Annotated in this window: 44 protein-coding genes (1 of these 44 only partly in view); 26 read left to right on the plus strand and 18 right to left on the minus strand. The window is 40.8% G+C overall.

All coding sequences use genetic code 11. From position 1 onward, the window contains the following. Window positions 1–260, minus strand: partial view of a TerC family protein gene (locus H6G74_RS15520; protein ID WP_190968529.1) — the 5' end (the start) only. The gene continues 460 nt to the left of window position 1, outside the view; the window shows 260 of its 720 coding nt (coding positions 1–260); it begins with the start codon at window positions 258–260; the stop codon falls past the left edge of the window. 529 nt (window positions 261–789) lie between these two features. Between H6G74_RS15520 and H6G74_RS15530 the strand changes: the two genes are divergently transcribed. After that, window positions 790–1425, plus strand: a complete 636-nt coding sequence (locus H6G74_RS15530; protein ID WP_190968531.1) for a hypothetical protein — start codon at window positions 790–792, stop codon at window positions 1423–1425. A 36-nt stretch (window positions 1426–1461) separates the two neighbouring features. Here H6G74_RS15530 and H6G74_RS15535 read toward each other — a convergent pair whose 3' ends face one another. Continuing rightward, window positions 1462–2430, minus strand: a complete 969-nt coding sequence (locus H6G74_RS15535; protein WP_190968532.1) for a CHAD domain-containing protein — start codon at window positions 2428–2430, stop codon at window positions 1462–1464. A gap of 242 nt (window positions 2431–2672) precedes the next feature. On the opposite strand from H6G74_RS15535, the gene H6G74_RS15540 reads away from it, so the two are divergent. Then, window positions 2673–3740, plus strand: a complete 1068-nt coding sequence (locus H6G74_RS15540; protein ID WP_190968533.1) for a DUF3616 domain-containing protein — start codon at window positions 2673–2675, stop codon at window positions 3738–3740. On the opposite strand, the gene H6G74_RS15545 is transcribed toward H6G74_RS15540, so the two are convergent. Next, window positions 3737–4141: an NIL domain-containing protein gene (locus tag H6G74_RS15545; RefSeq protein WP_190593574.1), complete on the minus strand. Its 405-nt coding sequence runs from the start codon at window positions 4139–4141 to the stop codon at window positions 3737–3739. The genes H6G74_RS15540 and H6G74_RS15545 overlap by 4 nt on opposite strands. An 86-nt stretch (window positions 4142–4227) precedes the next feature. Here H6G74_RS15545 and H6G74_RS15550 point away from each other — a divergent pair, with 86 nt between their 5' ends. After that, the gene (locus H6G74_RS15550) at window positions 4228–4815 is read left to right on the plus strand and encodes a thioredoxin family protein (RefSeq protein ID WP_190968567.1); all 588 of its coding nucleotides are present in this window, start codon (window positions 4228–4230) and stop codon (window positions 4813–4815) included. 254 nt (window positions 4816–5069) lie between these two features. Here H6G74_RS15550 and H6G74_RS15555 read toward each other — a convergent pair whose 3' ends face one another. Together H6G74_RS15555 and thrC are read right to left on the minus strand one after the other, a co-directional pair. After that, a complete protein-coding gene (locus H6G74_RS15555; RefSeq protein WP_190968534.1) occupies window positions 5070–5345 on the minus strand; it encodes a MoaD/ThiS family protein in 276 nt (91 codons plus the stop codon). A 45-nt stretch (window positions 5346–5390) separates the two neighbouring features. Continuing rightward, entirely contained in the window at window positions 5391–6695 is a 1305-nt protein-coding gene (gene thrC, locus H6G74_RS15560; protein ID WP_190968568.1) for a threonine synthase, read from the minus strand. A 505-nt stretch (window positions 6696–7200) separates the two neighbouring features. Between thrC and H6G74_RS15565 the strand changes: the two genes are divergently transcribed. The 6 genes from H6G74_RS15565 to H6G74_RS15590 all read left to right on the plus strand — a co-directional run bounded on the left by H6G74_RS15565 (window position 7201) and on the right by H6G74_RS15590 (window position 20343). Then, window positions 7201–9762: a DUF7925 domain-containing protein gene (locus tag H6G74_RS15565; RefSeq protein WP_190968535.1), complete on the plus strand. Its 2562-nt coding sequence runs from the start codon at window positions 7201–7203 to the stop codon at window positions 9760–9762. A 24-nt stretch (window positions 9763–9786) separates the two neighbouring features. After that, window positions 9787–10350: a DUF11 domain-containing protein gene (locus H6G74_RS15570; protein ID WP_190968536.1), complete on the plus strand. Its 564-nt coding sequence runs from the start codon at window positions 9787–9789 to the stop codon at window positions 10348–10350. 197 nt (window positions 10351–10547) lie between these two features. Beyond that, window positions 10548–12071: an isopeptide-forming domain-containing fimbrial protein gene (locus H6G74_RS15575; RefSeq protein WP_390849954.1), complete on the plus strand. Its 1524-nt coding sequence runs from the start codon at window positions 10548–10550 to the stop codon at window positions 12069–12071. A gap of 7 nt (window positions 12072–12078) precedes the next feature. Beyond that, window positions 12079–15723, plus strand: a complete 3645-nt coding sequence (locus H6G74_RS15580; protein WP_190968537.1) for a TonB-dependent receptor — start codon at window positions 12079–12081, stop codon at window positions 15721–15723. A gap of 399 nt (window positions 15724–16122) precedes the next feature. Continuing rightward, a complete protein-coding gene (locus H6G74_RS15585; RefSeq protein ID WP_190968538.1) occupies window positions 16123–19374 on the plus strand; it encodes a lamin tail domain-containing protein in 3252 nt (1083 codons plus the stop codon). Window positions 19375–19446: 72 nt separating this feature from the next. Continuing rightward, entirely contained in the window at window positions 19447–20343 is an 897-nt protein-coding gene (locus H6G74_RS15590; protein WP_190968539.1) for a hypothetical protein, read from the plus strand. 100 nt (window positions 20344–20443) lie between these two features. Here the strand turns inward: H6G74_RS15590 and H6G74_RS15595 are convergent, their stop codons facing one another. Then, entirely contained in the window at window positions 20444–21646 is a 1203-nt protein-coding gene (locus H6G74_RS15595) for a phosphoglycerate kinase (protein WP_190968540.1), read from the minus strand. A gap of 88 nt (window positions 21647–21734) precedes the next feature. On the opposite strand from H6G74_RS15595, the gene H6G74_RS15600 reads away from it, so the two are divergent. Continuing rightward, window positions 21735–22148, plus strand: a complete 414-nt coding sequence (locus tag H6G74_RS15600) for a universal stress protein (protein ID WP_190968541.1) — start codon at window positions 21735–21737, stop codon at window positions 22146–22148. A gap of 243 nt (window positions 22149–22391) precedes the next feature. Next, entirely contained in the window at window positions 22392–23831 is a 1440-nt protein-coding gene (locus tag H6G74_RS15605) for an RtcB family protein (protein ID WP_190968542.1), read from the plus strand. 86 nt (window positions 23832–23917) lie between these two features. Here the strand turns inward: H6G74_RS15605 and H6G74_RS15610 are convergent, their stop codons facing one another. From H6G74_RS15610 to H6G74_RS15625, 4 genes are all read right to left on the minus strand, one after another. Next, the gene (locus H6G74_RS15610) at window positions 23918–24664 is read right to left on the minus strand and encodes a Uma2 family endonuclease (RefSeq protein WP_190968543.1); all 747 of its coding nucleotides are present in this window, start codon (window positions 24662–24664) and stop codon (window positions 23918–23920) included. Between the two features lie 233 nt (window positions 24665–24897). Further along, window positions 24898–25734: a DNA-formamidopyrimidine glycosylase gene (locus H6G74_RS15615; protein WP_190968544.1), complete on the minus strand. Its 837-nt coding sequence runs from the start codon at window positions 25732–25734 to the stop codon at window positions 24898–24900. 281 nt (window positions 25735–26015) lie between these two features. Then, a complete protein-coding gene (locus H6G74_RS15620) occupies window positions 26016–26225 on the minus strand; it encodes a photosystem I reaction center subunit IV (protein ID WP_062286960.1) in 210 nt (69 codons plus the stop codon). A 346-nt stretch (window positions 26226–26571) separates the two neighbouring features. Then, entirely contained in the window at window positions 26572–27156 is a 585-nt protein-coding gene (locus tag H6G74_RS15625; RefSeq protein ID WP_190968545.1) for a PAP/fibrillin family protein, read from the minus strand. 252 nt (window positions 27157–27408) lie between these two features. Here H6G74_RS15625 and H6G74_RS15630 point away from each other — a divergent pair, with 252 nt between their 5' ends. The 5 genes from H6G74_RS15630 to H6G74_RS15650 all read left to right on the plus strand — a co-directional run bounded on the left by H6G74_RS15630 (window position 27409) and on the right by H6G74_RS15650 (window position 32775). Then, entirely contained in the window at window positions 27409–27651 is a 243-nt protein-coding gene (locus H6G74_RS15630; protein ID WP_190593603.1) for a DUF3134 domain-containing protein, read from the plus strand. Window positions 27652–27727: 76 nt separating this feature from the next. After that, window positions 27728–28834: a phospho-N-acetylmuramoyl-pentapeptide-transferase gene (mraY, locus tag H6G74_RS15635; protein WP_190968546.1), complete on the plus strand. Its 1107-nt coding sequence runs from the start codon at window positions 27728–27730 to the stop codon at window positions 28832–28834. A gap of 578 nt (window positions 28835–29412) precedes the next feature. Beyond that, window positions 29413–29673: a hypothetical protein gene (locus H6G74_RS15640; protein WP_190968547.1), complete on the plus strand. Its 261-nt coding sequence runs from the start codon at window positions 29413–29415 to the stop codon at window positions 29671–29673. 191 nt (window positions 29674–29864) lie between these two features. Then, window positions 29865–30716, plus strand: a complete 852-nt coding sequence (locus H6G74_RS15645) for an isopentenyl phosphate kinase (RefSeq protein WP_199341015.1) — start codon at window positions 29865–29867, stop codon at window positions 30714–30716. Between the two features lie 145 nt (window positions 30717–30861). Further along, window positions 30862–32775 (plus strand): ATP-binding protein, encoded by a 1914-nt coding sequence (locus tag H6G74_RS15650; RefSeq protein WP_190968548.1) that lies wholly within the window; start codon window positions 30862–30864, stop codon window positions 32773–32775. Between the two features lie 17 nt (window positions 32776–32792). On the opposite strand, the gene H6G74_RS15655 is transcribed toward H6G74_RS15650, so the two are convergent. The 3 genes from H6G74_RS15655 to H6G74_RS15665 all read right to left on the minus strand — a co-directional run bounded on the left by H6G74_RS15655 (window position 32793) and on the right by H6G74_RS15665 (window position 35895). Then, a complete protein-coding gene (locus tag H6G74_RS15655; RefSeq protein WP_190968549.1) occupies window positions 32793–33470 on the minus strand; it encodes a response regulator in 678 nt (225 codons plus the stop codon). A gap of 71 nt (window positions 33471–33541) precedes the next feature. Then, window positions 33542–34498 carry a GTPase Era gene (gene era / locus H6G74_RS15660; protein WP_190968550.1) on the minus strand — a complete coding sequence of 319 codons (957 nt, stop codon included), beginning with the start codon at window positions 34496–34498 and terminating at the stop codon, window positions 33542–33544. A 485-nt stretch (window positions 34499–34983) separates the two neighbouring features. Further along, a complete protein-coding gene (locus H6G74_RS15665; protein ID WP_190968551.1) occupies window positions 34984–35895 on the minus strand; it encodes a M48 family metallopeptidase in 912 nt (303 codons plus the stop codon). A 172-nt stretch (window positions 35896–36067) separates the two neighbouring features. On the opposite strand from H6G74_RS15665, the gene H6G74_RS15670 reads away from it, so the two are divergent. Both H6G74_RS15670 and H6G74_RS15675 read left to right on the plus strand, forming a co-directional pair. Next, entirely contained in the window at window positions 36068–36385 is a 318-nt protein-coding gene (locus H6G74_RS15670) for a type II toxin-antitoxin system TacA family antitoxin (RefSeq protein ID WP_190968552.1), read from the plus strand. Then, the gene (locus tag H6G74_RS15675) at window positions 36382–36894 is read left to right on the plus strand and encodes a GNAT family N-acetyltransferase (protein WP_190968553.1); all 513 of its coding nucleotides are present in this window, start codon (window positions 36382–36384) and stop codon (window positions 36892–36894) included. Before H6G74_RS15670 ends, H6G74_RS15675 begins: the two co-directional genes overlap by 4 nt. A gap of 88 nt (window positions 36895–36982) precedes the next feature. Here H6G74_RS15675 and H6G74_RS15680 read toward each other — a convergent pair whose 3' ends face one another. Beyond that, entirely contained in the window at window positions 36983–37402 is a 420-nt protein-coding gene (locus tag H6G74_RS15680) for a DUF2358 domain-containing protein (protein ID WP_190968554.1), read from the minus strand. A gap of 12 nt (window positions 37403–37414) precedes the next feature. Continuing rightward, window positions 37415–38563 carry a glycoside hydrolase family 10 protein gene (locus H6G74_RS15685; protein WP_190968555.1) on the minus strand — a complete coding sequence of 383 codons (1149 nt, stop codon included), beginning with the start codon at window positions 38561–38563 and terminating at the stop codon, window positions 37415–37417. Between the two features lie 164 nt (window positions 38564–38727). On the opposite strand from H6G74_RS15685, the gene H6G74_RS15690 reads away from it, so the two are divergent. The 5 genes from H6G74_RS15690 to H6G74_RS15710 all read left to right on the plus strand — a co-directional run bounded on the left by H6G74_RS15690 (window position 38728) and on the right by H6G74_RS15710 (window position 42415). After that, the gene (locus tag H6G74_RS15690; RefSeq protein WP_190968556.1) at window positions 38728–39591 is read left to right on the plus strand and encodes an alpha/beta fold hydrolase; all 864 of its coding nucleotides are present in this window, start codon (window positions 38728–38730) and stop codon (window positions 39589–39591) included. Window positions 39592–39902: 311 nt separating this feature from the next. Continuing rightward, entirely contained in the window at window positions 39903–40364 is a 462-nt protein-coding gene (locus H6G74_RS15695; RefSeq protein ID WP_190968557.1) for a pentapeptide repeat-containing protein, read from the plus strand. A gap of 652 nt (window positions 40365–41016) precedes the next feature. Further along, window positions 41017–41454, plus strand: coding sequence for a CAAD domain-containing protein (locus H6G74_RS15700; protein ID WP_190968558.1), 438 nt, complete (start codon window positions 41017–41019; stop codon window positions 41452–41454). Window positions 41455–41709: 255 nt separating this feature from the next. Then, window positions 41710–41970, plus strand: coding sequence for a hypothetical protein (locus H6G74_RS15705; protein ID WP_190968559.1), 261 nt, complete (start codon window positions 41710–41712; stop codon window positions 41968–41970). Further along, window positions 41963–42415: a hypothetical protein gene (locus H6G74_RS15710; protein ID WP_190968560.1), complete on the plus strand. Its 453-nt coding sequence runs from the start codon at window positions 41963–41965 to the stop codon at window positions 42413–42415. The genes H6G74_RS15705 and H6G74_RS15710 overlap by 8 nt, the downstream gene beginning before the upstream one ends. A gap of 63 nt (window positions 42416–42478) precedes the next feature. Here H6G74_RS15710 and H6G74_RS15715 read toward each other — a convergent pair whose 3' ends face one another. The 3 genes from H6G74_RS15715 to petH all read right to left on the minus strand — a co-directional run bounded on the left by H6G74_RS15715 (window position 42479) and on the right by petH (window position 46687). Continuing rightward, on the minus strand, window positions 42479–43564 hold the full coding sequence (locus H6G74_RS15715) for an S-layer homology domain-containing protein (RefSeq protein ID WP_190968561.1): 1086 nt from the start codon (window positions 43562–43564) through the stop codon (window positions 42479–42481). 270 nt (window positions 43565–43834) lie between these two features. After that, complete coding sequence (locus tag H6G74_RS15720) at window positions 43835–45124, minus strand: homoserine dehydrogenase (protein ID WP_190968562.1); 1290 nt, start codon at window positions 45122–45124, stop codon at window positions 43835–43837. Between the two features lie 240 nt (window positions 45125–45364). Then, window positions 45365–46687 (minus strand): ferredoxin--NADP reductase, encoded by a 1323-nt coding sequence (petH, locus tag H6G74_RS15725; RefSeq protein WP_190968563.1) that lies wholly within the window; start codon window positions 46685–46687, stop codon window positions 45365–45367. Between the two features lie 1024 nt (window positions 46688–47711). Between petH and H6G74_RS15730 the strand changes: the two genes are divergently transcribed. From H6G74_RS15730 to scpB, 3 genes are all read left to right on the plus strand, one after another. Next, window positions 47712–48716, plus strand: coding sequence for a phosphoribulokinase (locus H6G74_RS15730; protein ID WP_190968564.1), 1005 nt, complete (start codon window positions 47712–47714; stop codon window positions 48714–48716). 270 nt (window positions 48717–48986) lie between these two features. Further along, a complete protein-coding gene (gene ispD / locus H6G74_RS15735; RefSeq protein ID WP_190968565.1) occupies window positions 48987–49670 on the plus strand; it encodes a 2-C-methyl-D-erythritol 4-phosphate cytidylyltransferase in 684 nt (227 codons plus the stop codon). A gap of 267 nt (window positions 49671–49937) precedes the next feature. Further along, window positions 49938–50492, plus strand: a complete 555-nt coding sequence (gene scpB / locus H6G74_RS15740; RefSeq protein WP_190968566.1) for an SMC-Scp complex subunit ScpB — start codon at window positions 49938–49940, stop codon at window positions 50490–50492. The last annotated feature ends 702 nt before the right edge of the window (window positions 50493–51194 follow it).

Below are 51194 nucleotides of genomic sequence, written 5' to 3' on the forward strand. Positions count from 1 at the left end.
CCTAAAAGTTCAAATTGCCAGAAATTTTGTACCCAAGTAGCGGTCAAAATTAGGGTAATTCGTAGCACGTAGGCAATAACTAAACCAAAGTTTAGCGCCTTACGTTCTAATTCTTTGTCTTCTAATCCTTGGGCGATCGCAGCGAGGGCGATCGCATTATCAGCCGATAGCACCGCCTCTAAAAACACCAGAATTAGCAGGACTATAGGGGCTTCTACGCTGAAATGAAAGTGGAGATAATCAAATATGCTGTCTAGCATTCCGGGGTTCTCAAGCTAAAAATAAAAACTAACAGAATGTTTTTTTCTATAAAAAGCGCAATCAATCGCTACTCTTATCCAGCTTAACTTGTAAAAGCTGCATAATCGTGGCGATCGCATCTAAGTATTTTACATTTTTATTTCAATGTAGTATTAAGAATACAGAAATTCAGCAGCGATCGCTAGAAGCTGGATGGAAGATATGGCAATTCTATTTGAGATATCAACCAAGAGATAAGAGAGACAAGGGAGATAGATAACAGGTTGGCGTAAATAAATAAACCACAGTTCGGCTACGTGGTAATCGAGCGAAGTCGAGATTCAACTACCGCGTAGCCGAAACTCAGTGACCATAAAGAATTGCTAAAAGCCTTGTGTTATCAAGGTTCTTTCTTTTGCCTTTTGCCTTTTTACTTTTTCCTTGTTGTACTGGTCTGACAAGCTGCATAAACTCATCAACCCAAACCTATTGATTGAGTGAAGGGACGAAACCCACACACTAAACACTCACATTCAAAGGAAAACAGTTATGAAAACACATCTTTTACTCAGCCTTGCTTGTTCTATCTCTTTATTAGGTACAGTTACCTTACCTACTTATGCTCAACCAGTTCCCACTGTGCAACCACAAGCAATCAGTTCTGAAATTACCATTCCTCAAGATACCGCAATTATTGTGGCTTTTCCTGCACCTGTTACCATCGATGTTGGGCAGAAAAAAGATTATCCTCTGACTCTTCCTTTGGCTAGTGCCATTAAAGATGCTCAAGGCAATATCATCGCGCCTGAAAATACCCCAGTCAGTATAGTTTTAAAACCCAAAGAAGGCGGGGCAAAGATTATAGCACAGTCTTTAGTGATTAACGGCAAAATTGTTACCATCAAAGCCTCTAGTCAAGTGATTCCTGGTACTACCATTACCCATGTGCGAGCTAATGATAAGGCGATCGAAAATGGTTCGGTTTGGGGGAGAATTGGCGGCAGTACTTTAGGCTTTATCAGCCAAGGAGATCCTGAGCAATTTGATCGAGGAGCTATGTTAGGCAGTGCTGTAGGATTGTTGACAGGTTTACGTTCCGCAGAAAACACCCGGATTGTACAAATTCCCCAAAGCAGTGTTTATGTCCTATCCCTTGAAGCTCCTATTAGTTTAACTCCTCGTTAGTCACAGAAACAATCAGATAAAATCACTCCCAAAATTTTACGCTGGCTGTAAGATGGCTAAATGAAAATTATGTCGATTTTCTACTATCAAGTATTTTTCTTGTAACGGTTGCCACTGCTGCCATAATTGGTGACGATGTTCGGCTAATAAGTTAGCTAAAGTAGGCAGATGACTATTAAATTCTGACTTAAAAACATCTGTCAGCCACTGTCCCATCACCACACTATCTTGAATGCTCCCTAAAATATCTTGTATGCTTTTTATTTCCGCAATGTACCCTGTGTAAGCGTCTGTATATAATTCAGCAAATAATTCCATTTGATAACGCAAACGTTTTGCTTGTTTGCGTAAATCATGAATCGTCTCACCTTTACTGGTTAAATGTTGTTCTATTTTTTCAGCTTGCCAATCACTGCGAATCTTCACTTCAGACTCGGTAACTTGAGTTCCCACTAACCACCCTGGATGGAGAAAGAAAACACTGACTTCTGGTAAGAGTAAATCTGGTAATACTTGCTGAATTGGCAGAGTAGCTAAAGATTGATAGTGGGGTTTTTCTAACCATTCTTCTAATGTTTGTTTAAAAGATTTATATGGCTCATCTTTGAGTGTATTCAACACATCAGCTAATGCAACTTCTCGTTGTTTTGCTAAAGCCTGAAAAGCTTTATGTAGAGATTTTTGTTCCTTATGTGGTAGTTTTGGTTGGTAAAGCTGTTCTAAACTTTCTTTGAGTACGTCTAAGTCTCTGAGGCTACCTAGCCGACGAGCAATTTTACCAATATTTTTATCACTTGCTGGCTTTGGCAAATCTAGTACAATATCAAACCGATTCACTGCGGTACGGAGACGGCGCATCCCTACACGCATTTGATGTAATGCTTCAGGATCTTCATCTTTTTTAACAGTTTTTTCGTACTTTAAAGTTTTATTAAAATGCTTTTGAATTGCTTGGTAAGCGTATTCGCCTAGTGTTTTAACTGTGGGTTTGGTGGCTAGTTTCATAATTAATAGCAACTAGTTACTGATTAGGGTTATTGCATACTAGCATCAGTTTAAAAAAACCATCTATCTCCAGATAGTTTTTTTAAACTTGATAACTATAATGATGAGTATTAATATTAGCATTATTTTGAGATGAATCTAAAAATAAAGTGAGTTTATAGAGATTTTTGTCTAATACTGATTAAAATGGCTGTCATTATCTTGGATAGTTACTGTAATCACAAAAAATATTCATCATAAAAATGCCAAACTCACAGATCATCAAGCAAGTTATTCTCACATTTACTGAAAGTTTTCGAGAATACAGAACAGATATTTCAGGAGTAATGCTAACACCTGATAAACATTTATGGTTAGGCTCAGATGAAACTTCTACCTTGGAAAGACTAACTTTGAGTGAAGAAAATAAATTTGCCGAACACCAACAATATAAAGTCTCAGATTTTCTAAAATTACCTGCTTCAGAAGATGAAGAAATTGATATTGAAGGATTGGCGTATACAGATTATTATTTATGGTTAGTCGGTTCCCATAGTTACAAGCGCAAAAAACCAAAACCTGACAAGTCTGATCAAAAAAATGTTGCGAGACTGGCAAAAATTGAAACCGAACCTAATCGTTATATCTTAGGCAGAATCCCTTTAATAAATGGCGACTTAGTTTCTGCTTGTCAACATCCACAAGATGCAAATTTACAGTTAACTTCTGCCAAACTAGAAATTACACAACAAGGCAATTTACTAATGTCTGCTTTAGTAAATGACCCTCATTTGGGTGCATTTATTCAAGCTGCAATTCCTGGTAAGGATAATGGCTTTGATATTGAAGGGTTAGCTATTTATCAAAATAAGATTTTTTTAGGTTTGCGTGGCCCTGTATTACGAGGTTGGGCAATAGTTTTGGAAATTGAACTACAAAACTCTAGTCCGGGATGGATGAAACTCATCCCAATTGGTGAAGAAAAGAAAGAATACAAAAAACATTTCCTCTGGCTGAATGGTTTAGGAATTCGTGATTTGTGTCTGGATGGGGAAGATTTATTGATTTTAGCTGGGCCAACAATGGATTTAGATGGCCCAGTGCAAGTTTATCGTTGGCAAAATGGTGTGAAATCTTCAGAAAATCTGCTCAATTATCCACAGCTTATGCAAGAAATTCCTTATGGAAATCGCAATGATCATGCTGAGGGAATGACTTTATTTCAAGATATTTTAGGAGCGCCTTCGCTGTTAGTGGTTTATGATTCTCCAGATGAAACTAGGTTAATTGACGATCGCAGCGTCACAGCCGATATATTCTCCTTAAGTTAAAGGTTAGTAGAAATCGCTTGCACAGGACAAGTCGGAATACACTGTTCACAAACAATACAGCGCGATCGCGTGAATGTGAGCTTGAATGTTTCTGGATGCAAACTCAGTGCTTCTGTGGGACATACCCCAGTACATAAGCCACAGTCAACACAGATATCTTCATCAATGGCAATTTCTCCCAAACTGGAAGATACACCAATGTGACGCGATCGCATCCATTCAATTGCTGCATCTAACTGATCAATATCTCCTGAGAGTTCCACAACCAATTTACCGATTTGATTGGGGGCGACTTGGGCGCGGATAATATTGGCAGCTACATTAAAATCTTTTGCCAGTACATAGGTTACAGGCATTTGAATGGCACGCTTAGGAAATGTCAGAGTAACTCGTTTTTTCACAGGTTTAAGCAGGTAGAGGCGGACAGATAAAAAGAAAACGATAAACTAAATAGTGGCAATAGTTAATAAGTATGAATAAATTTGCTATGACTACAGAAACACCAGTTAATACTCCCGTCAAGCCAGAATCTAAATTTGGGACACGTTTGAGAAACTTCTTAATTGTAATAGTAGCGATCGCCCTGAGTGTTGCTCTTGTTTTAGGGTTAAGAACTGAAACTAATTCCATTTCTGTCTCTGAGTTGGCGAAAAACTCCACACCCCTAGATGTTGCTGTGAGTAACGGTAAACCATCCATAGTTGAGTTTTATGCTGACTGGTGTACTGTTTGTCAAAAAATGGCACCAGATATGGCAGAACTAGAACAGCAGTATGCCGACAAAGCTAATTTTGTCATGCTGAACGTAGATAATACTAAATGGTTGCCAGAAATGCTGAAATATCGCGTAGATGGCATTCCCCATTTTGTATTTTTAACTAAAAATGCAGAAAGCATAGCTCAGGCGATCGGTGATATACCCCGTAACATTATGGCTAATAATGTCGAGGCGTTAGTTGCTGGTACACCCTTACCTTATGCCCAAGCTAGTGGTAAAACTTCTAAAGTATCCACCTCAGTTCCAGCAAAACAGCAAGATGATCCCCGCAGTCATGGGAGTCAAGTCGTGAATTAATCTTGTTAAGCAGAGAAAAAGAAATGTAGGTTGGCTCAAACGTAGACACCCTAAGGGTAGTGAAACCCAACAAAATCAACATTCCACTGCGTCAGTCCTATCTTTGTCAACAAAAACAAATGCACCAGTAAAATACTCCAGGGTATCTTACTGGTGCAGCAAATCTCGACAAACAGGGGAGCAATTGAGAATAGTTTTTCGCTATTTTTATAGATAGATATTGTACCGATTTAACCGACATAGATTGTCTTGGCTCAACCGCCTGCAACAGCAGGTACAATACTCACTTCATCACCATCTTTCAACGGTGTAGCTGTTCCATCTAAAAAGCGGATATCTTCACTATTCACATACAAATTTAAAAAGCGTCGTGGTTGTCCGTGTTCATCACATAGCCGCTCTTTAATCCCAGGACAATGTTTTTCTAAAGAATTGAACAACTCAGCGATACTGCTACCGGTGCATTCGATGGTAGCTTGACTATTTGTGAACTTTTGGAGAGCAGTAGGAATTAAAACAGTAACAGCCATATTTGAAGTGTGAAGTATGAAGAGTGAAATTTAGGTTTTTTCGCTTTAAACTAGAACTTGTTGCCATTCTAGGCGGTCTAGGGTACGAGAACGTTCTAGCGCACGTTCAAAACTATCGAGTTTAGCATCAATTGTCAACGGTTCGCCAATGTAACCTTGAACTGCTTCTTGAGTTTTCAAACCATTGCCAGTGATATAAACCACAGTAGTTTCATCTGGATCAATTTTGCCAGCTTCTACCAATTTTTTCAGCACAGCGATGGTTGTTCCACCTGCTGTTTCTGTGAAGATACCTTCGGTTTCTGCCAGCAACTTGATGCCTTCTATAATTTCTGCATCGGTGACTGATTCAATATTACCGCCTGTTTTCTTCGCAATTTCGACAGCATAGACACCATCTGCTGGATTACCAATTGCGATCGATTTAGCAATTGTATTTGGTTTCACAGGCTTGATAAAGTCGCGGTCTTCTTTAAATGCTTGGGCGATGGGCGAACAACCTTCAGCTTGTGCGCCACTGAAACGCACATTTTTGCCTTCTACTAAGCCAACTTCGACAAATTCTTTGAAGCCTTTATAGATTTTAGTAAACAGCGAACCAGAAGCCAGAGGTGCAACTACATGATCTGGTAATTGCCAACCCAGTTGTTCAGCTACTTCAAAGCCGAGAGTTTTGGAACCTTCAGAATAGTAGGGGCGTAGATTAATATTTACAAAACCCCAGCCATGTGTGTTTGCAACTTCTGAACAGAGGCGATTGACTTGATCGTAGTTGCCTTTAACAGCCATGAGAGTAGGACTGTAAATCAAGCTACCTAAAACTTTGCCTGCTTCTAAGTCAGAGGGGATGAACACACAACAATCTAAACCAGCGTGAGCCGCGATCGCAGCTGTCGAATTTGCTAAGTTACCAGTACTAGCACAAGAAACTGTAGTAAAACCTAATTCTCTCGCGCGAGACAAAGCAACTGAAACTACCCGATCCTTAAAGCTGAGGGTAGGCATGTTGACGGCATCATTTTTAATGTAAAGCTTATTCAGACCCAGGCGACGGGCAAGACGTTGGGAACGAACCAAAGGAGTCATCCCAGTTCCCACATCAATTACATTGTCAGTTGCAACAGGTAAAAATTGACGATAGCGCCAAATTGAATTTGGCCCGGCTTGAATCTTTTCGCGGCTCACACTCAGGCGAATATTGTTGTAGTTGTATTTCACTTCCAACGGCCCAAAGCAAAACTCACAAACATGACTAGCTTGGAGTTCATATTCTGCACCACATTCTTTACACTTCAGTGCTTCTAATGTTGCTGTGGTGGTTTGGGTGTGTGTGGAGATTGCCTGAGTCATAGCGATCGCTTTCCCTGTTTTGTCCGTCAACTGTCGCTTGATAGTAACACGAGTAAAAATACCAGTCAAACATACCCGATAAAAATAGTCGGATATTCTAAGCCCAGCTATAAATTCCTTGAGCAAATAAAAATCTATTTTTTGTTGTTGATTAACACTCAGTAATACGGTATTGCCATACTAATAAAGTATAAAAAATTAGTATTATTCTCATTAATTTTTAGTTAAAAATACTGTGTATGTTTAAGTATGAATTTTTGATATACCAGTATTTCGACTGTTTTTTAATTCCAGAAGCTTGATTTAAGGTTGTTATTGTTACGCAATATTGGTGTAATAAGTAAGAGCCAAAGTGTCAGTAAATTAGACCAAGACTAAGTAAAATCTATAACTCAAAACAAATAAGTATTACATCATATTTGGAATTGAATTATTTAATTCCAGCATTTATATCGACTCTCATGAAAATTAATCAGGCTGCATCGTAATTAAGCAACTACACCCAATGAAATCTCGTTACCAAATTCAAAAGACTAAAAACGGCGTATTTCACAATACTTTAGTAGCAACAGTATTGTTAGCTAACGGGTTTTTCTTGGTCTTCCCAGTGTTAGCTCAAACTACGCCAACAGCCCCAGGTACATCTATTGATAACCAAGCGACAGCCACCTACGAAGACCCCAATCAGCCAAACATACCAATCAATGCCACTTCTAACAAAGTAACCATTACCATAGCAGAAGTAGCTGGTATTTTGGTTCAAGCTGGTACGGTTAACGACCTTACCCCCAATGGTACAGTTCAAGTTGGTGACACTTTAGAATACAACTTTACTATCACCAACATAGGTAACGACCCCACTAAATTCCGTATTCCTGGCGCAGTCGCCGTTTCAGGGAAAGGAACAGTAGTTAATAACAGCTTGGAATATTTTGATAGTGTTGCTAATAGTTGGAAACCAGTTCCTAATGGTGGAGTCATTACAGACAATTCTGTACCAGTAAATGGTACTGTTCCTGTACGAGTGCGAGTAACAGTAAATTCTGATGCAGTTGCTGGTGATAACATTTCAGTTACCCTTGGTCAAACCACTCCTCCTAATCAAGCATCAAATGTGCTAAGGGCTGGTGGAGAGGTTAATAATACCCTGGATGTTTACACCGTAGACAATCAAGATCCAAGTGCTGTACCAGGAGAAGTTACAGGTTCACCTGCTAACGGTGTAGTAGAAGGAAGTGCATCAGCCTCAATAACTGTTCAGCCAAAGTATTATTCTTTAGCTACTATCTTAAAAACTCGTTCTGGATATAGCAATAACAACACACCAGCAGATATCACTGACGACAGTATCAACTACAGCTTGAGTTTACGAGTAGAGTCTAACGATGTCACCGGAAACAGTATCACTCCCTCAGCTCTAGCGGGTTCTGTTATCCCTGGTCTTTCCGGCACAAATATCTTAGTTTCCGATGCTATTCCTTTTGGGACACAACTAGCTGTCGCACCCACAGCTCCCACTGGTTGGACTGTAGTTTACTCTACTACTGCTGTCACCACATCTGCAAATGCAGCTACCTGGACAACTACAGCACCAGGAGATTTATCTACAGTTACTCGTGTTGGTTTTATTAAACCAACTACAGACGGTGATACATCCACTTATCTTCCTGCGAATGGACAATCAACCTCATTTTCTATTCAGGTAAAAGTTAAAACAGGACAGACTGCACCTCTAACCATCGCCAACATCGCGCAAGTCTTCGGTAAAACGCCAGAGACAAATACTCCTGTACTTGACGAATCTGGTGATCAAAATCCTAGTAATTTTGATGGTTCTTCAGGTAGTATGAGACCCCCATTAGACACAGATACTAATGACGATGGTGTACCAGACCAGTTACCACCTACCGTACCTGATGGTTATATTACTGATCCAAAAACTGACCCAACTGATCTAAACACCACGGGAACTGATACCAATGGTAATAATACTGGTTCAGGCACTGGTGGTGAAGCCAACGTATTTACAATCAGCCTTAACTCACTTGTCAACGGGCCGAATAGTTTTCCTGACGCAGTAGGCCCGAATAATAATAATGATGATTTTACAAACAAGTCTTCCAATGTTCCGGCTGGCTTAACTCCTGGTTCAACATTTAATCCAAACCCAGTTACTTTTACTAATACTGTTCTTAATACAGGTGGTTTATCAGCCAATATCTCTTTACTACCTACACCACCAGCTACCCCAAGTCACTTGCCTAACGGTACAACCGTAACGATAAGTGTTGGCTCTTCATCTGCTACTTATACATACAACGGCACAGCCTTTACATTTACAAGTGGCACTGGTTTTGCGGTAGGCAACCCTATCAGTGCTACTAACCCCATACAAATTAGCGCATTGGCAACAAATGCTCAATCTAGCTATACCGTTTCTATTGACTTGCCTGCTGGTACTCCACTTTCAACTGATACTAATATGGAACGCGGCTTCCCTGTACCAATCACGGCATTTATTGACGCTAATGGTGATGGTATTTCTAACAACAACGAAGTGGCAAACATCACTATCGATCGCGTCTACACTGGTTTCTTGCAAATGATCAAACAGTCACGGATTTTACAAGGAACTGGGCCAGCAGTTCAAGGTAGTGATGGTACTTTGAGTACAGACCCGAAAAAACCTGCACCGGGAAATATTGTTGAGTACGTGATTCAATACAGAAATATTTCTGAAGCAGCACCTCCAGCCCCAGGTACGAGCAATGTGACTGTAAGTGCTGGCAGTGTGGTAATTACGGAAGATGGCACTTCAGTTCCCAATAACTGGGCGAAAGATAATGATAACAATGGCGTAATTGATACCAGTCACGTTCTTGGTTCAGCTCAAGGTGCTGGAGGAACAATCACGTTCTTTAGTGGCGATCCTGCTACTAATCTTCTTGGTGGTGAACAAAGTGGTACTACTGCGGCTACAGATGTCACTAAGTATATAAATACTCTCACTAACCCAGTTACACCTGGTCAAACAGGAACATTTATCTTTCAACGTAAGGTTAACTAACAGTAATTTATCAGGGTGATGAACATGAAACAAATTTTTATGGCTGGGATAGAAGCAAGTTTATTGCTGACTACAGCCTCTTTTATGACTAATTTCTCAGGGGTAGTTCCTTGGCAAAAATTTAACATTGCCGTTGCTCAAACTCCACAAAAAACGCAGGCTTTAAAGTTAGTTTTGGCAGCAGAAAAACAAGTTTTAATTAAGGAGTCGCAAGGTAGACAAAAGGTGACTTGGCAAGCTTTGAAAGAGCAAGCAGTGGTACAACCAGGCGATATATTACGATATACATTAACTGGGGAAAATGCAAGCGATCGCCCATTAAAAAATCTTACACTCAATCAACCCATTTCCAAGGGCATGATTTATATTTTAAAATCTGCCAATTTTACTGGTAATGCCAAAATTAGCTACAGCATTGATGGCGCTCGTAGTTTTGTAAAAAATCCCACAATTAAAGTTACTCTTCCTAACGGCAAAGTGGAAACTAAGCCAGCTCCCGCAACTGCTTACACTCATATCCGCTTACAACTTCCATTGATAGCAGCAAAAACTACAGTTAAATTAATTTATCAAACTCAGGTACGCTAACTGATAATTTTTGTGCAACTTTTGGGCAAGATTTATTTACTAGTCAGCCGTCATTTTCGGTCTAATTTCACTACTTCATTTGACTAGAAAATTACTAATAAGTCATTGACAGACTTCTTTTAAACTACAACAACTACAATTTATCAATAAATGTTTTTATTAACAAGTATTATGGCGTTTATGAGGAGATTAATTCAGTGAATCATCCTTGTAAAAAAAAACAGATAACTTTTGGTATTAATTGGAATCAACGTTTAACAAAAATAGTTTTTTTGGTTAGTTTTTTGCATACTAGCGCACCCATAGTAGTAACCGCCCAAGATACTCGTGTGGTTAATCTCACTAACCAAGCTACTTATACTTATACTTATCAAGATAATGGTCAAAATATTCCATATCAAGGAACTACCAGTCAACTTCAACTTAGTCCTAGCCCATTGGTTGACCCATCAGGAAGGATTTTAGGTTGTGGAGGTACACCCCTAGCAGACTACACGGGTTTTTCTGTAGGTATATATGAACCTAACCCCTCTGACCCCACCGGAACAGAATTAGGGCAATTACTTTCTTTAACACGTACCGAAATTCCTGATATTCCGAGTAACAATATTCCTGGTGGTCAATCACCCAATAGCGAGAATAGTAATCCCTTTTCAATTACTAATAATCCAGCCGGTTTCTATAATTTCTTACTTGACCCCAATCGAGGCCAAACCGATCCGGGGAGACAATATATTTTAGTTATTAATCCTCCAGCTAATTCTATCTACCAACAACGGCGGATTAAAATTGAAATCATCGATCGCACAGGTACAGGTAATAACAGTATTGTGCGTTATGCTGCTACCTCTTTAGATGGTCAACCAATCCGAATTACAGGCGAAACCAGAGTAGAAGATAGCGTTGTTGTCGTACCCAATGCAGAGGTAGTGGGGCTAGATTTATTAGCTTTTGCCTTGACAACTAATATGTGTCAAGCACAGCAATTACAAATTATTAAAACAGGCGATCGCGCCACAGCGGAACCAGGGGATACAGTTATTTACCGTATATCAGTAAAAAACGTATCTGATACTACTTTAAATAACTTAGTTGTCACTGATACCTTGCCTTTAGGCTTTAATTTCATTAACAAATCTGTGCGTGGTGAGTTAAACGGTCAAGCAGTTAACATTACCACGGATCGCAATGGCAATACAGTTACCTTCCGCACAGATGTCACAATTCCATCTCAAACAGTTGTAAATATTGCCTATGCTGCCCAAATCACACCTGATGCAGTGCGAGGGACTGGCCGCAATAGTGCGATCGCTCGTGTACTTAGAACTGACAACAACCTAGCAGCCAAGGATGGCCCTGCAACTCACCAATTAGTCATTCGTCCAGGAATTGTGGCTGACTGCGGCACAATTATCGGTCGTGTGTTTGAAGATAAAAACTTTGACGGCGAACAGCAAAATGGTGAACCAGGAATTCCTAATGCCGTAATTTTTCTAGAAAACGGTAATCGCATCACCACAGATCCCAATGGTTTGTTTTCTGTCGCCAATGTTTTGCCAGGAAGTCATACAGGAGTACTCGACCTCAGCAGCATTCCCGGCTACACCCTAGCCCCCAACCACAAATTCCGCGAACGTAATACCCAATCTCGCTGGGTGCGTCTGGAACCTGGCGGCTTAGTCAGAATGAACTTTGCTGTCACCCCCAGCAAGCAGGAGTAAATAAAGTATGAAACCTCAATTACATGGTGTAACTACCTTGAATCTCAGGCTGATGGGTGCTGTAGCAAGTGCAATCAGCGTTGTTTTGTATCCGGCTGTCGTTAAAGCCCAAACATCCACGCCAGAAACAGAAAATAATATTCAGAATCAGTTTCCCTCGGCTTCTACCTTCGCAACAGTAGATCATCAAACTTCTTTAGATGTATCTAGAGAAGTTGATGAACTTTCTCAGCCAAATCCTGTAACTCAAGACAATCAGATTGATACTTCTTTACCAGATATTAACGAACTAACTGCGGTTGAGCCTCCTTTAGTAACAACCGGCATACAACCATTTCAACCTGCTACTGGTATTCAAATTCCTAAAAACTTACGTAAAATTGCGGCATCTGTAGAGAATCAAAACACAACTATCAAAATTCTTAACCCCTCTACTGATAGTTTGGTAGATATCCCGGCGACAAACGTGAGTGTGCAGTTTTCGAGTGGTAGTCAGATAGAATTGCGCGTTAACAGCGTACTGGTAGATGCTTCATTAATTGGACGGACAGAAACTGATAGTCAGACCAATTTAGTCACACAGACGTGGTATGGTGTCTCACTCCAAGCCGGAGAAAATATCATCTCTGCACAAGAAGTAGGTAAACCAGAATCATCTGTAAAAGTACTAGTAGTAGTGCGGAGTGTGCCAAAAAAGCTCACACTAGAAACCCTAGAAGCCCGTATTCCGGCTGATGGACGTTCAACTGCAACTATCCGTGGTGAATTAATCGATGAAAATGGCAATCGCTCTAACCACGATGCTGTTGTGACCGTAATACCAACGGCGGGAGAATTAATCGGAAAGGACTTCAAACCTGATGAACCAGGATTTCAGGTAGAAGCGAAAGCTGGGGAGTTTACCGCCAGATTGCGTTCTGATTTAAAAGCCCAAACAGTCCGCATTCGCGCCACAACCAATGATTTAGAAGCCTTTACCCAACTGCAATTTGAAACAGCCTTGCGTCCAAGTTTATTAACTGGTGTGATTGATGTCCGTTTGGGTGCGAGAGGTACAGATTATTACAGTAGTTTTCGAGATTTTGTCCGTCCTGACAAAGATACCAGCACTCAATTAGATTTTCACTCAGCGATATTTGCTACAGGTGCAATAGGCGAATGGTTGTTTACAGGTGCATATAATAGTTCCCGCACTCTTAACGAAGATTGCAACTGCGACAATCGCTTATTTAGAGATTATCAATTTAACGAGCAGAACTATCCCGTTTATGGTGATAGTTCCCGAACCGATGTTGTTACACCCTCAATTGATAGTGTATTTTTGCGGTTTGAACGCACCTCAAAAATTCCTAATGCGACTCCTGATTATTTCATGTGGGGTGATTATGACACAGAAGAGTTTGCTCGGACATCCCAGCAATTTACTTCTATTACTCGTCAACTCCACGGCTTTAAAACTAACTACAACTTTGGCAATCTGCAATTTACAGGCTTTTATGGCAATAATCTCGAAGGCTTTCAACGAGATACTATTGCGCCTGATGGCACCAGTGGTTATTACTTCCTCTCCAGAAGGTTAGTCATCGCTGGTAGTGAAAATGTCTTTTTGGAATTAGAAGAACTCAACCGTCCTGGTACTGTATTGGAGCGTAAACAACTCAGTCGTGGCCCAGACTACGAGATTGATTACGATCGCGGTACTTTAATTTTTCGGGAACCGATTCTTCGTACAGATATAGATAGTACTGGACAAGTCTTAGTCCGACGCATTGTCGTGAGCTATCAATATGACAGTCAAGACTCGAACAGTAATATCTATGCAGGTAGATTGCAATATCATTTTTCCCGCACATTGAATCAAGAAAGTTGGTTAGGTGCAACTTTTATCCAAGAAAATCAAGGAATGCGGGACTTTCAACTGTATGGTGCAGATGCGATGATTTCTTTAGGTGGTAATGGCAAGCTAATTGCTGAATATGCTCATTCATCGAATGATTCGGAGGTGATTGGTAAAGTCAGTGGTGCAGCTTACCGCTTAGAAGCAGAGGGACAAATTAGCCATACTATTCAAGGACGTGCTTATTATCGATTTGCTGATACAGGCTTTGCTAATAATGCCACCATCAGTTTTGTACCTGGACAAACTCGTTACGGTGGACAAATCACAGCGAGACTTTCGCAAACAACCAATTTTCGGGCGCAATACGACCACGAAGATAACTTTGGAATTGCACCCCAACCGCTAGATACTTTTGAAGAACTATTTGCACCACGTTCGGAAGCCACACCAGGAAGTAAAGTTGATAATTCCTTGACAACAATTTCCGCCGGGATTCAACAACGCCTAGGTAAGGCTACCATTGACGTTGATTGGATTCATCGCCATCGAGAAGATCGGATTCCGGTGAATGCTTTAACGAGTGATTCCCAGCAATTGCGATCGCGTTTGACTTTTCCCATCGCTAAAAATCTGACTTTCGCCGCCCAAAATGAACTCACACTTTCTTCCAGTGCAGATACTGTTTACCCAGACCGTACCATTTTGGGCTTGAATTGGGCTGCTATCCCTGGTGTCAATGTCAGTCTTGCCCAACAGTTTTATAGTAGCGGTCAACAAAGTGGCAATTCTATCACCAGTTTAAGTATCAACGGCGAACATAAACTCGGCACAGATACAACTTTGACTGCGCGTTACTCAATTTTAGGAGGTGCTAACCAACTCACAACTCAAGGTGCTATTGGCCTAAATAACCGTTGGAAAATTGCTCCTGGTTTACGGTTGAATCTGGCTTATGAACATGTATTTGGCAGTTTCTTTAACCGCACTGGTGCAGGACAACAATACGCCCAACCTTTCACAGTCGGTCAAGCCGCTTCGTCAATTGGGTTTGAGAGTGGCGATAGCTACAGTGTGGGTTTGGAATACAGTGATAACCCTGAGTTTCAAGCCAGTGCGCGTTATGAACATCGCACTTCTGCTAGTGGTTCTAATACAGTAATTTCGGCAGCAGCCACAGGCAAAATTTCGCCGGCACTTACAGCCTTAGCACGTTATCAACAGGCAAACTCAGCTAATCAAAAACTCACAGGTTTGGGTGATACAGTGAACCTCAAACTAGGTTTAGCTTACCGTGACCCCAGTAATGATCAATTTAATGCTTTGCTACGCTATGAATACCGAGAAAATCCGACGGTGATTCCTGACACGATTTTGTTAGGTAGTGGTACAGGCTCTACAGACCATACTTTTGCTCTGGAAGCTATTTATGCACCCAACTGGCAATGGGAATTTTACGGTAAATATGCTTTGCGGAACAGTACATCTTACTTAGCCAACGATTTAGTCGGGACTAGTAGCGTGAATTTGGGGCAATTGAGAGCTACTTATCGCTTGGGGTACAAGATGGATTTAGTAGGAGAGGCGCGTTGGATAGGCCAAGGTAATTATAGTGAAACAGGCTTTGTTGTCGAAACTGGTTATTATTTGTCGCCTAACCTGCGTTTAGCAGCTGGATATGCTTTTGGCAGAGTTGATGACCGAGATTTTTCCGGCGTGCGTTCTGCTGGTGGCCCTTATTTGGGTTTAACTTTGAAACTCAACGAATTATTTGAAGGTTTTGGACAGCAGAAAATCCCACCACCACAGCGTTAGAAACTTGACATTTTTTAGTTATCCAGACAACAGAAGTTTTGCAGACTTGCATAACTATGATTCTAGATAATTCTAAGTGTAAATACTGGTTACAATCTAGTCGTTTAGTAAGTCACAATGAAGCGGCTAATAATTCGGTTTCTGTTCCTGTTGGATAAGCGATCGCTCCCATTTTTGGGGAATTTTAATACTAGTCAAGTAATACTATCGACAATTGGCCAAATAAACTCAATTTTTTAGACAAAAACTCCCAGTAATTTTAATTAAAAATACATTAAAACCTATGTAATCATACTCGATCATATTTACGACATCATTTTTTTATTAATTGTCCCAACTAAATCAACTTAGCGACATACAATTTTGCATCTCGCTCATTCCAAGATATGAAAAATCACTATGATTAGAAATTTATTATTTAGCAAGCAATCTTTAGTAGCTAAAAAAACTTCTTTTAATTGCTGTACAGCATCATTAGGGAGCTTGGTTATTTCCCTGTGCGCTCTCAGTCTATTGATACAACCTGTTCAGGCGGAAGGTAGCCGTACACTGTATCCTAGTGGTGCTACTGGTAATCGAGCTAATCTAGAGTGGCGTACTGATTTATGGGGGGGGTTAATTAGGCGACGAACCATCCTCAAAGTCTACGCTGAAAAAGACGAATACATTCTTTTAGGCTCTAGTGCTGTCAGAGTGAGTAGTGGCGATATTCTCGTGTTTCAACCTGGAAATAATGTCACTGGTAGTATTGGAAGTGAAACTATTCCCTCAACACCAGATTTTAAATGTTCTACTCAAACAGGACGTGGTTTTATCTCATCTCGTACCCAAGAATTAGCAGGCCCTAAATCTATTTCTGGTACAGGCAATACAACTGGATATACACCCTGCTACTATCAAGCACCATCCACCGGAATATACGACATTATATTTTACGGCCCCGTGGGAGATAACACATCCAGTAATACTCCTACTGGTCAGATTGATTTGGCTAGTGGCGCAAATTTTAATAATAATCAGGGAAGTACTGTTGCTGCGTGGGATGTCACTATACGTAGTAGTGACCAAAACTCTACAACAGACATAAACGCCAGACTATTTACTTACTATCTTGCCTTGTTTACTGGCGCTAACGGCAGAAATCTCAATTTCCCTGTTTATCCAGTAACCACAGATGGCTACCGCTATAAAATAGAACTTAGAGGTACAGATCCAGATGGATTTCTTATTTATGGTAGTCAAGTAGGATTTTATGATAGCGATGGAAAAACACCACTTTATCGCAACATTCTTGCACAAGAGAGCGTGTTGACAACCAGGGACGGTGGTACTAGTTTATCTCGTCCTCAATTTCCTACATTTTTTAATGAGGTATCAAATAACACAATACTTTCATACATTGATCGCTATCGAGCCGATGGCACATTTGATGGTACTGGTATTCCTGCCATACCTACCGACCCTAGCGTAAATAATTTAAGCTTTACAGGTACACTGACGGGAAATACCAGTTCTCTAGGTACAGGTGGTACTTTCTCTTTTAATACCAACGTACCAGGTAACTACGAAATCATTATCAGTCGGGACGGGGTAAATTTTGACCCTACTAATAGTCAAAACCGTGTGCTGAGAGGGGTAATGATTAGCTCTGGTTCACAGTCTGTTACTTGGAACGGTAAAGATAATAGCGGGGATAATTTTCCTATAGGTACTGGCTATCAAGCCCAAGTGAAAATTCATGGAGGTGAATATCATTTTCCCTTACTAGATGCAGAGAATAATTTTTCTGGTGGCCCTACTCTTAAGCTTTTAAATCCACCTGGGCCTCTTCGTTTGAGCAGTTTGACCCAAGCATTTTATGACGATCGCGGATATACTACCGTCGGTGGTACAAATGTTGGTACTCCTGGGACTGTACTCTGCGGTAATAATCCGCCAAATCCAGCTTTTAGCAACCCAATTTCTGGATTTGACAGCACAGGTAATGATAGGAAATTTGGCCAGTCGAGCAGTAGCGGTAGTAACACTAACACAAAATGTACTGGTTCTTTTGGGGATACTAAAGGACTAGATTTGTGGACATATTTTCCTAGTAATGCGACAAACGCTCAATTAACTATTGTTGACTTTGGTACTACTATCTCTGGCACTTTATATCAAGATAGCGATCGCGGGGATGATTTTGATACTGGGGAACCAACTTTACCTGCTGGGATTAATGTCAAACTACTCAAAACTAGTGATAACTCTGTTGTCACTGTGACTAGCACAAAAGCAGATGGTACTTACAGCTTTACTGGTGTGATAGATGGTAGTTACAAAATTCAAGTTGATACCACCAATAGCAACATTCCTGTAGGATTTTCTTTAGGTACACCTAATGACCTAGCTGTAACTGTTTCTGGAAGTGCAATCACCAATCAAAACTTTGGCTTTGATGTTTATCAAGTCTCGCCTCAAGCCGGTAAAATTATTATTAATGAAGTGTTGTATAACGAAACAGGATCAGCGAGTGGTGCTGGTACAAACGATGAGTTTATTGAACTTTATAATGCTTCCTCTTCAACTGTTGATTTAAGCGGTTTCAAATTAGCAGATGGCAATCTTATTGTTAATAGTGTTGAGACTACAGCAAATAGCTTTAATTACACATTTCCCAATGGGACAACTTTAAAACCAGGAGAATACGCCGTTATTTGGATAGGTTCTCAAAACTCCAACACTCAAGCTACAGATGCAGCGTTTCAAGATTGGTTAGGGGTTTCAACTCGACTGACTAACAGTGGTGATGATGTCTGGTTATACGATAGCCAGAATCAGATTATTGATTACATAGCTTATGGTTCTGGTGGTGCCATTAATACACCTCCACCTAGTTCTCTTAATCTTTGGGACAGTACTTATCAATCTTCCTTATCTGGGGCTAGTGATGGTCAGTCGATTAGCTTAACTCGAAATGGTAATGATACTAACACTAGTGCTTGTTGGGAACAAACGACTAGCACCAACGCCAGTAGTAGGTGTCCCAGCTATTTACCAACGAGAGATACGGATAATGTGGGTACTAGAGTCACTAGCGTAGGTGTTAATAATAATGGTAGTCCCAAGATAGTGTTAGTAAAACGCATTACCCGCATTAATAATAACGATTTAAACGATAGTGTCGATGGTGCGGGTACTGATGATAATGATTCTAAATGGCCGAGTGGTTATTTGCGAGGCAAGATCAGTGCTACTGATGTCAAGCCAGGAGATGAGGTGGAGTACACTATTTATTTCCTCTCTAATGGTAGTAGTAGTGCTACTAATGTGAAGTTCTGTGATTTAGTTCCAGGGAATACTACTTTTATTACTACAGCATTTAACGGTCAAACTCCCAATGATGGTGTTTCAGGAGGAAACCAAGGTATTGCAATGGCTGTTGGTTCTACTACACCCACTGTTTATTTTAGTAATGCAGCAGACTCTGACCGGGGAGTTTTTTATGCAGCAAATGATTCATCTACGCCTACAAGTTGTGGGAGTAATACAAATGGGGCTGTAGTAGTCAATGTTACTAATTCCAGTCTAACGAGCTTACCTGCGGCGACTGGACAAGGTACACCAACTAATTCTTATGGTTTTATTCGTTTCCGTGTCAAAATAAACTGATAAAGTATTGCGCGATCGCCATACCTCTATACTTTATTTTGGTGTTAGTTAAAGTATTTAATTCCACAGGGTATGGCAGAAACAATTAAGATTCTTTTACAAACCACAATTCCCGCCACTGAAAACGACTGGAGCATTTTTCGGTTTTCAATGTTGCGGGATTATTTAGCATCTATTCAAGATGAAGCGGGTAATTGTTTATTTACAGTTGTAGCACGCGATCGCATTTCCGATGCAGAAGGCAATGATCCCATTTTAGGAAGTCTTGACCAATCTGATTTTGAGGAACTTTGGTTATTTGCTTTAGATGTTGGTGATGGTTTAACAGCTAAAGATATTGCGGGAATTAATGCTTTTCGTCAACGCGGAGGCGGTATCTTAACCACCCGCGATCATCAAGATATGGGCTGTTCTATGTGTGATTTAATTGATATTGGCGATATCCATTATTTCAACAGCAAAAACCCCGACCCAGATCAATCTCGTTGGTGTCGAGATGACCCGTATACAACTTATATTTCTTGGCCTAATTATCATTCAGGGGCAAATGGCGACTATCAAAAAATTACTGTTGTTGAACCAATTCACGAACTATTAAAAAATCCCAATTCATCATCAGGTGTAATTGAATTTTTCCCCGCCCATCCCCACGAAGGCGGCATTGGTATACCTCCCAGCCATCCCAAGGCGCAGGTAATTGCTTTAGGAAAAAGCTTAGTTACAGGGCGTGATTTTAATTTAATTGTGGCAATTGACCATTATCAAGATGCGCAAGGTAATAACTTAGGACGTACTGTCGCTACTTCCAGTTTTCATCATTTTGTGGATTATAACTGGGATATTACTAAAGGCTGTCCTAGTTTTGTTGATGAACCGCCTGGAGACGGGATGAAAAACGAGCCACGGGCTGTAGAAGATATTAAAACCTATGTGCGTAATCTGGCCTTGTGGCTGGCAAAAAAAGTCTGAAGTCTGAAATATTTGAGAATCGGTTAGCATGTTGTCAAAATGAAGTATGAAGATGAAAGCATGAAATTTCACACTTCATACTTCACACTTCATCTTCTAATTACGCTTCATCTAAAGCCGCAATACCGGGCAGAACTTTGCCTTCGAGTAGTTCTAAGCTTGCGCCGCCACCGGTAGAGATATGGCTCATTTGATCAGCCAAACCAACTTTTTCCACAGCCGCAACAGAGTCACCACCACCGATAATGGTAGTTGTACCTGTTTTGCTAATGTCTGCAAGAGTACGTGCGATCGCTTCTGTACCGACAGCAAATTTATCAAACTCAAACACACCCATAGGCCCGTTCCAAATCACAGTCTTGCAATCAGCCAAAGCTTCTTGGAAGACTTTCACAGAGTCAGGGCCAATATCCAAGCCCATACCATCAGCAGGGATATTGTCAATGCTGACGGTGGTTGCATTGGCATCGGGCGCAAATTTATCAGCCGATACAATATCTGTAGGTAGCAAGAAAGTAACGCCTTTTTCTTTCGCCTTGGCTTCCAAAGATTTTGCTAGTTCTAGCTTGTCTTCTTCCACCAAAGACTTACCAACATTCAAACCACGGGCTTTGTAGAAGGTGAAAATCATCCCACCGCCAATGATTAGTTTGTCGCACTTTTCTAGGAGAGTTTCGATTACGCCGATTTTGCTAGATACCTTGGAACCACCAACAATTGCAGCCAAAGGACGTTGAGGATTTTCAATTGCATTTTGTAGATATTGCAATTCCTTCTCCACCAAATATCCAGCCACAGAAGGACTCAGGAATTGAGTCACCCCTTCAGTAGAAGCATGGGCGCGGTGTGCAGTACCGAAAGCATCATTTACATAAAAGTCAGCATTCGCGGCTAGTTTTTTCGCAAATTCTGGATCGTTTTTCTCTTCTTCTTTGTAAAAGCGGACATTTTCTAGTAAAAGTACTTGCCCATTTTGCAAAGCGCCAACTGCTTGAGCGACTTCATCACCGATAGAGTCATCAGTCTTGACAACTTCTTGACCCAACAACTCAGATAAACGCTTGGCTACTGGTGTTAAACGCAGTTTGTCGTCTACGCCTTTGGGACGACCAAAATGGCTGACCAGAATTACCTTAGCACCCTTGCTTGTTAAATCTTGGATGGTTGGCAGCGCAGCGCGGATACGAGTATCATCGGTTATGTTACCTTGATCATCAACAGGCACATTAAAGTCCACCCGCACTAAGGCACGTTTACCAGAAATATCAGCCGCCGATAAACTTGCTAAACTTTTTTTGGACACAGCCAAACCCTCCTGATTGCCTTTTTGTTATCGTTTTGAAAGTATAACCATCAAGATTTTACCGGAGTCTGGGGTGCGGAGGAGAGATATGTTTAAGACAGTATTATTTCCAATCGATCAAAGTCGGGAAGCACGCGAAGCTGCTGATGTAGTGGCTAATGTTGTGCAGAAGTACGGTAGCCGCTTGGTTTTGCTATCTGTGGTTGAGGAAACCGCCACAGAAGCACCAGTGCCAAGTCCTGATCCGATGGTGTCGCCAGAGGTAGTTGCTAAACTGCTAGAAAATGCCCAAGCTTTGTTTTCACAGCAAGGTATTCAGTCTGAAATTTTAGAAAGACAGGGAAAACCAGCGTTTACTATTTGTGATGTGGCTGATGAAATCGGTGCGGATTTAATTATTATGGGCTGTCGGGGACTGGGCTTAACGGATGAAGGTGCAACTGATAGTGTGACAACAAGAGTAATTAATCTTTCTCCTTGTCCAGTGTTGATTGTGCCTTAGTTGAGTGCGATCGCTGCGATGACCATCATATCAAAGTGCGATCGCCTCACATATCCCCCTTGCCAGACCACAAAAATCTGTGTTACCAAAATAAGTAGGCAAAATATTAACAATTATCCCGTTGTTTTCCCCATAGTCCTGGGAAAATAACCCCTAAAAATACTTGAGACGCGCGGCTGCTGAACCCATGTCTCTGCAATCAATTTAAAACCAGGGTCTTTTTCAGACTCTCATGGAGTTTTCATGCAGCCCAAAAATCTTCAACGTCTCCTGCGTGCTTTAGCACGACAAGGTTTGGATGTCAATTATTTTAATGGTGTTTATTCTGTTCGTTTAATTAATTCTCCTGATGCACCAGTAGCTGAAGTCTTATTACCAGAAGGCTTTCCCATTGAAGCTAAAGCACTGAAGCAACTAGCTAATTTAGCAAATGTGCGTCACCCCAATGGCGGATGCGTTTGTCGTGCCTGTGCCACACCTGATTTTCATCCTGGTGATGCGGGTATTGCCATTGGTTCTGTAGTTGAAACTGTTGGTCAAGTTATCCCTGCTGCTGTCGGTTCTGACATTAACTGTGGAATGCGGTTACACGTTGCCGATTTGACCATTGACAAATTTCTTGCTCAACGGGACTCCTTTGTAGAACGGATGAAGGGGGATTATTTCTTTGGTACAAGAGATGTCACCATGACCGCCCACACCATGAAAGCATTATTTCAGTATGGTGTTCTTGGTTGGTTAGATGCCATGTTTGATCAGCCGACGGGTAGTTTTGTCAAATCAGACTTGGAGCAAATTTCCCAGGAAAGCGAATCTATATTTTTAAGTGGTGCAATGGAGGGCGACTGGAAGTTAGCACCAGAAGAATTAATTCCTGATACTGGACTGGTAAGGGATGGAGGACTGGCAACGATTGGTTCTGGCAACCATTTTGTTGAAGTACAACAAGTTAAAAAAATCGAAAATCGCTCCCTGGCTTATGCTTGGGGAATCAGAGAAGGACAATTAGCCTTTATGATTCACTCTGGTTCACGTAATGTCGGTAAGTACATTGGGGGAATGTGGCGAGACCGAACGAAAGCAACTTGGCCGAAAGGTTTGAAGTATCCAGAATCCCAGATTTTTCCTTTGTCAGTGCATTCTCACCCAGAACTAGTTGCTAGTTATCTCCAAGCTGAAGCGACGGCTGCTAATTATGGCTTTATCAATCGCCTGTTATTAGCAGAACTGCTACGTCTGCGGTTGCGAGAAGTTTATGGTGATGTGGAAGCACCTTTAGTTTACGACTTACCCCACAATATCACCTTAGCTGAAGGTCAAGGATGGGTAACACGCAAAGGTGCTTGTCCCGCCCATTCAGGACAACCTGTGATTATTCCCGGTTCAATGGGGGCTGACTCTTATCTGATGGTGGGCAAAGGCAATGCAGCTTTTTGTAATTCAGCTTCGCATGGCGCTGGCAGAATTCGGAGTCGATTTGACTTGAGTCGCCAAGGTGCATCTCAAACTGAGTCAGAACTGGGCTTAACCGGAGTAGACTGTATTACCTTGCGTGCAGAACGGCGAATTGAAGAAGCACCAGCAGCTTATAAGCCAATTCAGTCGGTGATTGATGTACAGGTAGAAGCGCAAATGGTAGATGTCGTAGCCAGATTAAGTCCGGTGTTGACATTTAAAGCGTAAGTGCGATCACCTAATTCTATAGCCTCTTTCCACTTCGGGAAGAGGTTATAAAAATAAGTTGCACATCGAGTTCATCAAGCAAAGTTTTATCTTTCTATTTCAGCTACACTCAAACCTGTTAACTTAGCTACTTGTTCTACTGTCATCCCAGTCTCAAGTAAGTTACGTGCAGTTTGTAATAGCTGAGATTCTGCCTTCTCGGCTCGTTGACGTTCTTTTTCTTCAGGAGTGGGTAATAATTCTCCAGCCAAACTTGCCCAGCGTAACCAAATAGCATCAATACCTTTATAATTGCCTTGCCACAATTGCAAGGCTAAACCTAAAAATTGGCTCACTAACTGGTTTTGAGCGTTGGTTTCGATGGGTTGATAAACACCTTTTTCGTTAGAAAAGCCAGCTAAATCATCGGGGTTAAAAGGGTCGTACCAAAAATATTCCGGGACACGCATTTGATTTTGATAAATCAGTTTTTTCTCATTTTTGTCAGCTATCGCTGTACTGTCAGAAAGTAACTCAATTACTAAATCTGGGGCTTTCCCTTCTTCCCAAACTACCCAACTGCGACGTTCACCCTTTGGAACTCCCAACACAACAAAAAAGTCCGGCCCTTTAAAATCTTTGTTTCGTACCTGTGCCAGACTGTAATAAACAAACATATTTCCGCCCACAAACCCATCATCCCGTTGTTCCAACCAAGGAATTAAAGCATCTATGAGTAAATCAATTTGGGCTTTATGGCGGGCGCTTTCTATTAGTACACCATCATCATAGGGAAGTTCTGCTTGGGTAGGCGGAATTTGAATATCTGGTGCAGCTAGAGTGGTGTCTGACATAGCTTTTCACCGATGAGTAATGGTTGCGGGTATTTTTATATTAATCGGACTTACGCAGTGAGATGACAAATCAAGGGTTTGGGGAGAGGTTAAGGGACAACATCAAGTTAAAAGTCAAAAATTCTCTGACTTTGGAATTTTGACTTCCCCGTAGGGGTGTATCTAAAACCCTTAAACCCTATGCTCTTACACCCAATCTCCACAGAAAACCTTTGTACGTAAGTCCTATAAAACTAGCTTTGACACTGGGGACAAAAATGACTAGAACGGCCAGCTAATCGAATTCGCTGAATCACGTTGTGACAAACTCGGCAAGGTTCCCCCGCGCGGTTGTAAACCCAGGCGACACCACCATAGTTACCGTTGATCCCCTTGACGTTGAGGAAGTTACTAAAGGTTGTACCGCCAGCCGCAATACTAGTTTCTAAAACTTCAATGATGACTTTGCGTAACTGTTCAATTTGCTGGGGTTGCAAATCTGTACACAAGGTTTCTGGTAACACGCCACATTTAAATAATGCTTCATCGGCGTAGATGTTACCTAATCCGGCAACAACCGATTGATCTAATAACGCGGTTTTAATCGGACGGCGGCGGTTTTTGAGTTTAGCAGCCAGATACTCAACGGTGAATTCTGGTGCAAATGGGTCGGCTGCTAATTTGGCTAAACCAGTTATGACACTTTCGACCTGCATTTTTGAGGGAACCCACCACATTTGACCGAAGGTGCGTTGGTCAACAAAGCGCAATTCCTGTTGATCCCCAAAAAATAGTCTGACTCTTGTGTGTTTGTGCAGTGGTTCATCACGGTGCAGCCATAATAATTGACCAGTCATCCGCAGATGTACCCCAAGGTAGCCAGCACCAGGAGATAATTCAGCGAGAAGATATTTCCCCCGACGATGCCAAGCTATGATGGCACGACCTTGGATTCCTTGAATAAACTCATCAACAGAAAACGGGTAGGCGATGGTGCGATTGAGCAACACATCTCCACCCGTAATGTTTTGATTTAGGGTCAATTGATTAAGACCCCGGCGGACTGTTTCAACTTCAGGCAGTTCAGGCATTGGAACTGATAAGTAAGCAAATTATCTAGGGATCATCGAAAAGGATCAGGGACATAATCCCTTGCCTATTCTGGTTGGGACAGATGAGAGGAAGTACTGTACGCACTTAAGGGTAAATAGCTATTCTCTCGAATAGAAACCGTAAATACCCGCAGGGCAGTTTCTCTGACTTAGAGTAGGCTGAGAGGAAGCATGAAAGAACTGAAACTTTAGGCTTCATTCTACATACTTAAAGCTTCCCTTCATCATCCCATTAAAGAATCCCCTTTGAGCTTTGCTACTTATTTTTTAGCTTTAGCCGGAGGTGCTACTTCGATTAGTTCATCTAAGGCAAAGTTATTGGTGTTGATACCAGAGTAATTTACCTTATCAAAACGGACGATTACTGGGTATTTAATGCCGCTTTGATCGATAGAAGCCACGGTGCCGACATCTTGGAACCAGTAGGATTCTGGGCGGAGAATACGTACTTTAGAACCACGTTGAACCATGATTATCTTCCCTTTTAGTTATCAATTGCCGATATATAGGGCTATTTGATTTCACTCTACAACCTGAAGGTCGTTGCTAGAGGGTTTGTTAAGTTATTTATCTGATTTGTCATGGGGCAGGAAACAGAAGGCAGGAGGCAGGAGGCAGGAGGCAGAAGGCTAAAGGATAAAATTTTATACTTTAGACTTCACACTTCATACTTTGTTCTCTCCTGCCTGATATCTTCCTCACGCTAGGTTCTAAGCAAAATATTCATACTTAGAATGGGGGTCAGACCCTCCTTGACAAAGCGCACATGATGAAATAACTTCGTTCTCGTTCGCCAAAACACACAAAAGAAAAACTTTATGTTCGAGTTAAAACAAATACGCTACCCTCGTTACCCCTGCCAATGCGGAGATCATCATCTATATAAGTGATGTCTAACCAGCCTTGTTGGTTTTCGCTGTTAATTGGGACATCTATTCCCGAAAACTTTTTACCTGATTCAATTTGGTGAATAAAATTCTCTGGTGAAGTGTAGCCAATTAAACGTTGCAAACCTACAATAGAACGATTAAATTTTACTTGGACGCGACGACCGGAAACTGGCTCAAATTTAGCTGCTACGCTGACTAATCCTTCAAGATAAGGTAAGCCGTAAATTTCAGCGATGTTGTAAACACTGGTAGTTTCTACCCGAATACACTGATAAATTTGACCAAGTTTACAAAAAGGTAAACGATCTAAGTTTAAAAGCGCCTTACTAGTGGTATAAAGTAATTGCCAATTGCCATTGAGCAAGTTACTTGCTTCTACTGGGCGTGGTGTTGGGTTAAAGTCTTCTAAATTAGCGATCGCAGCTAAGATAGCTTGTTTTTGTGGCTCAGTAGCCAGTAAACCACGATTGGTTGGTGCGATCGCATTGATTAAAGCCGTCTTGCCCATCATTGTTTATTACCCCAAATCAAAAATGTCTAAAATTCATCCACCTTAAGTCGAATTATTGTTGCCCTATGTATCAAGCTCTCAAAAGTTTTAAGAATTTATTCCTATCTGTACTACCACTATTAAATAAAATATTTTTGCTAACTTACGGATTTCAGCAGGCAAGACTTGAATCAATAAATAACTAAATTATTACGTTTCAAGTGATAGACTGCTTAATGTCTAGTTACATTAACATTTTGTTTCTTCGTCGATATGTTGAATTCTCCCTTACGTGAAGAACCCCGCAACCAACGCGCAGCCGTAATTCCATTAAAACAAGAATCCTCCCTCTTAGATTGGCTGCAATCTCATGGTCGTTTAATAGCGCGTGATGTGCATGAACCTGATTTTTCCGAAGAAGAAAACGAAGAAATCTCAGATTTTCTCGGTGGAGAAGATGGCATTGGTGACTATCTTGATGATGATGATGACGATATAGCTATTGATGAAGATTAGCCAGCAGGCTAGGGACTTGGTGATAGCTGTCGTCCCTGTAATTAAATTTTGTAGTGTGGAGTGAAGGGAACATCCTGTGGACGCTAAATTGTCTCCTAACCAAGGATTAAACATTTTTTCTGGTATCGGTCTCGCTTCTGCCTTAGCCACCGGGCTGGGTTTAGCGGCAGTAATTTGTGATTTGATGGGCAGTAGATTGCCTTGGCAAAACACATCACTCACGATGCCTTTGTTGTTGTGTGCAGTGATTTCGGCTGCTGTGGGTTATGTGGTAGTACCCCTGCTACAAGCACTCAAAACTGGACAAATTATCCGCGAAGATGGCCCACAAGCCCATCTCAAAAAAGCAGGCACACCAACAATGGGCGGGATATTCTTCATCCCGGTAGCGGCGATCGTTGCCTGTATAATGTCTAATTTTGCCACAGAAGTTGTTGCTGTCTCCGCATTAACTCTGAGCTATGGCTTTATTGGTTGGATTGATGACTGGCAAATTCTCCGCCGCAAATCCAACAAAGGGATTTCTCCCAAAATGAAATTAGCTTTGCAAATTGGGTTTGCAGTGCTGTTTTGTATATGGTTAATGTTTAATCAACCTTCTAATATTACAAATATTGCTTTGCCTTGGGTGAGCTTTGCACTGCCTTTAGGTTTCCTGTTTTGGCCGTTGGCAGGGTTTGTGCTGGTGGCAGAGAGTAATGCAACTAATTTAACTGATGGGATTGATGGTTTAGCAGGTGGAACTGTGGCGATCGCACTTTTGGCTTTAGGTGCTGTAGTCGCCCCAACTTCCCTACCGTTGATGGTTTTTTGTGCAGCTTTAAGTGGTAGTTGCTTAGGTTTTTTGGCACATAACCGCAACCCAGCCCGCGTATTTATGGGTGATACTGGTTCTCTGGCGTTAGGTGGTGCGTTAGCTGCGGTGGCACTGTTAACCAACAGCTTGGTAGCATTATTTATTCTCAGTGGTATCTTCTTTGTTGAAACCTTGTCTGTGATGGCACAGGTGGCTTATTACAAAGCGACAAAAGGCCCAGATGGTAAAGGCAAAAGATTGTTTAGGATGGCTCCTTTACATCATCATTTAGAGTTGGGTGGCTGGTCAGAATTACAAGTTGTGGCTGTATTTTATGTAGTAGCTGCCATGTTATCTGTAGTTTGTTTAGCGATCGCACCTTTCTAAATTCTTTAAAAAACTGATTTAAAAAAAGAATCCTCGAAGTTTTGAGGGTTCTTTTTTTATAGAAATCCTACTAATTAATAAATTTTATCTGCTTGATTGTGTCCTTCTTCATGTTTAGCAGACGCACTCCCACAGTTTGAAAATTATATCTGCAATTATGTAGCGATCGCTTCCTTCATTCTAAAATGCGATCGTACTCAAGCATTGAGAAAATCTGTAACTGTCCAATCATGATAGATTTTTCTTGCCACATAGCTCATCTCAGCAGTAGAGAGTTTCCTACAAACATAGAAAAAATCTAGCGAGTTGATTAGATAAACCTGATTGTCCTGGATAGATAGTATTTACAGTGGCTTGAAGTTTGCATCTACGATTTCAAAAAGTTTTCTGTTGAGTCTACGGATTTTAAATCAATTTTGATGTATCCTAGATTTTCTTAGGCAATTTTTTCAACACCCAAGTTCATAAAACTTTTTTGCGGATTTCGCGCAAGATTCTGGAAGAAGTTCTTGAACTCTCTCAGAATCTACTTTCTGCTGATTATTTCTTTGTCACACTTGAAGGCTTAACAAATCATCATGGATATACGACTCATCAAAAAATCCGAAAAATTAATCCTGAAAAAGATAAAACAGATAGAAGAAGAAAATCTTTCAATAGATGATTTTGAGAGCCAAGAAGCTACCGTTGAGGAAAAACCAGTAGTCAATTTAGTAGAAACTAGAGAGCCTAACTATATTCCGGTGCGGGATAACCCGGTAGTTTTATCCATCGCCAATTCAGGATGGCAGGTTTCGGAAATCTTACGGGATATCAGAGTAGATAATTTCTATGATTGATAAATAACCAATATATATATGTCAGAATTCTAATTTTTAACTTATGAATTCTGCACAAATATTTTCATAATAAATAAGCAACAGCAAGATAACTGTTGCTTATTAGTTGTTTTTTAAGACAGTTAATACTCGATAATTTAAAATTCATTGTGGTAAGCTTTTTGCTAGTGATTACTACATCTTGAGATTTCATGATAGAGCTAGTATTAGTCAAACTAGGAGGCTCTTTAATTACTGACAAGAACCAACCATACACGGCTCGACTAGAAACTATGCAAAAACTAGTTACGGAAATTAGTTTAGTCAAGCAGCAGAATCCTAGTTTGAAAATGATTATTGGCAATGGCGCTGGTTCTTTTGGGCATCAATCAGCACATAAATATAATACTATCAATGGTGTCTTCTGTGATGCTGATAAACTAGGGTTTTGTCTAGTTCATCAAGATGTTTTAGATTTAAATAGATTACTAGCCAATTGTTTTTTACAAGCAGGTTTGCCAGTAGTAAGCTTACCACCTCTCACGATGGTAGTTACTCAGAATAAAAAGCTAGTGAAAACAGATTTTTCGGTAATTGAAAACAGTTTAAAAGCTGGCTTCATACCGTCGGTCTTCGGTGATGTTGTATTAGATCAAGTAATTGGTGGTACTATTCTTTCTACTGATAGTTTATTAGTAGAGTTAGCCAAATATTTTCATAGCCAAGGTAACTACCAAATCAAACTCATCAATGTTGGGAATTATCCTGGTGTGTATGATCAAAATGGGCAGGTAATACCTGAGATTACACCAGCCAATTATGCTCAAATTAAAGCTGCTATTGGCAAGAGTGAGTCAATAGATGTCACTGGTGGAATGATTCAGAAGGTAGAAGAATTTTTGGCTATTTCTGATTGGGGAATTGATTGTTGGATAATTGATGGCAATATTCCTGGAAATTTAGTCAAGGCTGTGCTTGGACAGGCGACTGTGGGAACAGTGATTCGCTCTGGTGAATATAGGGACAAGGGAGACAAGGGAAATAAGGGAGAGCTATTTAATTAGGTGCAAGATATTTGCAGAAGAGGTATTGCATTTTAATATATATTGGGCATACTAAGGAAAAACTTTGGCAATTTTTTGTGTGAATCATTCTTAATTTGGGGTGATCTGCCGAAAAGAGAGCCAGTAACTTGCAGGATTCAGCAAGATGGCGTTTTTCCACTTTGTACCGCAACAATCTTCTCAGGCTTTGCTGTGGAGTGTTCTGAACAGCATTACTGATCCCATTTTTGTGAAGGACAGACAACACAATTGGGTGTTCGTTAATGATGCGTTTTGTCAGTTTATTGGATATGAGCGAACAGCACTAATTGGTAAATCTGACTATGATGTTTTCTGCAAAACCCAAGCCGATGTTTTTTGGGCGAGAGATGAACTGGTTTTTACCACAGGTGTGACTGATGAAAATGAAGAATTAATCACAGATTACCAAGGTAAAACCCAAATCATATCTACTAAAAAAAGCTTATTATCTGACGAAGCTGGTAATTCATTTTTAGTAGGTTCAATTCGGCTACTTGTTCCCCAAGATCAAATTGAAACTACTTTGCTACTTCAGACAATCAATAAGTTAGAACAAGAAATTTATGAACGCCAACAAACTGAGAAACGCTTTCGCAGACATAGTAATGCGCTTCAGCAGCTTGTGCAGAGCGAAAAATTACAACATGATGATTTTCAAATTGCGATTCAATATGTAACTGAAGTAGCTAGTTTAGGTCTTGAGGTTGGGCGTGTTAGTGTTTGGTTATACACAGAAAACCGTTCGGAAATTCAATGTGTGGATTTATATGAACAGGAATATAATTGCCACAGTCACGGCTTGGAATTATCTGTATGTGACTTCCCGAAATATTTTCAAGCCCTCAAAGAAGAACAAATAATTGCAGTTAATGATGTGCATACTGATACTCGTACTGCTGAATTTTCTGCAACTTATACAACTCCATTAGGAATTACTTCGATGCTGGATGCGCGGATTTGGTCGAGAGGGGAAGTAATTGGTGTAGTTTGTTGTGAGCATTTGATCACCCCGCGCCAGTGGACATTAGAAGAAGAAAGCTTTATTGGCTCAATTACTGACTTTGTGCGGCTGGTGATTGAATCACGCGATCGCAAAATTGCCGAAGCAGCACTCAGACAGCAAACGCAACAACTAGAGCAAACACTCAAAGAATTAAAACGGACTCAATCCCAAATCATTCAAAGTGAAAAAATGTCTTCTTTGGGACAATTAGTAGCGGGTGTAGCTCACGAAATTAATAATCCGGTTAACTTTATTTATGGCAATATTAATCCTGCTATTAATTATGTTCATGATTTATTCAAGCTGGTTAATCTCTATCAAGAAAACTATCCTTATCCAGTGGATGTGATTCGAGAAGAAATTGATGCTATAGACTTAGAATTTTTAATGTCAGATTTACCCAAGCTATTATCTTCTCTGAAAATAGGAGCCGATCGCATTCGCCAAATTGTGCTATCTCTCCGCAACTTTTCCCGCCTTGATGAAGCTGAATATAAAGCAGTGAATCTGCACGAAGGTATTGATAGTACATTATTAATTTTAGAAAATCGTCTCAAGGCTAAACCCAATTATCCTGGTATTAAAGTTATTAAAGATTATGGTAAATTACCTTTAGTTGAGTGCTATGCTGGTCAACTTAATCAAGTATTTATGAATATTTTGACTAATGCCATTGATGCTCTAGAAGAACGAGACGCACAACGCACACTACAGGAAATGCAAGCTTCTCCTAGTAGAATTCGGATTGATACCGCAGTCGTGAATGAAGCTCAGATTGCTATTAAAATTGATGATAATGGTTTGGGTATACCAGAAAATATTCAAAAACGGATTTTTGACCCATTTTTTACGACAAAACCCATTGGTAAAGGTACAGGAATGGGAATGTCAATTAGTTATCAAATTATTACAGAAAATCATCATGGAACCTTGGAGTGTATTTCATCTCCTGGTAAAGGTACAGAATTTATAATTGTGATTCCTTTAAAACAGCAGCAATTGGGAAATCAACCTCTAGAAGAAAGTCCATTGTGAATTACAGGCAGGTAGTTTTATACTAAACCCGATCGCAGTGCAACTACAGCAGCTTGAACGCGATCATCAACTGCTAGTTTGTTCATAATTCCACGGACATGGGTTTTAACGGTATTGGGACTCAGGTAAAGTTTTTCAGCAATTTCGGGGTTGCTTAAGCCTTCTACCATCAGTTTTAAAACTTCTAACTCTCTGGTGGAGAGGTTGGCGGTGTTTCCTTGGGTTGCGGGAGGTTTGAGGTTATCAATGACACGTCTGGCGATTTGCGGATCTAAATAAGTCGCGCCATCAACGGCGGCGGCGATCGCCTTTAACAGTCTTTCTACACTCGCACCTTTGATACAATAAGCATCTGCACCACTGGAAAGTGCCGCAATCACTTCTGTTTCGGTGGTGTGGGATGTCAGCATCACTACATGGGTTTCTGGTAACGCCGCTTTAATTTGCTGTGTCGCCGCAATTCCATCCAGGCGCGGTAAACCAATATCCATGACTACCAAATCTGGTTTTAATTTTAAGGCTGCTTGTACCCCTAAATAACCATCTTCTGCTTGTCCAACAATTTCCAACTGGGGTTGCGCCATTAATGATTGTTCTAGTCCTAGTTGCATCATCGGATCATCTTCCACAATCAAAACGCGCAATACAGGTTGATCATTCGGCAGATTGAAGGAGTAGCTAGGATTGGTAGACATTTGTTTATCTAGTCAATGGTCAATGGTCAATAGTCCAATAGCTATTGACTATTGACTATTGACTAACTTCTCTATTCTTCCACGCGATAACCAAACTCTGCCAAATTTAACCGAGACTGTCGCCATTTTGGCTGGACTTTGACGAAAAGTTCCAGGTATACTTTGCCAGAGATGAGTTTTTGGATTTGTTCGCGGGCTGCACTACCAATGGCTTTGAGCATTGAACCACCTTTACCAATTAAAATGCCTTTCTGTGAATCGCGTTCGACGTGGATGGTAGCAAGGACACGGGTAATAGATGGTGTTTCTTCTACTTTATCAATGGCGATCGCCACAGAATGCGGCACTTCTTCACGGGTTAACAGTAAAATCTGTTCCCGAATTAATTCGCCCATAATAAAGCGTTCTGGTTGGTCTGTCACCAAGTCAGGTGGATAGTATAAGGGGCCGGTTTCTAAGTTTTCCGTCAGTAATTCTTGTAGTTCTGGCAATCCTGCACCAGTCTTGGCGGAAAATTTTGCTAACGGCCATTGGTTAGCATCACCTAGTTGTTGGTAACTTTCATCGATAAACTGGGAATCCGCCGATTGCTGGTCAATTTTGTTTAGTCCCAAAATTACGGGGGTGTGACTGTGAGTTAATAACTCCGCAATGTAGCGATCGCCAGCACCACAAGCAGCTGTACTATCAACTACGAACAGCACCACATCTACTGATTCAATGGCAATTTTAGCATTCTGTACCAACACTTCCCCCAACTGATGATGGGGTTTATGAATTCCCGGTGTATCGACGAAAATTAATTGTGCTGCTTCTGTGGTCAAAATTCCTCGCAAACGATTCCGCGTAGTTTGGGCTACTGGTGAGGTTATTGCAATTTTTTGACCAACTAATTGATTCATTAGAGTAGATTTACCGACATTTGGACGACCAATAATGCCGATAAACCCCGATTTATATTCAGGAGGAGCTTGAGGAATTAATACTTCTCCTGAAAAAGAGAAGACGTGATTTTCAATACTAGTCACCTTTTACTCCACCTTCATATTTTATAGATGAGATAAGTTAGTTCTGGGTTCAAACGCACAACAAACATATGTTCACCCTGGAATTTTCGGTGTTTGCCATTGTTTCAGTTTAATCTACTACTAGAGATATTCGACTGGAAATATCTCAAAAATAGATATTAAATCCAACCAACATTATGTTATCTCTCTTCCATAAAGTTGTTTTATCTGAAAGAGAGCCAGTCATTTTGATGACAATATTCTTGGATTTTGGCTGGATAATACCACCAAATTATGATGTAATTGCTATGGCTAAGAAATAATTTCTCGCTTAAACTCGCCTAATTTCACAATCTGATTAACAATTAATTTACTCTATTTAGTATAGATATTCAGAGCTATATGCAACCGAGATTTGTCATCAAAACTAGGAATTTCATGAGCCTGCCTGCAACTGTCTAAAGTTAGCATGTAACAAGCGATCGCACAACTTGAGAGATGATCATCTACCAAGAAGACATAAACTGCCAATCTTCAGCATCTTTCTCTGTATCTGTATTATCTTCTGAATCGGCTGGTTGGTCTACATTTTTTGATTGTAGCAACTTTTCATATTCTCCCGAATCAACCCATTTTAACAATTCTGAAGCTCGCATCACCGACCAGGGAAATTTGTACTCCATAAAGCTGAATATCTTAGTAACTTGATCCAAGTTATCCAGACTAATGAGTGAAAATTCCCGTGCTTGTGCTTGAAACTCAGCAATGGTATCTGCATTTATATATTCCGATGGCAAACCAGCCAACTTCATCAGTGCAGTTATGGCGATATTAATATCTTGACACGCCAATAAACCCGCGCGATCGCATGTGAATTTTGACATCAAAATCCAATTACATAAAGTGACTTCTATCCCCCCAGCCGCTAAACTTCCCAAACCAAAAGTTGTACTGTTAATAATATTTTTTAACAGTGGCATTACATTTGCCATTTGTTGATAAGCAATATATTTACCCTTAATGCGTGCAATTTCACATCCAAATGCAAATAGCAATTCAGCATGTGTATACCATTCCATTGCTTCTAAATTTGCACTCACCATTGGCTTTTCTACACCAACAGCATTGGTTTGAATATGTCCCGTACCACGAAATAAATAAAGTTCCGGCTGGGGAGTCAAATCAAGAATTTGACAGCTTTCTGTAAACGCATCATATAATTTAGGAAAATTTTGTGGTGTCACGCGAAACTCACCACCGATAATTTGCATTCTCAGTAAACGGTCAATGCCATATTCATTTACCTTCTTCAAGACTAAAGGTAAACCAGGCATTTTATTTAAAGCTGCCAAAGCTTTTTGATCAAAGGGATGTTGAAATCTGACTATATTCAGACCAGTCAATATTTTTTTTGTCATGATATTGTTGTTTAGCTGATAGAAAAGATAAATCTCGGAAATACACAATACATAATAGAGATTATCTATTGTGTATTGTTTTGCTATCAATATTTCTTGACCCACTCAATTTTGATCTGTACGGCTTGAGAACGTACCATAGAAGATAGAGAGTAAAAAAGAGCCACTCCTGATGTCCAACAAACAAAACCCTGGTAAAACAGAAGACAGACGTAGCAAATCTGAACGCTTGGAAGCACGCCTCACCCGTGAACAGAAAGAATTGTTGCAGTGGGCAGCAGACCTAGAAGGCCGAACAGTCACTGATTTCGTGGTCAGTCACGCCCAGGAGGCCGCAATCAAAACAATTGAGGAACATACCCTCATCAAACTCAGCCGGGAAGACAGCATCGCTTTTATTGATTCTCTCCTCAATCCGCCTGCTCTACAACCCGATGCTCCATTAACACGGGCAATCAGCCGTTATAAAGAAAGTATGAGGCTGCCGTGAGTCTCCCTGCTTTTGCTCATACCATTGAGTTGCTCAACACCGGACACAATCGAGTAGATTTCCGGTGTGGAATTGAAGCTCTTGACCGTTATCTGCGAGAACAGGCTGGTCAGGATTTGCGCCGCTATGTAGCAACGCCATTTGTACTGTGTGATATTGACGCAAATATGATAGCTGGCTATTACACGCTGGCGGCTACGTCGATTCAGGTGGAAGATTTACCAGAAACACTACGTGCGAAGCTACCAAGGTATCCGCTTGTTCCAGCTACATTACTGGGGCGGCTGGCAATCGATGAACGCTACCAAGGACAAGGACTGGGTGCATTTCTACTAGTCGATGCGTTACGGCGCAGCCTGATGAGTGAGATTGCCGCAATGGCGGTGGTAGTCGATGCTAAAGATGGGCAGGCGCAAGCTTTTTATGAACATCATGGATTCACAGTGTTTCCTGGTCAGTTCCGACGGTTGTATCTGCCGATGACGCTAATTGCCAGACAGTTCAGTTAAAATTGCTTTTTCACACCTACTTTTCTTCGGCTGGTTTGTGTCCTTAAGTTCATGTTTAACAAAGGTGAAATTTATCAAACTTAAAGTTTTATCCTCTTTGAATAAATTGCTTTAAAATTTCTCCTGGCTTTCTATCCCAAGTATCAATATGTTCATAAATTAAATGTTCTGAATTGAACTTGTAAGTTGAATAACCATTAAAAAATATCTTAGCTTGCCAAGGCACACGCAAAACACCACGTACTGTCCATTTCGCTAAAATTGTGTCTTCTGCTGATTGATAAACTTCATGTAAATCAAAAGCGATTTGAGTAAAAAATAATTGGGCGTGAAATCGCAATGTCCAAAAAATAATGCGATAGTTGAATTTATATTTAAATTTATTTACTGGGTCTTTAAAATAAATGTCCTGTGTATAAATGTCATAGGTAATATCTTGCTCAAAAAGGGTAGGTAAATCTTGTTTAAGAGTTTGAATTACCTGTTCTATCTGTAATTTATCTGCCACGCGCTTTATCCTTTAAAAAAGATTTTTTAAGAATCTCTTGATTCTCTGCCAGAATGACAAAGAATTGCTGTTGCTGGGCTGTTGTAAATCAGCCAAAGTCGGAAACACCGCAGGTTGGGAGTAGGGGCCATTTCGCAAAACTTGAGCAAGAGCATTGTTATTTTCGCGCAAACCTTCGTAAAAAAAGCAGACTTCCCCAGAAATTCCGAGTCGGCGGTTGTAAGCGATCGCCTGCACAATATATTCTGGGCTGATGGAGTAATTACCAAGCTTGATCAAAATTCCCGGTGCTAATTTGGGGAGAGTTGCATCACTAAACTGACAACTTGCTAGTCGGTTAGCGATCGCTTTATAACTATTAAAATCGTGGCGATATATCTGCGGGTGAATGATATCCACTATGCCCAACTTCAACCATGTGGCTGAGTCTTGGAGATATTCACGCAATCCCCAATCATAAATATTAGGTGCCATCGACACCAGCAAGTTAGAATTAATGCTTTTGATTTCGCCATATAAACGTGCCAAAAAATCGGTCAAAATATCAGCACGCCACTGCAACCATTGTTGATCTTGGTGGTTACTAGGTGGACGACGGCCAAATTGCTGCTGATAACGGGCAACTGTTAAAGCATCATACCCTCCTTCTGATGGTAAAGCCGGAAAGCGATCGTCGCCTTGAATCCCGTCCACATCATAATTTTTCACCACTTCCAAAACCAAATTCAACAGAAAATCTTGCACCTGGGGATGAAAAGCATTCATCCACTCAAAGCCATTTTTCTGCAACAAATTACCTTGACTGTCACGCGCCGCCCATTCTGGCTTTTTTTGTAACAGCATTCCACCATTCAAGTTGTAAGAACTCGCAAACCCATATTCAAACCAAGGGATAACTTTTAACCCCACTCGTCGCGCCTCAGTTATTACCTCCGCTAACGGGTCACGACCAACCGACATTGGGTCAATTTCTACCCCAAAAGTCTGCTGCATAGTTTGGCTGGGGTACATAGTCACGCCCTTATTCCAAACCACAGGGAATACAACATTAAATCCTGTCTCCGCTAACAAGTCCATCGCTGCTGCAATGCGTTGTTGTGACCGGAAAACTTTACTATCGGTAGTTGTCAGCCAGACACCGCGAATTTCTTTTGGGTTCATAGGTTTTAGGAAGGGTCTGAACTATAAATTTCACACTTCAGACTTTTATTAGAATTTTCTGACATTACTACCACCCCAAACACTGCCCTTTAACAGATGTTAGGGATAGTAATCTGATACATAATTCCACAATAGCGAGATTACTTATTTAATAAATACAACAAATGTCTGACCTTGAAAATGCTTGGGAACATAAATATATAACTACCAATGGTGTGAAATTACACTATGTCACCCAAGGAACAGGCACTTTAATGTTAATGCTACATGGGTTTCCCGAATTTTGGTATTCTTGGCGGCATCAAATACCAGAATTTGCGGAAAACTTTCAAGTGGTGGCTTTAGATTTGCGTGGCTATAACGATAGTGAGAAACCCAAAGTGCAATCAGCTTATATTATGGATGAATTTATCAAAGATGTTGCGGGTGTAATTAAAGGTTTAGGTCACGAAAAATGCGTTTTAGTTGGGCATGATTGGGGTGGTGTGATCGCTTGGTGTTTTGCTGATGCTCACCCAGAAATGTTAGAGAAATTAATTATACTTAACTTACCACACCCAGCCAAATTTTCTCAGGGATTATCAACTCCCCAACAGTTACTACGTAGCTGGTATATGTTCTTATTTCAACTGCCGATCATGCCAGAATTTCTACTGCAAGCTTTTGATTATCAATCCATTGCTCAGATTATTCAAGGCACAGCAACTAATAAAAATGCTTTTACTGCATCTGACCTAGCCGCTTATAAAAATGCTGCGGCAAAACCTGGTGCTTTAACAGCAATGCTCAACTACTATCGCAATGTATTTTCTCACTTTTTACCCAACAAAAATTGGGGAATTTTAAATGTCCCCACACTGATGATTTGGGGTGAAAATGATACCGTCCTTGGGAAAGAGCTTACTTATGGAACCGATGCCTATGTCAGCAACTTGCAAATTCAGTATATTCCTCATTGTGGGCATTGGGTACAACAAGAAGAACCGCAGTTAGTGAATCGATATATGCGTGAATTTACGGTACTTTAATATACAAAAAAGTAGAATTACTGAGTGCCAATTAATAATAGAAAAATTCCGGTTAACAACCAATGACAAATCAAAATAAATACTTGTATTTCTTAAAAAGATTTAACAAGATAAAGATTGGTGATTTTAGATAAAATTTGTGAGCGATCGCCAGCCCAAAACCCGCATCAATACTATTGTTGTACGGTTGAACAAACTATTAAACATCACCTTGATTTTGTGAGTTAAATCAACATTGTCCACAAATTTAGTGAGATAATAGAATCGTGAGGAAAAGAACGGTTACAACTTCAATACAAAGGGGAAAGATTATGAAATTCAAGCTAATTGCCGCTATAGCCTTAGCAACCACTCCCCTCATTTTTGCCACCTCTGTGAAAGCAGGGAATTCGCAAGACTTACAAAGGCTTTTATCTACTGGGGAATGTCAGAGGTGTAATCTAGCTGGAGTTAACCTCAGTGGCGCTCATTTAATTGGTGCAGATTTACGTGGTGCCAACCTTTCTAAAGCTAACCTTGTAGGCGCAAACCTCGAAGGTGCAGACCTCACCAACGCAAATTTGAAAGGAGCTAACCTCTCTTCAACTTTTGTCACCAACGTTAACTTTAAAAAAGCTAATCTTGATGGCGTGAATTTTACCCGCGCTCAAATTCATGACTCCAACGTCTACGGCGCATCAATGGAAAATCTGAATATAACCGATGCAGATATTTTCAACACAGGCATCGGTGTTGGTGGTGAAGAAGGCGCACAAATGCCAGATTGGGACTAAATGAAACTTAAGTAGACTCGTTTCCCATAACTGTGGAAATTGGGTGTAGGGGTGGAAGGGTATGGGGCTTCGCCGTGAGCGTTAGCCTGACGGTGTAAGGGTTTTGAAGACATACACCCCTGTACCCCTACACCCTTACACCCATTCTCATCAGACAACTTTTGGATGTCAGCCCTGATTTATCAAACCCAGATACGTGAATACAGAAGAACTTTTATTAAGTATTCATATCAATGACCAATGGATTCATTGACGAATCTGGCTGAAGATAGCTTTAATATTCAGTTAAAATCGGCGATTAACCTTGTATAAATGAGAGGTGATCTGATTTTTGCATGAATTGTACTTGCATGAGTACGATTATCAGCAACTGATACGGCATAGGATAATCTCATCCTAAAGGTTGCCGTTGATTGACAAACACAAAACTCAGATAGATGTAGTAACACAGCCTACCATTTTTGGCTTCTGTCCTTCTAGTGACTGTCTACCTTGGAGTTGATGCAGTAGAGGTTAGAGGCATTTATGGTTATAGGGAATACAATGTGTTACCCATCCAAGTCTGATCAACTTGTGCCTTGTCTAATCACAGCCTTTTGGTTGTAATTGTCCGGATTAAAAAAACCCAACTGTCAAATTTATGGAAATTAAGATGCAAGAACCGGAATTCGCAGAAACAAAATCCACAGAAGCAGCAGTGGCAGATATCAACAGCCAAACAGGTACCATTACTAAACTCCAGCCTCCTGCTCAACCTCAAGAGGAATGGGTGAAATACGGCGAACAAATTTCTAGCTTTTTAGCATCACTGCCTGAGTACTTAGGTAGCTTGTTCAGCAAATATAAGCAACCCTTAGTTGTTGTTGGCGCAATTGTGACAGCACTTGTCGCAGTTAAGGTACTTTTGGCAATATTAGATTCTTTGAATGATATTCCTTTAGTAGCACCTACCTTTGAGTTGATTGGGATTGGTTACTCTGCTTGGTTTATTTACCGCTATTTACTCAAAGCTTCAACCAGAAAAGAGCTAACTAACGAAATTACAACTCTTAAATCACAAGTTGTTGGTAAAAACGCTCCTGGCACATAATAACTGATTTGAGTGGCATATTAAACTAAAGGCGTTTGAGTGGCGTAAATCGTCACTCAAACTCTCTCAAAATCCAGAATGGCTTAACAGCCAGTGTTACATACCCTGAAAATCCAGAATGGATCAATACTTAGAATAGCTACATCGTACTTAGACAATTAGCATAAAAATCTACCCTTCAAAGCTTTTCAAAAACTTTATCAGCCTGGGAGTTAGAATAAATATCAGGGAGAAAAACCATAATTATGAAATGAAATGGCTGAAGAAAAAGCTAAAACTCCTAAAAACTCAGCTTCTATAGCCAAAAAGCACTGGAGAGACATCCTGGGAGATGCAAAGGATATAGCAAGTGCTGTTGCTGTTGGCGCACTGGTCACATCAAGTATTGGGTTATCTGGCCCTGTTGCTGCGGCAGCTATTTTGGTGGCAACTACAATTTTGAAAGTGGGGCTAGATACACTTGAGGAGGAAGAGCAAGTAGACAAGGATGCTCAAGAGGAGCAACAGGATGATTAGTGTTGCTAGTGTTTTTACTGTCTACTTAATTCAGCTATCTTCTACCTGCCAGCAATGCGCTGAAACTGCCTCAAACTTCAATCACGACCAACTTCGAGTAATTGCTGTACTTTTGTTATTGTTAATACACTGCATGATTCGTGGTATACGTGACCAAGCATTTCCCTCAGCTCGTGCAGCGTTAGATATTTCCTTATTTTGGGCTGGAAATGTTTTGACACTTAGTTTAGTATATCGAGCCTTGACAACAGAATTACTCTTCAGATTGGTAGACCTTGATGGAGTCGTCACTATGGGTATAGGAGCAATTATGACGCTCATTGCTGGTTTCAACAATGATGATATTTTGGCAGACTTTGTTATGGTATTCCAAGGAATCAAATCAAGTATGACTGCTGGATTTCAAAAAGGAAGAGAAATAATTAAGAGGCTATTGAGAATATAACAGTACTTCCACAACAAAAGATCATGTTGTCGAAATTGTGAGCAATGTCAGGGTTTTGAAAAGTTACTGATTTATTTGACTTTGAGACAGTGAAGTTTGTTCAGGTAAGCGCACAATATTCTCAGAAGAAATTTTATCTAGTCTTCCCAGTTTAACTAAAGCTTGATGTACCATTGCTGCTACTTCTGCCCTGGTGGCTGCTTGATTGGGAGCCAAGAGTTGAGGATTAGCATCAGTAATTACCAAACCATTAGCTGTGGCAGTCGCTACCTTAGCTACGGCATATTTAGGAATATTTTTGGCATCTTGATAAATACTTAGCATCTGTGAGGGTTTGGCTGGTTGTTTGAGATTTAACCCACTCACCAGTGCCACTAAAACTTGTACACGGGTAATTTTTTGGTTGGGTTTAAAAGTTTTGTCGGGAAACCCTTTTAAAAAACCTGTACCCACAGCGCGATCGATGGCTGGTGTTGCCCAATATTTACCTGAGACATCTTTAAAAGGTACAGAATTTTTACTCAGTTCCGTATCAAAAGCTTTCTGGAGAATGGCTGCAAATTCCGCCCGATTCACAGGCTGATTTGGTCTAAACGTGTAATCTGGGAAGCCTTTAATAATCCCACGCGCCGAAAGCGCATTAATAAATCGAGTTGCCCAAAAATTCCTCGGCACATCATTAAAGGCAATGGGTGGTGGAATAATTGATTTTTGTTCTGCAGGGGTAACTAAGGGTAAGGGCGATGATGTAACTGATGACTCTGGATTTTTAGACGTAGAAAAAGGTACGGTTTTTGATGCTGAATTAAGTGGAATTACTTGGAATGGTGGCAGGATTTGAGGGGAATTTGGGCTGGGTTCGGGAACTACTTCTTTGGGAGGTAGGGGTGCAGCTTCAACTTGAGGATTAGTGCTTGGCTGCACCTGGGAAGCTGGAGTGGTAATTGTGGGAGTTGGTTGCGTTTGGATTGTGGAAGTTGGTGTTGGCGACAACACTATATTGTAGTTCCAGCCAGCATCTCGGCGAGAAAATGACCACAAGAGAATCCCCCCGATCGCACCGAAGGCAACTAAAATGGCAATAAATTCATCAAAGCCAAGGGCTGTTTTTTCAGATGACTTGGGGTCGGAAGGAGGTAAGTTGGTCATCGTATTTTCCCTGAAATTGCAAAGTTCCCACTCAAAAATCAAGAAGACTGGGCGACGGAAGCCGCAGCTATAGCAGAAGGCAGGAGGCAGGAGGAAAAGTCTTACTATTCCTGGCATTCAAGCTTTGAAATTGTCCTAACATCTCTGACTACCGCTATATCTAAACAAAACCCGGACTTTGACTTCGCTCAGTGAACACCTGCACGGGTTTACAGCTTAATTGTCAGACATTACTTAAAACATTTATTTCACCTTTCACCCTTCATCCTTCTAAAGCACTCGCAAAATGCTGGGAATGCTATCAATCGCCTCCAGACTGCGAATTTCTTCTAAAGCTTGGCGGAAATTACCTTCCTGCACATCGTGGGTAACAACCACAATTTCTGCTAACGCTCCTTGGAAACCAGTTTGCACCACAGACTCTAAACTTACACCATGATTGCCAAAGCAAGTACCTAGTTTACCAATTACACCAGGGTGGTCTTTGGTGAGGAAACGGGCGTAAAATCGGGTAACTAATTCCGAGATGGGGGTAACTTGGCAGTAATCTTCATGTCTACAAGTTAGCAGAGGATTTGGTGCGGCTGTGTTACTCTTGAGGGCTGCTGTCAAACTTAAAATATCGGAGGTGACAGCACTGGCTGTTGCACCTGCACCCGCACCAGGTCCAAAAAACATCACTTGACCGATGGGTTCGCCTTCTACAAGAATGGCGTTATACACACCGTTAACACTTGCCAAGGGGTGAGATTTAGGTACAAAGGTGGGATGTACTCTCACAGACAACTGGGAGTGGTCATTATTTTGGTATTGAGCGATCGCTAATAATTTAATCACAAAGCCCAATTTTTCAGCATAGGTAATATCTGTCTTGCTAACTTGACGGATACCCTCACAATAAACATCTTGTAAATGAATGCGTCCACCAAAACCCAAGGATGCCAAAATCGCAATTTTATCGGCTGCATCTAAGCCATCTACATCGGCTGTCGGGTCGGCTTCAGCATAGCCCAAGCGTTGAGCATCAGCTAACACATCTCCAAAGTCACTGCCTTCAGTTTGCATCCGGGTGAGGATATAGTTAGTCGTACCGTTAACGATACCAATAACAGTGTTAATCCGGTTAACACTTAAAGCTTGTTTCAGGGGTTGAATCACGGGAATTCCCCCACCAACAGCCGCTTCTAACATCACATAAACTCCGGCTTCATTGGCGGCGTTGAAAATTTCTGCCCCAAATCGTGAGATTGCCGCTTTGTTAGCTGTGACAACGTGCTTACCATTTTTGATTGCTTGGAGAAGCAGCGATCGCGCCGGTTCCAATCCCCCCATTACCTCAACTACAATATCCACAGCCGGATCATTGACAATCTCGGCTAAATCTGTAGTGATGACTGACTGTGGTAATTCTACCGCACGGGGTTTATCAGGCGATCGGACACCCACCCGATAAATTTCGATTTCTCCCAACAACGGATGACGGCCAACAGCATCTTGTAGTAGTTGCACCGTACCTGTACCTACAGTACCTAATCCCAATATTCCTAGCTTTACACCCACAAGCTTTTCACCCAATATATTTAGTGCTGAGTCACCGAAGTTTGCTCAACGGGGGGAACCCCCGCACGCAACTTCTCGCTGAGTGCTGAGTGCTGAGTGGTTAATAATATAACCTCCAGGACTCTTATCTCAGCAAGTATATATACAAAACAATTGTAGGGTGAGCATCGCCCACCCTACAGATTATCCTGCTTCAGTTATATTTTGTCAGTTGTCTTAATCTATTGACTAATAACCAACTTAGTAAGTTTCTACGTGCCAACGACCAGCTTTCTTGATTTCTTTTTGGTAATCACTCCAGGTTACGCCTTCTTTTGCAGCCGCAGCAGTTAAAGCTGCATCAATGCCATCTTCCATACCGCGTAAACCGCAGATGTATGTGTGGGTTTTCTCATTTTTAATCAATTGCCACAGTTCATCAGCGTGTTCTGCTACGCGGTCTTGAATGTACATTCTACCGCCTTGAGCATTCTTTTGTTCGCGGCTGATAGCATAAGTCAAGCGGAAGTTATCAGGATACTTCTGCTGCATTTCTTCCAATTCTTCTTTATATAGAATATTGGGAGTTGTGGGAACACCAAAGATTAACCAAGAGAATCCTTTAAATTGGTACTCTGGGTTAGCTGCTCTTTCTGCATCCTTAAACATCCGCCACAGATAAGCACGCATAGGCGCAATACCTGTACCAGTTGCCATCATAATGACATTGGCTTCGGGGTCATCGGGTAATAACATTTCTTTACCCACTGGCCCGGTGATTTTTACATCTTCCCCTGGTTTGAGAAAACACAGGTGTGTAGAGCAAACACCATAAACTGTTTCACCCGTTTCTGGATGCTTATATTCCAACTGGCGGACACACAACGAAACTGTCTTGTCATCTACATCATCGCCATGACGAGTAGAAGCAATAGAATATAATCTGAGTTTTTCTGGCTTGCCATTCTTGTCTACACCAGGCGGAATAATTCCAATACTTTGACCTTCGATGTATTTCAAATCGCTGCCAGAAAGGTCAAATTTAATGTGCTGAACAATACCAATCCCGCCTTCTCCAACTAACGGCTCATTAGATATACACTTACCGATAAATGGAGCATTAGGACGATAAGTGTTTACAGGAACGTCAGCGTGGGCTTTTTTGGCTTTCGCTTGAGTCATGGTGTTGCCTTGGTTAACTTTATTCTTGGGCTGTTCTTCAGCTGGTGGTTTAGCGAAGCCTTTGGCTTCACTTTTCGCTTTCACAGGTGTGGCTTGACCATTCCCCTCACTGTTAGCAGTCTCTACAGGTGCAGCATTCACAACTGCGGCTTTCCCATTAAGTTGCTCTAGAACACTTGCAGGTTGAATGCTAACAATTCTGCCGCCTAGGCGAGTGATACGTCGCATTTCTTGATTCATGCGGTTGTAAGGCACTCTGATGAACACACTGCCACTTTTACGAATTGGGTAGTTCGTTTGATCAGTTTCTTCGTTCTGACGCAGACCCACCACTTCGTAAACGAAGATGCGGCTACCTGATTCTATGTTGGCAGCACCCTCAACAGCACCTTGATTGTACATTCGTTCTATCACTCCGATATTTACTTAACCGTTTTTCAAAAAAACTATTCCCATCACTTAGCCAGATTTTAGTTTATCGGATTTTGGGATACCAAAACTAGCACATTGGGAAAGAGGCATCAAAAAATGATACCTTGCTAAGTACACTCGCTCCAGACAAGTAGGTATTGGAATAAACACACCTGTTCATCCCCTAAAATAGAGGATAAGTCGCTGACAGAATGTTAACCATGAATCAATTTAATCTTTTTTTCGTGAATTATCTTTGAGAAAAATCCCTGCCGGCAATCTCAATAAACTAGCTGCAAACACTTTTGAGCAGCTACAAATAATGCTTGATAGAGGCTAATTCTGCCCGGCAGCCCTGGATATTTTGTAGCTGATTTCTTTATGTTTTTTTCAACAGCACTGCTGAAAAATAAAGATAATATAAACTATAACAATCAATTTTCCTGAATGTGAAACTTAGATCAACCTAAATCCGTTGGAGTTTAGGTTTATATTTATACTTTAAATATTTACTCAAGATTACTGTTCAGTAAATTAGGCTGACTACTAAATATCTCTTCATTCTTTAGGTAGATTTTCAAGGTGAATGTTACAAGTCGAGGGTTAACACCAGTGAAGCAACTGCAACTCTCCTAAATGGGCTTTAATCGTAAAATTATACTCACTTCTACTGGGAAGATAGGTATCTCATAGGGAAGATGGGTGAAGAACAAAATTTGTGCTAAATCATTAATCTGACAGTAGCAGCACAAGATTCTTCCTGATATCAAATCTTGTATAGGATTACCCATTCTGTTAAAATTAAGTATACCACTAGGATTAAATACTTACTAGCTGCAAAATAAGGCAATCTCAGACGAGTAACAGCCGCTAATTTGGTTGTACACCCGTCTGATAATCGTTATGTGGCTAAGTAGCAAGAACACAGGAAAAACCAATGGGGTAGACTCCTGGCTTCAAAAATCTGCTGTGTGAAAAATTATTGATTGACACATTTAGTATTTAGAGGAGATTTATGACAAGTAAGCCGGAACGCGTGGTACTAATTGGAGTAGCCGGAGACTCCGGGTGCGGCAAATCTACTTTTTTGCGTCGTTTAATAGACTTGTTTGGCGAAGAGTTTATGACAGTTATCTGTTTGGATGACTATCATTGCTTAGATCGCAAACAGCGCAAAGAAACTGGGATAACTGCACTTGACCCCAGGGCAAACAATTTTGACTTGATGTATGAGCAAATTAAAGCTCTCAAAGAAGGTCAAACCATTAATAAGCCGATTTATAACCACGAAACCGGCATGATTGATCCCCCAGAAATAGTAGAACCAAATCACATTATTGTGGTTGAAGGTCTACATCCTTTGTATGATGAACGGGTGCGATCGCTCCTTGATTTCAGTGTTTATTTTGATATCAGCGATGAAGTTAAAATTGCTTGGAAGATTCAACGCGATATGGCAGAAAGAGGCCATCGCTACGAAGATGTTTTAGCTGCTATCAACTCTCGTAAACCTGACTTTACAAAATATATCGAACCCCAAAGAGAATTCGCTGACGTAGTTCTCCAAGTACTGCCCACAAACCTCATCAAAAACGACACCGAACGCAAAGTTTTGCGAGTACGGATGTTGCAACGCGAAGGTAAAGAAGGATTCACTCCTGTTTACTTATTTGATGAAGGTTCCACCATTAACTGGACTCCTTGCGGACGCAAGCTTACCTGTTCCTATCCAGGTATGCAACTGTACTATGGTTCCGATGTTTACTATGGCCGCTATGTCTCAGTACTCGAAGTAGATGGTCAATTTGACAACCTAGAAGAAGTCATCTACATCGAAAACCACCTCAGCAACACATCCACCAAGTACGAAGGTGAAATGACTCACTTGTTACTCCAACACCGTGAGTATCCTGGTTCTAACAATGGAACTGGTTTGTTCCAAGTGCTGACAGGTCTAAAAATGCGTGCCACCTACGAACGTTTAACATCAAAGGAAGCAAAACTAGCAGTTCAAGTCTAAACAAAACAGCAGTGTTTGTGTCAAATTTTTTGGGGGTGCTTCCGGGGGCATCCCCTTTTTATTTTTGTAGTGATGGGAGTGGTGAGTAGGGAGTAGTACAAAAAAGCAAAAGTAAAAGGTCAAAAGGAAAAAGAAAAAATATTGATACTACAAGCTTTTTAGCAATTCCTTATGATCGGTTTATTTACGCTGAACTGTACTATGACTAGGTTCAAAATGCCTCTATAAATCTCTAATCTCTAACCTTTAGTTTTGTCATCGAGGACGCTTGTGTATTTATTAATTCCTGCTGCTGGTGTCGGCAAAAGAATGGGTAGTAACCGCAATAAACTTTTTCTTGAGGTACAGTCAAAACCGATTATTGCTTGGACTTTGTTAGCGGCGGAAGCAGCAAGTTCTATTAGTTGGATAGGAATTATTTCTCAACCTAGTGACTGGCCTGACTTTAAAAATATCATTGCTGATTTATCACTGGCTAAACCTGTGGAATTTATTATTGGTGGTAGTACTCGGCAAGAATCGGTTTACAACGGCTTGCAAGCGTTACCACCAGAGGCAGAACAAGTGCTGATTCATGATGGCGCTAGATGTTTGGCTACACCAAATTTGCTGAATGCTTGTGCAGCAGCAATTCGCCATTGTGCTGGGTTAATTGCGGCTATACCAGTGAAAGACACGATTAAAATTGTTGATGAAACTGGCATAATTCAAAGTACGCCTGACCGACAATATTTGTGGGCTGCCCAAACTCCCCAAGGATTTAATGTCCAGTTATTGAAACAGTGCCACGCTGAAGGTATTCGTCAAGGTTGGGAAGTGACTGACGATGCAGCGTTATTTGAAAGGTGTGGCATTGAAGTACGAATTGTTCCAGGTGAGGAGACGAATTTAAAAGTTACTACTCCCCAGGATTTAGCGATCGCTGAATTTATTATCAGTCATCGGGGAGGGTGAGGGAAGAAGGGGGATGAGGGGACAAGGGGGACAAGGGAGACAAGGGAGATTAGGGGGATATTGAGAATTGTTAAGGAGATTTTTGACTTTTGCAACAAAATCAAGTATACTCCCACACACTTGTTAATCGTTAGTTACTAGTCATAAGTTGTCAGTGACCAATGACTAATAATTATTGACTATTGACCCCTTCGGGGTTCGCCAGTCGCTCATAGGGGGAACCCCCAAGACCGCGCTGGCTCACTATTGACCATTGACTAACACCCAATGAAAACAGCCACCGCGACCAAGACAGCGACTAAAATTGAAGCGATTCTCTATTTAAAGGGTAAGCCTTTATCTCTCAGTGAAATAGCCGAATATGCAGCTTGCGATCGCGCCACTGCCCAAGAAGGCATAATTGAACTGATAGATAGTTATGCCCGTAGAGATAGTGCCTTAGAGGTTGTTGAAACCACAGATGGTTATAGCCTGCAACTAAGAACTGACTTTCAAGATTTAGTGCAAACACTGATTCCGGTAGAATTAGGGGTAGGCGCATTGAGGAGTTTAGCTGCGATCGCCCTCAATAGTCCAATTTTGCAAAGCGACTTGATTAACCTCCGGGGTTCAGGTGCGTATCAACATGTTCAAGAATTAGTCGAACTTGGTTTTGTCAAAAAACGCCGAGATAACGAATCCCGTTCTTATTCGCTACAAGTAACACCAAAATTTCACCAGTACTTTCAAATCGAACAACTTCCCCAACCATTTGACACTAAAGAACAGCAACTAGAACTCAATCTAGCTATTGAAGATGAACTAGAAGATACTAGCGACTAGAGGCTATAAAAGAGATTTTTTCAAAGCATAAACATACACAAGCAAATGTAGTAACAATAGGCTTTGCCAATTAAGGTTTTAATCTACTTGACCGGGGAAGAGATAGAGTCTTATTGACAGGTTAATTGACCATGAAACAGCGATCGCTTTGTTTCAAAATTCCTATACTTTGGTCAAATGTGCCGATTGTGTTGCACAAGAGTTAGACAATCTTTTTCAATGTAATTGGATTAAAAGCCTTGCTATGTATGGTTTTATGGAGTCTTTTCGCCCCAGCAGATAATTTAGTCTTATGAAACACAGGATTATTAAAAAACCTTTAATTGGAATTTTAGTCTCTACATTATTGTTGTGGATGAATGCAACCACTGCTTAGTCGCAGTCTATATCTGTAGAGAAAAAGATAGATAGCACAAAAATAGTACCAGGAGCGCCAATCAAATATCAACACTTTGGTAACGAAAAACGGATGAGGCGGATAACAGGAGGTATAAGAGAAAATTGTTTGTTAGGCACAAATAAGAATCCTACTGTATTAGTTCCGGAAAATCATCCTGTACTGACTACTGTTGAACAGCCAAAATTATTTGGTTCTTCCGGTAATTTTATGGAGAATTAGTAGTAAAGTGCCAAGTTAATAAGCTACGTAAGCGGAAATTACTAAAGTTGCGAAAGCCATATCCAAGTCTTTTGATTAACTTG

It is taken from the genome of Nostoc spongiaeforme FACHB-130, from assembly GCF_014698475.1.
GTDB classification, from domain to species: Bacteria; Cyanobacteriota; Cyanobacteriia; order Cyanobacteriales; family Nostocaceae; genus Nostoc_B; species Nostoc_B spongiaeforme.

Excerpts from the sequence above, each read along its gene's own strand:
- H6G74_RS15625 (WP_190968545.1), bottom strand. The coding sequence starts at position 27,156 with ATGATGGGCAAGACGGCTTTAATCAATGCGATCGCACCAACCAATCGT.
- petH (WP_190968563.1), bottom strand. The coding sequence starts at position 46,687 with ATGTACAATCAAGGTGCTGTTGAGGGTGCTGCCAACATAGAATCAGGT.
- H6G74_RS15620 (WP_062286960.1), bottom strand. The coding sequence starts at position 26,225 with ATGGTTCAACGTGGTTCTAAAGTACGTATTCTCCGCCCAGAATCCTAC.
- H6G74_RS15565 (WP_190968535.1), top strand. The coding sequence starts at position 7,201 with ATGAAATCTCGTTACCAAATTCAAAAGACTAAAAACGGCGTATTTCAC.
- H6G74_RS15555 (WP_190968534.1), bottom strand. The coding sequence starts at position 5,345 with ATGGCTGTTACTGTTTTAATTCCTACTGCTCTCCAAAAGTTCACAAAT.
- H6G74_RS15695 (WP_190968557.1), top strand. The coding sequence starts at position 39,903 with ATGAAATTCAAGCTAATTGCCGCTATAGCCTTAGCAACCACTCCCCTC.
- H6G74_RS15550 (WP_190968567.1), top strand. The coding sequence starts at position 4,228 with ATGACTACAGAAACACCAGTTAATACTCCCGTCAAGCCAGAATCTAAA.
- H6G74_RS15630 (WP_190593603.1), top strand. The coding sequence starts at position 27,409 with ATGTTGAATTCTCCCTTACGTGAAGAACCCCGCAACCAACGCGCAGCC.
- H6G74_RS15685 (WP_190968555.1), bottom strand. The coding sequence starts at position 38,563 with ATGAACCCAAAAGAAATTCGCGGTGTCTGGCTGACAACTACCGATAGT.
- H6G74_RS15665 (WP_190968551.1), bottom strand. The coding sequence starts at position 35,895 with ATGACAAAAAAAATATTGACTGGTCTGAATATAGTCAGATTTCAACAT.
- H6G74_RS15570 (WP_190968536.1), top strand. The coding sequence starts at position 9,787 with ATGAAACAAATTTTTATGGCTGGGATAGAAGCAAGTTTATTGCTGACT.
- H6G74_RS15705 (WP_190968559.1), top strand. The coding sequence starts at position 41,710 with ATGGCTGAAGAAAAAGCTAAAACTCCTAAAAACTCAGCTTCTATAGCC.
- H6G74_RS15640 (WP_190968547.1), top strand. The coding sequence starts at position 29,413 with ATGGATATACGACTCATCAAAAAATCCGAAAAATTAATCCTGAAAAAG.
- H6G74_RS15530 (WP_190968531.1), top strand. The coding sequence starts at position 790 with ATGAAAACACATCTTTTACTCAGCCTTGCTTGTTCTATCTCTTTATTA.
- H6G74_RS15730 (WP_190968564.1), top strand. The coding sequence starts at position 47,712 with ATGACAAGTAAGCCGGAACGCGTGGTACTAATTGGAGTAGCCGGAGAC.
- H6G74_RS15710 (WP_190968560.1), top strand. The coding sequence starts at position 41,963 with ATGATTAGTGTTGCTAGTGTTTTTACTGTCTACTTAATTCAGCTATCT.
- H6G74_RS15690 (WP_190968556.1), top strand. The coding sequence starts at position 38,728 with ATGTCTGACCTTGAAAATGCTTGGGAACATAAATATATAACTACCAAT.
- H6G74_RS15655 (WP_190968549.1), bottom strand. The coding sequence starts at position 33,470 with ATGTCTACCAATCCTAGCTACTCCTTCAATCTGCCGAATGATCAACCT.
- H6G74_RS15540 (WP_190968533.1), top strand. The coding sequence starts at position 2,673 with ATGCCAAACTCACAGATCATCAAGCAAGTTATTCTCACATTTACTGAA.
- H6G74_RS15585 (WP_190968538.1), top strand. The coding sequence starts at position 16,123 with ATGATTAGAAATTTATTATTTAGCAAGCAATCTTTAGTAGCTAAAAAA.
- H6G74_RS15590 (WP_190968539.1), top strand. The coding sequence starts at position 19,447 with ATGGCAGAAACAATTAAGATTCTTTTACAAACCACAATTCCCGCCACT.
- H6G74_RS15535 (WP_190968532.1), bottom strand. The coding sequence starts at position 2,430 with ATGAAACTAGCCACCAAACCCACAGTTAAAACACTAGGCGAATACGCT.
- scpB (WP_190968566.1), top strand. The coding sequence starts at position 49,938 with ATGAAAACAGCCACCGCGACCAAGACAGCGACTAAAATTGAAGCGATT.
- H6G74_RS15600 (WP_190968541.1), top strand. The coding sequence starts at position 21,735 with ATGTTTAAGACAGTATTATTTCCAATCGATCAAAGTCGGGAAGCACGC.
- H6G74_RS15715 (WP_190968561.1), bottom strand. The coding sequence starts at position 43,564 with ATGACCAACTTACCTCCTTCCGACCCCAAGTCATCTGAAAAAACAGCC.
- H6G74_RS15645 (WP_199341015.1), top strand. The coding sequence starts at position 29,865 with ATGATAGAGCTAGTATTAGTCAAACTAGGAGGCTCTTTAATTACTGAC.
- H6G74_RS15605 (WP_190968542.1), top strand. The coding sequence starts at position 22,392 with ATGCAGCCCAAAAATCTTCAACGTCTCCTGCGTGCTTTAGCACGACAA.
- H6G74_RS15670 (WP_190968552.1), top strand. The coding sequence starts at position 36,068 with ATGTCCAACAAACAAAACCCTGGTAAAACAGAAGACAGACGTAGCAAA.
- H6G74_RS15700 (WP_190968558.1), top strand. The coding sequence starts at position 41,017 with ATGCAAGAACCGGAATTCGCAGAAACAAAATCCACAGAAGCAGCAGTG.
- H6G74_RS15650 (WP_190968548.1), top strand. The coding sequence starts at position 30,862 with ATGGCGTTTTTCCACTTTGTACCGCAACAATCTTCTCAGGCTTTGCTG.
- H6G74_RS15610 (WP_190968543.1), bottom strand. The coding sequence starts at position 24,664 with ATGTCAGACACCACTCTAGCTGCACCAGATATTCAAATTCCGCCTACC.
- H6G74_RS15580 (WP_190968537.1), top strand. The coding sequence starts at position 12,079 with ATGAAACCTCAATTACATGGTGTAACTACCTTGAATCTCAGGCTGATG.
- H6G74_RS15615 (WP_190968544.1), bottom strand. The coding sequence starts at position 25,734 with ATGCCTGAACTGCCTGAAGTTGAAACAGTCCGCCGGGGTCTTAATCAA.
- thrC (WP_190968568.1), bottom strand. The coding sequence starts at position 6,695 with ATGACTCAGGCAATCTCCACACACACCCAAACCACCACAGCAACATTA.